The 57,671-nt window shown below is 47.4% G+C and carries 51 protein-coding genes and 2 rRNA genes (1 of these 53 running past the window's edge); 22 read left to right on the top strand and 31 right to left on the bottom strand.

Annotated features, from left to right (window positions below; all coding sequences use genetic code 11):
* Positions 1-1,256 carry the 5' portion of a TonB-dependent siderophore receptor gene (locus DET62_RS06285; RefSeq protein ID WP_110013504.1) on the bottom strand. 892 nt of this gene lie to the left of the window's left edge, so only the first 1,256 of its 2,148 coding nucleotides appear in the window; the start codon lies at positions 1,254-1,256; the stop codon falls past the left edge of the window.
* 84 nt (positions 1,257-1,340) lie between these two features.
* Between DET62_RS06285 and DET62_RS06280 the strand changes: the two genes are divergently transcribed.
* The 3 genes from DET62_RS06280 (at position 1,341) to DET62_RS06270 (ending at position 5,179) form a co-directional block, all read left to right on the top strand.
* The gene (locus tag DET62_RS06280; RefSeq protein ID WP_110013505.1) at positions 1,341-2,486 is read left to right on the top strand and encodes a PepSY-associated TM helix domain-containing protein; all 1,146 of its coding nucleotides are present in this window, start codon (positions 1,341-1,343) and stop codon (positions 2,484-2,486) included.
* Positions 2,486-2,956, top strand: coding sequence for a hypothetical protein (locus tag DET62_RS06275; protein WP_011235737.1), 471 nt, complete (start codon positions 2,486-2,488; stop codon positions 2,954-2,956). The genes DET62_RS06280 and DET62_RS06275 overlap by 1 nt, the downstream gene beginning before the upstream one ends.
* Positions 2,957-3,028: 72 nt before the next feature.
* Positions 3,029-5,179 (top strand): TonB-dependent siderophore receptor, encoded by a 2,151-nt coding sequence (locus DET62_RS06270; RefSeq protein ID WP_110013506.1) that lies wholly within the window; start codon positions 3,029-3,031, stop codon positions 5,177-5,179.
* A gap of 78 nt (positions 5,180-5,257) precedes the next feature.
* Here DET62_RS06270 and DET62_RS06265 read toward each other — a convergent pair whose 3' ends face one another.
* Positions 5,258-5,914 (bottom strand): epoxyqueuosine reductase QueH, encoded by a 657-nt coding sequence (locus DET62_RS06265; protein WP_110013507.1) that lies wholly within the window; start codon positions 5,912-5,914, stop codon positions 5,258-5,260.
* 126 nt (positions 5,915-6,040) lie between these two features.
* On the opposite strand from DET62_RS06265, the gene vapB reads away from it, so the two are divergent.
* Positions 6,041-6,271 (top strand): type II toxin-antitoxin system VapB family antitoxin, encoded by a 231-nt coding sequence (gene vapB, locus DET62_RS06260; protein ID WP_110013508.1) that lies wholly within the window; start codon positions 6,041-6,043, stop codon positions 6,269-6,271.
* Positions 6,268-6,717: a type II toxin-antitoxin system VapC family toxin gene (locus DET62_RS06255; protein WP_034822876.1), complete on the top strand. Its 450-nt coding sequence runs from the start codon at positions 6,268-6,270 to the stop codon at positions 6,715-6,717. The genes vapB and DET62_RS06255 overlap by 4 nt, the downstream gene beginning before the upstream one ends.
* 99 nt (positions 6,718-6,816) lie before the next feature.
* On the opposite strand, the gene DET62_RS06250 is transcribed toward DET62_RS06255, so the two are convergent.
* The 3 genes from DET62_RS06250 to DET62_RS06240 are packed head-to-tail and all read right to left on the bottom strand — an operon-like array spanning position 6,817 to position 9,134.
* Positions 6,817-7,089, bottom strand: a complete 273-nt coding sequence (locus tag DET62_RS06250) for a type II toxin-antitoxin system prevent-host-death family antitoxin (RefSeq protein WP_110013509.1) — start codon at positions 7,087-7,089, stop codon at positions 6,817-6,819.
* Between the two features lie 54 nt (positions 7,090-7,143).
* Positions 7,144-7,851, bottom strand: a complete 708-nt coding sequence (locus DET62_RS06245; protein WP_110013510.1) for a ZIP family metal transporter — start codon at positions 7,849-7,851, stop codon at positions 7,144-7,146.
* A 2-nt stretch (positions 7,852-7,853) separates the two neighbouring features.
* Entirely contained in the window at positions 7,854-9,134 is a 1,281-nt protein-coding gene (locus DET62_RS06240; RefSeq protein ID WP_110013511.1) for an anti-phage deoxyguanosine triphosphatase, read from the bottom strand.
* Between the two features lie 180 nt (positions 9,135-9,314).
* Here DET62_RS06240 and DET62_RS06235 point away from each other — a divergent pair, with 180 nt between their 5' ends.
* The gene (locus DET62_RS06235) at positions 9,315-9,962 is read left to right on the top strand and encodes a hypothetical protein (protein ID WP_110013512.1); all 648 of its coding nucleotides are present in this window, start codon (positions 9,315-9,317) and stop codon (positions 9,960-9,962) included.
* A gap of 1 nt (position 9,963) precedes the next feature.
* Here DET62_RS06235 and yafN read toward each other — a convergent pair whose 3' ends face one another.
* Together yafN and DET62_RS06225 are read right to left on the bottom strand one after the other, a co-directional pair.
* Positions 9,964-10,257 carry a type I toxin-antitoxin system antitoxin YafN gene (yafN, locus tag DET62_RS06230; protein ID WP_034822886.1) on the bottom strand — a complete coding sequence of 98 codons (294 nt, stop codon included), beginning with the start codon at positions 10,255-10,257 and terminating at the stop codon, positions 9,964-9,966.
* A gap of 93 nt (positions 10,258-10,350) precedes the next feature.
* Entirely contained in the window at positions 10,351-11,412 is a 1,062-nt protein-coding gene (locus DET62_RS06225; protein WP_243734893.1) for an alpha/beta hydrolase-fold protein, read from the bottom strand.
* A 243-nt stretch (positions 11,413-11,655) separates the two neighbouring features.
* Here DET62_RS06225 and vsr point away from each other — a divergent pair, with 243 nt between their 5' ends.
* The 4 genes from vsr (at position 11,656) to DET62_RS06205 (ending at position 17,291) form a co-directional block, all read left to right on the top strand.
* On the top strand, positions 11,656-12,183 hold the full coding sequence (gene vsr / locus DET62_RS06220) for a DNA mismatch endonuclease Vsr (RefSeq protein WP_110013514.1): 528 nt from the start codon (positions 11,656-11,658) through the stop codon (positions 12,181-12,183).
* A gap of 105 nt (positions 12,184-12,288) precedes the next feature.
* Positions 12,289-13,533: a DNA (cytosine-5-)-methyltransferase gene (dcm, locus tag DET62_RS06215; RefSeq protein WP_110013515.1), complete on the top strand. Its 1,245-nt coding sequence runs from the start codon at positions 12,289-12,291 to the stop codon at positions 13,531-13,533.
* Between the two features lie 27 nt (positions 13,534-13,560).
* The gene (locus DET62_RS06210) at positions 13,561-15,669 is read left to right on the top strand and encodes an ATP-binding protein (RefSeq protein ID WP_110013516.1); all 2,109 of its coding nucleotides are present in this window, start codon (positions 13,561-13,563) and stop codon (positions 15,667-15,669) included.
* On the top strand, positions 15,666-17,291 hold the full coding sequence (locus tag DET62_RS06205) for a hypothetical protein (protein ID WP_110013517.1): 1,626 nt from the start codon (positions 15,666-15,668) through the stop codon (positions 17,289-17,291). The genes DET62_RS06210 and DET62_RS06205 overlap by 4 nt, the downstream gene beginning before the upstream one ends.
* Positions 17,292-17,293: 2 nt before the next feature.
* Here DET62_RS06205 and DET62_RS06200 read toward each other — a convergent pair whose 3' ends face one another.
* From DET62_RS06200 to recC, 4 genes are read right to left on the bottom strand one after another with little or no spacing between them, the layout of a single operon-like run.
* On the bottom strand, positions 17,294-17,992 hold the full coding sequence (locus DET62_RS06200; RefSeq protein ID WP_110013518.1) for an HNH endonuclease signature motif containing protein: 699 nt from the start codon (positions 17,990-17,992) through the stop codon (positions 17,294-17,296).
* Positions 17,985-19,895 carry an exodeoxyribonuclease V subunit alpha gene (gene recD / locus DET62_RS06195; protein ID WP_110013519.1) on the bottom strand — a complete coding sequence of 637 codons (1,911 nt, stop codon included), beginning with the start codon at positions 19,893-19,895 and terminating at the stop codon, positions 17,985-17,987. Before recD ends, DET62_RS06200 begins: the two co-directional genes overlap by 8 nt.
* Complete coding sequence (gene recB / locus DET62_RS06190) at positions 19,892-23,593, bottom strand: exodeoxyribonuclease V subunit beta (protein WP_110013520.1); 3,702 nt, start codon at positions 23,591-23,593, stop codon at positions 19,892-19,894. Before recB ends, recD begins: the two co-directional genes overlap by 4 nt.
* Positions 23,590-27,057: an exodeoxyribonuclease V subunit gamma gene (gene recC / locus DET62_RS06185; RefSeq protein ID WP_110013521.1), complete on the bottom strand. Its 3,468-nt coding sequence runs from the start codon at positions 27,055-27,057 to the stop codon at positions 23,590-23,592. The genes recB and recC overlap by 4 nt, the downstream gene beginning before the upstream one ends.
* Before the next feature lie 98 nt (positions 27,058-27,155).
* On the opposite strand from recC, the gene DET62_RS06180 reads away from it, so the two are divergent.
* Together DET62_RS06180 and DET62_RS06175 are read left to right on the top strand one after the other, a co-directional pair.
* Positions 27,156-27,770 carry a LysE family translocator gene (locus DET62_RS06180; RefSeq protein ID WP_110013522.1) on the top strand — a complete coding sequence of 205 codons (615 nt, stop codon included), beginning with the start codon at positions 27,156-27,158 and terminating at the stop codon, positions 27,768-27,770.
* Between the two features lie 88 nt (positions 27,771-27,858).
* Positions 27,859-28,968, top strand: coding sequence for a sensor domain-containing diguanylate cyclase (locus tag DET62_RS06175; protein ID WP_110013523.1), 1,110 nt, complete (start codon positions 27,859-27,861; stop codon positions 28,966-28,968).
* Here DET62_RS06175 and DET62_RS06170 read toward each other — a convergent pair.
* Positions 28,965-29,831, bottom strand: a complete 867-nt coding sequence (locus tag DET62_RS06170) for a hypothetical protein (protein ID WP_110013524.1) — start codon at positions 29,829-29,831, stop codon at positions 28,965-28,967. The genes DET62_RS06175 and DET62_RS06170 overlap by 4 nt on opposite strands.
* 15 nt (positions 29,832-29,846) lie before the next feature.
* Positions 29,847-31,718 carry a DUF885 domain-containing protein gene (locus DET62_RS06165; protein ID WP_110013525.1) on the bottom strand — a complete coding sequence of 624 codons (1,872 nt, stop codon included), beginning with the start codon at positions 31,716-31,718 and terminating at the stop codon, positions 29,847-29,849.
* 94 nt (positions 31,719-31,812) lie between these two features.
* Here DET62_RS06165 and DET62_RS06160 point away from each other — a divergent pair, with 94 nt between their 5' ends.
* On the top strand, positions 31,813-32,064 hold the full coding sequence (locus DET62_RS06160) for a hypothetical protein (protein ID WP_011235762.1): 252 nt from the start codon (positions 31,813-31,815) through the stop codon (positions 32,062-32,064).
* A gap of 7 nt (positions 32,065-32,071) precedes the next feature.
* Positions 32,072-33,178 (top strand): beta-eliminating lyase-related protein, encoded by a 1,107-nt coding sequence (locus DET62_RS06155; RefSeq protein ID WP_110013526.1) that lies wholly within the window; start codon positions 32,072-32,074, stop codon positions 33,176-33,178.
* Between the two features lie 4 nt (positions 33,179-33,182).
* On the opposite strand, the gene DET62_RS06150 is transcribed toward DET62_RS06155, so the two are convergent.
* Positions 33,183-33,602, bottom strand: coding sequence for a DUF6746 family protein (locus DET62_RS06150; RefSeq protein ID WP_110013527.1), 420 nt, complete (start codon positions 33,600-33,602; stop codon positions 33,183-33,185).
* Positions 33,603-33,717: 115 nt separating this feature from the next.
* Here DET62_RS06150 and DET62_RS06145 point away from each other — a divergent pair, with 115 nt between their 5' ends.
* Complete coding sequence (locus DET62_RS06145) at positions 33,718-35,550, top strand: ABC transporter ATP-binding protein (RefSeq protein ID WP_110013528.1); 1,833 nt, start codon at positions 33,718-33,720, stop codon at positions 35,548-35,550.
* Here DET62_RS06145 and DET62_RS06140 read toward each other — a convergent pair.
* Positions 35,547-36,371, bottom strand: coding sequence for a mechanosensitive ion channel domain-containing protein (locus DET62_RS06140; RefSeq protein WP_110013529.1), 825 nt, complete (start codon positions 36,369-36,371; stop codon positions 35,547-35,549). The two genes, DET62_RS06145 and DET62_RS06140, sit on opposite strands and share 4 nt — an antisense overlap.
* 23 nt (positions 36,372-36,394) lie before the next feature.
* Complete coding sequence (locus tag DET62_RS06135; protein WP_110013530.1) at positions 36,395-37,399, bottom strand: hypothetical protein; 1,005 nt, start codon at positions 37,397-37,399, stop codon at positions 36,395-36,397.
* Positions 37,400-37,623: 224 nt separating this feature from the next.
* On the opposite strand from DET62_RS06135, the gene DET62_RS06130 reads away from it, so the two are divergent.
* Positions 37,624-38,097 (top strand): Hsp20 family protein, encoded by a 474-nt coding sequence (locus DET62_RS06130; RefSeq protein ID WP_011235768.1) that lies wholly within the window; start codon positions 37,624-37,626, stop codon positions 38,095-38,097.
* A 27-nt stretch (positions 38,098-38,124) separates the two neighbouring features.
* Here the strand turns inward: DET62_RS06130 and DET62_RS06125 are convergent, their stop codons facing one another.
* The 3 genes from DET62_RS06125 to recQ are packed head-to-tail and all read right to left on the bottom strand — an operon-like array spanning position 38,125 to position 43,024.
* Positions 38,125-40,917 (bottom strand): EAL domain-containing protein, encoded by a 2,793-nt coding sequence (locus tag DET62_RS06125; protein ID WP_110013531.1) that lies wholly within the window; start codon positions 40,915-40,917, stop codon positions 38,125-38,127.
* Complete coding sequence (locus DET62_RS06120; RefSeq protein WP_110013532.1) at positions 40,910-41,170, bottom strand: DUF3630 family protein; 261 nt, start codon at positions 41,168-41,170, stop codon at positions 40,910-40,912. Before DET62_RS06120 ends, DET62_RS06125 begins: the two co-directional genes overlap by 8 nt.
* 9 nt (positions 41,171-41,179) lie before the next feature.
* Positions 41,180-43,024 carry a DNA helicase RecQ gene (gene recQ / locus DET62_RS06115; protein ID WP_110013533.1) on the bottom strand — a complete coding sequence of 615 codons (1,845 nt, stop codon included), beginning with the start codon at positions 43,022-43,024 and terminating at the stop codon, positions 41,180-41,182.
* Positions 43,025-43,093: 69 nt separating this feature from the next.
* Here recQ and DET62_RS06110 point away from each other — a divergent pair, with 69 nt between their 5' ends.
* Together DET62_RS06110 and rarD are read left to right on the top strand one after the other, a co-directional pair.
* Positions 43,094-43,549 (top strand): thioesterase family protein, encoded by a 456-nt coding sequence (locus DET62_RS06110; protein ID WP_196803384.1) that lies wholly within the window; start codon positions 43,094-43,096, stop codon positions 43,547-43,549.
* A 26-nt stretch (positions 43,550-43,575) separates the two neighbouring features.
* Positions 43,576-44,511, top strand: coding sequence for an EamA family transporter RarD (rarD, locus tag DET62_RS06105; RefSeq protein WP_034822912.1), 936 nt, complete (start codon positions 43,576-43,578; stop codon positions 44,509-44,511).
* Here the strand turns inward: rarD and DET62_RS06100 are convergent.
* The 8 genes from DET62_RS06100 to DET62_RS06065 form a co-directional block, all read right to left on the bottom strand.
* Positions 44,488-44,910, bottom strand: coding sequence for an OsmC family protein (locus DET62_RS06100; RefSeq protein WP_011235774.1), 423 nt, complete (start codon positions 44,908-44,910; stop codon positions 44,488-44,490). The genes rarD and DET62_RS06100 overlap by 24 nt on opposite strands.
* Positions 44,911-44,985: 75 nt before the next feature.
* Complete coding sequence (uvrD, locus tag DET62_RS06095) at positions 44,986-47,157, bottom strand: DNA helicase II (protein WP_034822914.1); 2,172 nt, start codon at positions 47,155-47,157, stop codon at positions 44,986-44,988.
* 97 nt (positions 47,158-47,254) lie between these two features.
* Positions 47,255-47,965: an HAD-IA family hydrolase gene (locus DET62_RS06090; RefSeq protein WP_034822916.1), complete on the bottom strand. Its 711-nt coding sequence runs from the start codon at positions 47,963-47,965 to the stop codon at positions 47,255-47,257.
* A 25-nt stretch (positions 47,966-47,990) separates the two neighbouring features.
* On the bottom strand, positions 47,991-48,893 hold the full coding sequence (locus DET62_RS06085) for a tyrosine recombinase XerC (protein ID WP_011235777.1): 903 nt from the start codon (positions 48,891-48,893) through the stop codon (positions 47,991-47,993).
* Positions 48,880-49,575: a DUF484 family protein gene (locus DET62_RS06080; RefSeq protein ID WP_011235778.1), complete on the bottom strand. Its 696-nt coding sequence runs from the start codon at positions 49,573-49,575 to the stop codon at positions 48,880-48,882. The genes DET62_RS06085 and DET62_RS06080 overlap by 14 nt, the downstream gene beginning before the upstream one ends.
* On the bottom strand, positions 49,572-50,399 hold the full coding sequence (dapF, locus tag DET62_RS06075) for a diaminopimelate epimerase (RefSeq protein ID WP_110013534.1): 828 nt from the start codon (positions 50,397-50,399) through the stop codon (positions 49,572-49,574). Before dapF ends, DET62_RS06080 begins: the two co-directional genes overlap by 4 nt.
* A gap of 2 nt (positions 50,400-50,401) precedes the next feature.
* Entirely contained in the window at positions 50,402-51,664 is a 1,263-nt protein-coding gene (gene lysA, locus DET62_RS06070) for a diaminopimelate decarboxylase (RefSeq protein ID WP_011235780.1), read from the bottom strand.
* Entirely contained in the window at positions 51,661-51,807 is a 147-nt protein-coding gene (locus tag DET62_RS06065; protein WP_011235781.1) for a lipoprotein, read from the bottom strand. Before DET62_RS06065 ends, lysA begins: the two co-directional genes overlap by 4 nt.
* 92 nt (positions 51,808-51,899) lie before the next feature.
* Between DET62_RS06065 and hemC the strand changes: the two genes are divergently transcribed.
* The 4 genes from hemC to DET62_RS06045 are packed head-to-tail and all read left to right on the top strand — an operon-like array spanning position 51,900 to position 55,857.
* Complete coding sequence (gene hemC, locus DET62_RS06060) at positions 51,900-52,841, top strand: hydroxymethylbilane synthase (RefSeq protein WP_110013535.1); 942 nt, start codon at positions 51,900-51,902, stop codon at positions 52,839-52,841.
* Positions 52,816-53,577, top strand: coding sequence for a uroporphyrinogen-III synthase (locus DET62_RS06055; protein WP_110013536.1), 762 nt, complete (start codon positions 52,816-52,818; stop codon positions 53,575-53,577). Before hemC ends, DET62_RS06055 begins: the two co-directional genes overlap by 26 nt.
* Positions 53,570-54,697 (top strand): uroporphyrinogen-III C-methyltransferase, encoded by a 1,128-nt coding sequence (locus tag DET62_RS06050; protein ID WP_110013537.1) that lies wholly within the window; start codon positions 53,570-53,572, stop codon positions 54,695-54,697. The genes DET62_RS06055 and DET62_RS06050 overlap by 8 nt, the downstream gene beginning before the upstream one ends.
* Positions 54,694-55,857, top strand: coding sequence for a heme biosynthesis HemY N-terminal domain-containing protein (locus tag DET62_RS06045; protein WP_110013538.1), 1,164 nt, complete (start codon positions 54,694-54,696; stop codon positions 55,855-55,857). Before DET62_RS06050 ends, DET62_RS06045 begins: the two co-directional genes overlap by 4 nt.
* A 19-nt stretch (positions 55,858-55,876) precedes the next feature.
* Here DET62_RS06045 and DET62_RS06040 read toward each other — a convergent pair whose 3' ends face one another.
* From DET62_RS06040 to DET62_RS06025, 4 genes are all read right to left on the bottom strand, one after another.
* Entirely contained in the window at positions 55,877-56,458 is a 582-nt protein-coding gene (locus DET62_RS06040) for a YceI family protein (protein ID WP_110013539.1), read from the bottom strand.
* Positions 56,458-57,009, bottom strand: coding sequence for a cytochrome b (locus DET62_RS06035; protein ID WP_011235787.1), 552 nt, complete (start codon positions 57,007-57,009; stop codon positions 56,458-56,460). Before DET62_RS06035 ends, DET62_RS06040 begins: the two co-directional genes overlap by 1 nt.
* A gap of 321 nt (positions 57,010-57,330) precedes the next feature.
* A 5S ribosomal RNA gene (gene rrf, locus DET62_RS06030) occupies positions 57,331-57,446 on the bottom strand.
* Positions 57,447-57,596: 150 nt separating this feature from the next.
* Positions 57,597-57,671, bottom strand: a 23S ribosomal RNA gene (locus tag DET62_RS06025); the annotation flags it as partial.

Here is a 57,671-nt window from a genome sequence, read left to right as displayed (position 1 = left end):
TCGCTAAAGTTAATGGGATCGACCCCATTCCCCCAGTCAAACAAACTAGGAACGTCTATGGCATCAGCACTGCTATAAGAAACAGAATCAACATTTTGTTCAGAGCTCAAAGCACCGGCGGTTAATTGGTGCTCACGACCAAATAGCTCGAAAGGACCTGACGCCAAAAAGCGATATGAAGTTTGCTCACGTTCAGCAACATAATGATTCGGCGATGTTCCTAAGCCTTGTCCGGTGTCTTTGTTTGGAAAACCGGAGAAATACAACAGATATCCGTCCATATCATCTTTACGACGCTCAACATCCAGTTGAATATCCCAGCCGTTATCAAAAGCATGCTCTAACTGAACGAATACACTAGTACTTTCTCTATCCCATCGATTCCAGGTCGATGCTGTCGTTGTACTAACTGGCAAATCATCAGCCTGCGTACCATCGTCATAAAACAGAGGCAGTGCGCCCCACATACTTCCTTTGGGGTTACGCTCGCTATAATCAGCGCCCATGGTTAAACGCGTTTGTGTCGTTAAATCAGCAGTTACAACGGCATAGATTTGCGCGTTTTCTTTTTCGGACAAATTGACGTAACTGTCACCTTCTTCATAGGCAAGCGCAACACGTCCTTTTACGTTTCCATCCTCAGACAAAGTTTGAGAGTGATCAGCTTCTAATCTGTAATTACTCCACGAGCCAATCCCCAGGCTCGCATAACCACCATCTTCCGCTTTAGGGCGCTTACGAATAAGGTTAATGGCAGCAGAAGGTTCGCCGACACCGGTTAACAAACCCGTAGCGCCACGCACAATTTCAACGCGTTCAAAAATAACGGAGTCCGCCAATGCTTCACTAAAGAAGCTGTTGTACGCAATAGGCACACCGTCAAACTGGAAGTTGGTCACATCGCGGCCACGGGCACGGAAGAAAAATCGGTCAGTTTCGGCCTGTTGCGCCTGAATACCCGGTGCAAACTGCATCACATCGGCAACCGTATCGAGTGAGAAGCTGTCTATAAAGGTGCGGTCAATAATTGAAATCGACTGTGGAGTCTGACGCAGTGTTAGCGGCAGCCCTGTTGCAGTAGTCGCCTGATCTAAAGAACTGCCGGTAACCTTAATGTGTTCAAAAATCTTTTCCTGCGTTCCCGCTTTTTCTTTGTTTTCTTCAGCAGAAGCTTCGTTTTGTGCGGCTACAGCAGCGGAGCTTAACAGCGCGGATGCTACCGCTGTGGCTATGAAATTTCTGGCAAATGCCTTCATGAATCGCCTCCCTACCAAATCATTGTATTTGATAATTGTTCGTATTTACAATATCATTTCGGAAAATTTCTCGGGGGAGTTGGAATGACGCAAAGGCAATGGTTTAAATTACATGGGTGGTGCTCGCTGCCAATATGGATCCTGTTTTGCTTTATCTGCATTACCGGTACCATCGCCGTATTCAGTCACGAGCTAACCTGGCTGTTTAACGAAAATGCGCGCGCGGTTAACCCAGACAATTTACCCGCTCAGCCTATCTCCGAGTTAGTTGCTACCGTTAAAGACCAGTTTCCAACGGCCAACGTTACGACGGTAATGACTTTTGAGCCTTATATTATTAACGCCGTCGTTTTCTCCGATGAAAACATCCCGATGGGCATTGCTTATGTAAACCAGTACACCGGCGAAATTCAGGAAGTTAACCAAGGCATTACTTTTATTAACTTTATGCGCTCACTGCATAGCTGGTTGCTATTCCCCTGGCAAGACGGCTACAGCGTGGGTTACTACCTGGTTTCGGCTATGTCCTTTGTCATGATTGGCGCTCTGGTTACCGGCCTGGTCATTTATAAAAGGTTCTGGCGTGCTTACTCGCAACCTAAAATTCGTGCCAAGCAAGGCAAAAAAACCCTCTTAACCGACTTACACAAGCACGGCGGCGCGTGGTCCATCTGGTTCCTCATTGTTATGAGTTTAACTGGCCTCTGGTACTTTACTCAGCAAGTGCTCTGGCACGCAGACATTGATATTGAAGAACACGCTCCGCTGGTTGAAGTATCTGACATTCCTATGGGAGAAAAAGCACAGGCTCCGGTGTCTTTTGAAGACGCTTTGCTTATAGCGGAGCAGCGCTTCCCTGATATCCGTCCCAGCTTCATTATGATGCCTGAGCATAACCGTGACATGTTCAAAATTATGGGCGGTGGCGACTTCATTTTCTACGACCAATACTCTTACCGGCTGGATATTAACCCGTGGAATGGTGAGATAGCGCGAGCCGTTTCGCCCGACAATATGAATACCGTGCAAACCATTCAGCATATTGTTGATCCGCTGCACTACGGCACTATTGGCGGTATCTGGACTAAAGCTATCTGGTTTATTTTTGGACTTATTTTGTCGGCCATGTCCATTACCGGATTTTTGATTTGGGGTTCTCGCACAGTGAAAGCGGCAAAAGCCAAACGCACACCGCTGCAAGAGTCGTTACAGAATGAAGGAGCTAACTAATGGCACGCCGTAAAAATACCTTCTGGAACCGAAATAAATTTAAGCTCAGTGGCTTAATTCTTATTCTGCCCTTTTACTTTTTATATGAGCAGTTGCAGCCACCTGAATTCCCTCCTGTCTGGGATGAAAAGGCCGCAGGCCCATTTAAAGTGGCCTTGCAACCAGCCAATAATGACGCGCCTTACGCACATCATGAAGACTGGGTAAAAGACTTTTCAGCGTACGTTAACGAAGGAAAAGTCAGAGATATTCGTCAGGGTTACGTGAACATTGGCGAGGAGCCAATAGCTATTGAAGAACTGCAACAAGATGATGTCGGCATTTTGCACGGCAGTGAGTTATTGCAGCACGTACATGCTATAGCGCCACAAAAACTCAATTCACAACAGCGCGTTTGGGTCACTTTGCAAACCTGGAATGGTGACGTTCATCAAGCTCATTGGGAACTTCCAGAAACTTGGGTGAAATAACACTTTAAACGCGAATCGTTTTCATTTAGAATTCCCGTCAATTTAGATCGCATCTAATATTTGAGGGGAATAATGAAGATTCAAAAGACTGTTCTGGCGGCTAGCATTATGGCCGCTTTAGCTTCCACCAGCAGCTACGCACAAGAAGAAAAACAAGAAAAAACGCAAGAAGAGATGATGGAAACCATCAATGTCAGCTCTCGCGGACTTATCTCTTACGTTAGTGCCACTGGCTCCAAATCTGACACGCCAATTATTGAAACGCCTTTATCGGTTTCGGTTCTTACCGAAGCCCGTATTCAGGACTTAGGTGCTGTTACCGTGCAGGATGCTATCGGCTACGTTGCAGGCTTGTACAACGGTCCATACGGCGTTGACACTCGTGGCGACTGGGCTCAGATTCGTGGCGTTGCTCCAGTTCAGTACCTTGATGGCCTTAAATCTCTGTTTGGTAACTACAACAACGTTCGCGTTAACCCTTATTCTCTCGGTCAAATTGAAGTTTTAAAAGGACCTAGCTCAGTTCTATACGGACAAGGCTCTACCGGCGGTATCATCAACCTGGTAAGTAAGCGTCCGAAGGCAGAAACTGAAGGCCAGTTCTGGGCTCAATTGGGTAACTACTCACGTAAGCAAGTTGCCGGCGATATTACTGGTGCATTGAACGATGATGCTTCGTTAACCGGCCGCTTTGTAGGCTTATACCGCGACAGCGATACGCAAACCGATTACGTTCCGGATAACAGCCTGGTGCTAAATCCGTCATTGAGCTGGCATGCCTCTGAAGATACGAAAATTACCTTAATTGGCAACATTCAGCGCAATGAGTCAGGCTCTAGCACGCAATTTTTCCCCTGGCAGGGCACCTTGTTACCAAACGAATTTGACCAAATTGACAGCTCAACTTTTGTGTCAGAACCCGGCTTTGATAAATACGATACGGAACAAGACGCGCTAACAGCGATTGTTGAACACGACATTAATCTGGACTGGAGTCTGCGCCTGGCCAGCCGTTACAGCGACAGCAGTTCTGAGTACAACACAATGTACGGTTGGCCGCCGGTGTTCGCGGAAGATAATCGTACAGTCAATCGCGTATCTTACCTGTCGCGTGCTGATGCCAGAGCATGGACCACAGATTTACAGCTTCATGGCAACCTAAATACCGGCGCGGTCGAACACGACTTAGTTTTCGGTATCGACTTCCAGGATGCCTATACTGATAACGACACTGCCTACGGCGCGATGAATACACTCGATTTATACAACCCGGTGTACGGTCAGGCAACTGGCTTACCGACAGAAGCCGATCTTTCAGACGCACCTTCCAGTACAACCTACCAGCTTGGCGTTTATGTGCAGGACAACATGCGCATAGCAGACAAATGGTTAGTGTCAGCAGCTTTGCGTAGAGATCGCGCTACAACGAATCCTGAAATGTCAGATTCAACGGATCAGTACGCCACAACCGGCCGTTTAGGTTTTATGTATTTAATGGACGGTGGCGTTTCTCCTTACGTTAGCTATAGCGAATCATTTTCTCCGGTATTAGGTACTGACGCTTTCGGTAAAGCCTTTGTCCCTAACGAAGGTAAACAATGGGAAGCTGGCGTTAAATACCAGCCCGAAGGTACAGAGCATTTGTTAACTGCGTCTGTTTACAAGATAACTGAAGAAAACCGCACAACCAGTGTTAACGCAGAACAAGCGGCAGACCCAGACATTGTTGACCCTAATGGCCAAGTGCAAACTGGTGAAGTTGAAATTGAAGGGGTTGAACTGGAAGCTCAGCTGGCCTGGGATTCTCTGGACGTTTACGCCAGCTACGCGTACACCGATGCTGTAGTCAGTGAAAGTAATACCGTCGGAGAAGAAGGGGCAACGCTCTCTGCTACTCCAGATCAGCAAGCATCTGTCTGGGCAACTTATCGTCCGGATAATTGGAACGGCTTTAAAATTGGTGCTGGCGTTCGCTATGTAGGTAATACTTCCGATGGCAGTGCTTACGTTGAGCAAAACGGTGTGGTACTCAATGACCCACTAGAAACTCCAAGCTATACCGTATTCGACGCAATGATCGGTTACGACTGGGATAACTACAGCTTAAGTCTGGATATCGACAACCTGACCGACAAAACTGTATTAACCTCGTGCTTGTCTCGTGGCGACTGTTTCTACGGACAGCAACGCACTATTATGGCGAACTTCCGTTATAACTTCTAAGGCTTATTAAGTTTAGCTTTCACGTGCAGCCCCGGGCGTCTATCTTCCCAGCGTCCGGGGCTCTTTTTTAGGTGTGAGTTATTCGTTGGTGTAATATTGAACGCCAATTTCTATGCGGTCACGGCCATTCTTCAGGCGCCACCGATTCATGTCTCGTAATGAGTAAACGCAGCCGCAGTATTCCTGCTGATAAAAACGCTCACGTTTGGCAATTTCCACCATACGCGCCGCGCCGCCTTGCTTACGCCAGTTAAAAGTCCAGTAATGCAAACCTGGGTATGGTGCTACAGCGCGCTTACCACAGTCGTTAATCTGGTCCATGTTTTTCCAGCGTGAAATACCTAAGCAACTGGTAATAGTGTCAAAACCGTTTTCGTGGGCATACAACGCTGTACGCTCAAAGCGCATATCAAAACATTCGGTGCAGCGTTCACCGCGCTCCGGTTCCCACTCCAGACCTTTAACTCGTTCGAACCAGTTTTTAGAGTCGTAATCGCAGTCAATGAAGTCGACACCCAGCTTCTCAGCAAAACGGATGTTCTCTTCTTTGCGCAGCAGATACTCTTTTTCCGGATGAATATTCGGGTTATAGAAGAAAATGGTAAATTTAATGCCAGCTTCCGCCATGCGCTCCATAACCTCGCCTGAACATGGCGCGCAGCAAGAGTGCAGCAACACATGATCAGACCCCGTCGGAGTCTCCAAAACAATGGATTCTTTCTTGTTTCTAGCCATAATTCTCTCTTCGCGGCTGAAATTTGTGCGAATTATAACTCAAACAGGCGGGGGTGATCACGGTTTTGACAAGATTAAAATTTAAACTAGAATAGGTATATCCATTTTGGATATACAGGAAGACCAATGACTAAAACAAGCTTATTTAAAAGTAACAAAACTCAAGCTGTACGATTGCCAAAAGACGTTGCCTTTTCCGAAGACGTTAAAGAGGTGGAAGTTTTAGTGGTTGGTGAAAGCCGAATTATTACTCCGGCCAAAACAAGCTGGGCATCCTGGTTTAACGGCGAACCCGCAAGCGATGACTTTATGGTTGAACGCGAGCAGCCTGAGGAGCAGGAGCGCGACCCGCTATGAACTTGCGCTATATGCTCGATACGAATATCTGCATCTATATTATGAAGAATAGACCAGCATACTTAGCCCCTATTTTTGATGAGCATTCGCGCGAGCTCTGCATCAGTTCAGTTACAGTAATGGAGCTTCAATATGGTGTCGAAAACTCGCAGCAACGTACAACTAATGCCGACAAACTCGACAGCTTTTTGGCTCGTTTAAAAATACTAAATTACGATACTGACGCGGCTTATCACACAGCACTTATTCGTCACAAACTGAAACAGCAAGGCACACCAATTGGCCCCTATGATCAGATGATAGCTGGCCATGCCAGATGCTATGGACTCACGGTTGTTACCAATAACACCGGAGAATTTGAGCGAGTTCCCGGGCTTATTACCGAAACCTGGCTGCAACAACCACCGCAATCATCAATCAATGAGCCAACTCCAGCCTATCGTTAAAAGAAATGTCAGACCCTTGCCTGCGATTGACCAATATACCTCGCCCAGTATTAGCTATATGCACTAACTTGACGTTCAAATGTTTCGGTATATTCAATGCTAATTGCCGTCATTCGTCAGCACTTTCTCAAGATTAGAACGGAGCTGATTTGAAGATAAGGTACGTCCAGCTTTTAAATCTTTTTCCGCGAATGACATTAGCTTCATAAAAGCCATTTGTTCTTGCTGCATTTCATACTGGGCTGGATCCTGCACCACATAGAGTGGCTCCCCATTTTGGGTAACAACAACAGGCTCCTCAACATTCATTGAGGAAAGTTCTTTCTTAAATGCTGAAACCGTTGTGATGCGTGACTGTTTAGTTTGATACATTGTCTGAGCCCCTAGACTAGGTTACTTTTAAAATTATAGATGGAAACCAAGCGACTAACCCAGCAACTGCTTACTCAGCATGCCAATAATAAAGCCCAATACAGCTCCGAGTGAGGGCGTCCGGTGGCGGCGCATTTTCGCCTGTGGGGCAATGTCCTGAAACACCAGGTAGAGAATGCCGCCCGCGGCAAAACTCATGATCATAGCCGTAATTGCCGGGGTGTCGCTCAACCATAAATAGCCCGAAATTGCTGCAAGAGGGCCAAAGAATGAGGCTGCAAACAGCCCGCCCAGTGCCATTTTTTTGGTGAGCCCCGCCGCTTTCAGTTCCCGGTAGGCATTAAAGCCCTCGGGAAAATTTTGTGCGCCAATGAAAACGGCTAATAACAGCCCTGTATTTGGACTGATGGCAAAAACGGCACCTAACGATAAAGCCTCGGGAACAAAGTCCATTAGCATGGCAAGAAATTGAGAGGCATTTCCACCCTGTTTAGCCAACCACGCATCAATGCAGCAAAAGACTATACCGCCGCTGGCAAACAACAAAGTGAGAGACCAGGCATTCAATTCTTTCATTCCCTCAGGAACCAGAGCAAAGGCGACTGCGGACACTAAAATGCCACCGCCAAAGGCGGTAATGCCGTGAATAAACTCACGCTTTCCGGTAGTTTTGGGCGTGCCTTCGTAACGGGCAAATACACCACCTAAAAAGGCGGAAAGCCCCGCCCCCCAGGCCAGTAACAGCATCATGTAAACATTCATAACTAAACCTTATCAAATACAGAGCCGGTGTCCGGGCTAAACAATTTACTGTAAAGCTTGGTCGCGTAGTTGTCTGTCATTCCGGAAATATAGTCACAAATAACACGCTTGGGGTTTTCTGCGTTTTTATATTTTTGCAAAGTAGAGCCAGGCAGCAGTTGCTCTGGGTTTTCGCTCAGTACCTGAAACAGCTTCAAGATCATCATCTGGCCTTTGTACTCCAGAACCTGCACCGAAGAGCTGCGAATAACATGCTTAAACACAAAGTCCTTCAGCACTTGCAGAGTATGTTCAATGTTCTCAGGAAGGCTTGCCTGCAGATCTAACCAGGGCGATTCAAACCGGTTCTGCTCTTTCACTTCAATGGCATCCACAAAATGCCCGACAAGCTTACTAATTGCGTGCTTACGCGCACGGCTTTGGCCTGAAAAAAGCGCCTCGGTGTAAAACCGCTCTTCCTGCATAATAACGCTGTTGTCGTCCAACACAGCGAGTACGTCTTCGCGCCACTGCTTTTCGGTCACCAGGTTCAGTGCCAGTGAGTCTTCCAAGTCATGTATGCCATAGGAAATATCATCCGCCAATTCCATAATGGAGGTATCAAAGGCTTTATACTGCGCTTTGGTTTTACCCTCTTTCGTTTTAGTGGAGCGAAAAGTCGCTTTGTCATTGGGAGTCAGCGGTTCCAGTATCCAATCCAGCACATCTTGTTCGTCGTCATGAATAGATTTGGGCGGTTTAAAAGCACTTAAGTGGTCTTCGGCAGACAGTGAGCGAGTACTAACTTCGCTATGCAACACCGGATACTTAAGCACGCCGAGTAAAGTGCGTCGGGTTAAATCCAAACCATCGTGGTCGGAATACTCACCCAGCTTTGAAATAATACGCAGCGTCTGCCCGTTACCTTCAAAACCACCATCCCTGTGCATGTGGTAGTTAAGTGCTACTTCTCCACCATGCCCGAACGGCGGGTGACCAATATCGTGCGCCAGACAAATGGCCTCAATTTGAAAGTAAGACGGAATATGCGTCGAAATAGCGTCGTTCTCTGCATACTTTTGCTTTAACTTCTCACAAATGCCCGAACCAATCTGAGCCACTTCCATAGAATGCGTTAAGCGCGTGCGGTAAAAGTCACTTTCGCCCACACCCAGCACCTGAGTTTTTGCCTGCAAGCGGCGAAACGCCGACGAATGAATAATACGCGCCCTGTCACGCTGAGCATCGCTGTCCGGCGTAGCGGCATTAAAGGTCGTGGTTTTTCCTGAGCGGCGTTGGTGCATATCAGTCCATTCGTTTTTGGTTTCCTATAACCACAGCAAAACAAATTTTTGCGGGTTTGCCCAGAGAAACCTGTTCATAAATGGCACACCTCTTGCTGTTTCTATCCATAAACGCGAATAACGCACTAAAAAGGCAAAACATTGCCACACGGCAATGCCAGTTTTGGATAAGGAAAAGCCATGAACATGAACCCTGTGAGTAATAACGCGAGTTATCCGACGACAACAACGACCCAAAGTAATAAAAATGAGGAACCTGGCAGCGGAAACATAGCACCGGAACAAGACCGTGAGTCGCTGATAGACAATGCCTACCGCAGCATATTGTTGAATCGTATGGGTGTTGATACCGGACATCTGGAAGAAATTGAGCAAAAGATAGAAGAGCTTGAGAGTAAATCCAGCCTTACCAAAGAAGAAAAAGACGAACTTAACAGCCTGATGGAAGCGCGCGATCAGCTTTTCGAAGATGCTATGCGTCGCCAGGCCAAAGAAGGCAATAACGGCAAACAGTCCAATATTCCCATAGCAATAACTGAAAACTTTAATGCCCGTAAGATTTCGCCCAACGACATGAGCGAACTAGCCAGCCAGTTGTTTGAAGCCGGCGTTATTACTCGTGAGCAGCGCAGCGCAATGAGTTTTCAAATCTCCAAAACCAGCCTACACAAAACCTTTACGCCAGAGTCTCAGCAGATAGACCCGGATAAGCCCATGGATTTTGTGAAGTTTTGGGAAGATAGGGTAAAAGCCAACGACTATTTTGACGTATCAGCAAAAGAAAAAGCGAAAGACCAAGGAATTTTAGATGTGCTGCGGCAGGTTTAATTTACTTTTTTGAGTCATCCAGATCAGACTTTTTCGCTTCAGCTAAAAGCTTCTCTGCTTCGGCACTAATAGCCTTTAGCCGCGCTGTCGTCGGCCTAAAAAGGGACTCTACTTTAGGGTTACAGGCTTCCAACTGGCGCACCATAGCTTCAAATAACTCAGCACCTACCATGTAACCAGCGGTTTTATTGTGGGAAAGTACCGCCACAGGCTCAGCTTCAAAATACTGGCAGGGGTGCTTGCGCACGTCACTGGCAGATACCGTTTTTTCAGCCAATATAGTTTGTGTGTTCATACTTTACCTCACCACTTTTATACCTATTGACTAAATTATAGCCACAAAACATACGAAATTACAAACAAAATAATATACATAAATATGTACAATTTAATTTTCTGTCTGTTTTTTCAAATCACTATTTTGCGCTTCAATTTCACTGATGTATTTTGACTGATGCTCGCGTGCGAATTGCACTGCTTTATTCGAGGCCTTCAGCGCACTCTCGTTGTTGTCATTCATTGAGTAAACCGTTGCCAGGCTGTCCCACAAAATTTCGGACTGGTCGAATTCCTCAACACCTTTCTCCAGAATTGCCTGTCCCCAGTCAACTTTGCCTTCATAAGCGGCTTTTAGGCCATAAACGTTATACTGGTGAACCGACATAGGGAAGTCGTAACCCACCGCTTTTTCGTAATCAGCGTAGAACGCCTGCAACTGCTCCAGCGACTTAATTTCGATGTTTGGCACCGCGTTAAACCCACGAAAAACGGATTTAAGCCCCTCGACATTGCCAATTAGTGGCGTGCTGTCATGGGTTTCGTTGTGGAACTGCTTTGACTCCCAATTAAAAGCCGATTCCGACTTCGCTTTAAGCACCTTCAATAAACGTTCATAGGCCTCGGCCATTTCATTAGGCTCATTCGCCATACTGACAAACCAACGTACCGCCGGCTTTACTTCCTCTTGCTCTGCCGCTTTTATGTCTTTTATAAGCGCAAAGCCATCCCACCAAAGGCTTGGACTAACCGATATTGCGGCATTGATAAAATCCGAATGGTGAGTCGCCAGATAACTGGTGTAGAGCCCTGACAGCGAATGCCCGGTAACCACTGTATAAGGCGACACTCTGTACTTTTTCTGCAACGCGGGCATAAGCTCATCTTGCAAAAACTGGGTGTACTGCTCGGCACCGCCAGAGCGGTCAGCGTAGGCTTCCATTTTTGTGTAAGTAAAGCGCTTTAAGCGGTTCCTTGCACTGACCCCGACAACAATCATTTCCGGCACAATAGAAAAGGTACTTAAAAAATTAATGTTACCCGCTATGTGCTCAAACTGCGTTGAACCGTCCATAACCAGTAGCACCGGATACTGAAAACTGTCTGAATGCTGATAGCTTTCCGGCAACGCAACCCGCGCCGTTATCCCTTCATCAAGGAGCTTAGATTCCATAGTGAAGATTTCAGCGGTGTGCGCGCTGGCAGCGGTGACGAGAACAAATAGACAGGCAAATGAACGGGTTAAGCTTTTAAAGGAAAGAGTCATTAGATCAGTAAGTTACTGGGTAGTGGGGGTATATTAGAACTATTTTGGGGTGGGGGCAATTGGGGAGTAGCAAGGACATCATGTTGCGGCAGCTTTCATCTAGCGTTAATTTAGTTGTTTCGTATTAGTAGAACCTGAGGCTACGCTTAATTGGCAGACGTTCATAATAAAGATCAGCGACGCAAGAACATGCGTGCTATTAAGTCAGCTGATACTTCAATTGAAGTGCGGGTTCGCAAGATGCTCTGGCATGCTGGCTACCGCTATCGCCTGAACGTAAAAAGCCTGCCCGGAACCCCCGATATCTATTTGCCTAAGTATCGCGCAGCAATTCAAATCAATGGCTGTCTCTGGCATGGACACAATTGCCCTCAGTTTGTGCTGCCTAAAACCAGAACTGAGTTCTGGAAAAGCAAAATTACCGATAATGTTTTGAGAGATTTTCGCAACTTAACTAAGGTCAATGATTATGGCATTCGCCAGCTAGTAATATGGCAATGCTCACTTCAGGGTACAGCCAGGTTGCCGGAAGATTATATTTTGTCGCTGATTGAACGTTGGCTTCAAAGCAAAGATCAATTTTCTTTAGTAGATAAAAATGGCTTATCACAGCTATCGACTATTAACTATTTCAACCAAATTTCAAACCTACTTCCTTCGGAGAGGCTCATAAATTAGAGGTAAATTACAATCAAATCTCGGTGATAGCGCACCAAGAATAATGTATGCTAACTCTTAGTTGAGAACACGAACCGCTTCCAAACTAGGCCCATATCATCTGAAATGAAAAAGCAAAAGTTAACTCCATTTCTTGAAAAAATTCATCTTGCGCTGCTCGATATTGCAAACGAGTTCAACCAATACACGGTAGAAACTCATTCGTTAACTTCTCATTGGGCTTATGCACTGGCTAATAATCAGCCGATCTTACACTTTGGTAAGAACAACCTTGAAGATAAATTGATATTACGCTTGAAGAAATCAGGTGTCTTTAAAAGTAGAAATGAATTAAAGACAAACTTATTAAAAGAAGTACCATTTAAACCAAGTAGTGAATTAAATTTTAAATTTATAGATTTATTTTCTGGAATTGGAGGCTTCAGATTAGCCTTACAAGAGTTAAATGGATTTTGTGCTTTATCGAGTGAGTGGGATAAAGCCGCTCAAATGACTTATTTTAATAACTATGGTGAATTACCATTTGGCGATATAAAACAGTTTTCATCAGCCCTAATCAGTGATTCTTTGCTAGAAAGTTATATCCCATCACATGATATTTTGGCTGCAGGTTTTCCTTGCCAACCGTTTAGTCATGCCGGGGTATCGGCAAGAAATGCAATTGGAAATAAACATGGATTCGAGTGTGATACTCAAGGAACTCTTTTTTTTGATATAATGCGGATTGTTTCAGTAAAAAGACCTAAAGTTATTTTTCTGGAGAATGTCAGGAATATTGAGACACATGATGACAAAAAAACATTTTCTATTATAAAAGATAAAATAAATAGCCTAGGCTATACATTTAATTCAAAAGTTATAGATTCTTCGAGTGTTGTTCCTCAGCGTCGCCTAAGATGTTATATGGTATGTTTTCGAAATGATTTAAATGTCAATTACAGTTTTCCTGACTTTCCGAGCTCTTCGATTCCACTAGAGTCTATTCTTCAAAAAAATTCTGATATCACTCTCCGTTACACAATATCAGATCGTTTATGGGAAGGTCATAAGCGACGAACTCTTAGGAATTTAGAAAGAGGAACTGGTTTTACTGCATTTTTAGCTGATTTGCGTAAACCATCAAATACATTAGTTGCGAGGTATGGCAAAGATGGCAAAGAATGCCTGATCCCGCAATCGAACAGTAATCCTAGAATGCTAACCCCCAGAGAATGCGCCAGACTTCAGGGATACCCTGAGAATTTTAAAATTCCAAGTGCAAAAACCGTAGCATATCGACAGTTTGGGAATTCAGTAACCGTTCCTGTAGTTACAAAGATTGCCAAAAGCATACTTAAACATATACATTAATATTCAAACAAAACCGTTTGGTGGACCATGAATTTAGAAACCCCCTTCCGTCCCAGAGCTCGTCTGCTTTTACAGTTAGGAGACCAGCTTATAAAAACGCAAAGCATAGCATTATTAGAATTGGTAAAAAACTCTTATGATGCGCTTGCAAAAAAAGCTTCAATCACTATGAAAAACCTAGATAGTGATGATGAAGGCTTTATCGTAATTGAAGACGATGGTATTGGAATGGACATCGATACAATACGAGACGTATGGATGCACCCCGGCACAGAGCATAAACAAAAGATTTTAGAAGAAAGAACAGAGTCAAACAGCACAAGAATGCCAATCGGAGGCAAAGGAATAGGTCGATTCGGTGCTCATAAACTAGGCTACAAGATAGAACTAATAAGCAAGACTAATAACAAAAAAGAAGTTAAAGTAAATATTAACTGGAAAGATTTCGAAAAAGATGCGTTCTTAGATGATGTAACGATAAAAATCAGTGAGTCTGAAATTCCAGAGGTTTTCAAAGAAAATAAGACTGGAACAAGAATTGTTATTAGTGATTTGAAAGGAAACTGGAGTCGTTCTTCTATTAGAGAGATTTATAGATCTATAAACTCTTTAAACTCTCCTTTTGAAAGCAGAGATTCCTTTAAAACTTTTTTTAGGATTGATAATCAAGAAATTCTCAAGAATCTTACTGAATTCGAAGAAATAAAAGATTCTGCTCTTTATGAAGCTGAGGTAGATATATTTGGTAGTGAAATTGAAAAACTAACCTATAAATTTAAACCTTGGGATTCTATGACAAAGTTATCTAAAAGAGAGATAATCAACAAAGGAATCCCTATGGTTTATAATATAAGAGATCAAAGAACCAGAAAACTTTCTCAAGAAATTATAGATCTATCTAATTTCAATATAGGAAGAATTAAACTTAAGCTTCTTATTTTTGATCGAACGAGCAAAATATTAAGCTTAGGAATGAAAGATAAAAAAGGATTTAAAGAATACTTAGATAAAAATGGAGGTATCAGGGTATACCGAGATGGAATTAGAGTATACGACTATGGCGAGCCGGGAAATGACTGGTTGCAACTTGACCTTATGCGCATCAATCAACCAGGAAAAAAAATTAGTAATAATATTATAATCGGTGCAGTCTATATCGACAGGGTCAATAGTTTTGACTTAGTGGAAAAAACTAATCGTGAAGGATTCATCGAAAATGATGCTTATAAAAGCTTTGAAAAAGCTATTAAGTTTTCATTAGAAAAAATCTTAAGCCAACGAAATATAGATAAAGATATTGTCCGAAAGTTTTATTCACCTACGTCACAAAGTGAACCAGTGATAGGAAAACTGAAAGCGATTTATGATCTTGTATCCGAAAAGGTCTCAGATAAAAATTTAGAAGTTGAGTTAAAGCAAGCTATAAAATCTATACAAAAAGATTATAAACATATAACTGAAATATATACAAAGAGCTCAAGCGCAGGGCTAAGTTTAAGTATAGTAATCCATGAAATAATTCATATGATAGATGAACTTGCTCACGCGGTAGATAGTAAGGAAATTAACTCCAGGGTTAAGTATTTGGTAAAAACACTTCAGAAAACAGCTAATGATTATTCTGGAGTTATTAAACAATCAAAGAAAAGTAAAACAAGAATTGGAGCAATTGTTTTGCAGGCCTTGACTAATGTTGAATTCCGGATTAAGGCGCATAAAATAATAATTGTTGATAATTTTTCTACTAGTAAATTTTACAATTTACAGGTTGAATTGTCTGAGAGTTTAATATTAAGCACTCTGATCAATCTAATAGATAATTCAATGTGGTGGCTGGAGTATGGAAAAGTTACGGAAAAGAAGATATATATTGATATCGTTGAAGGATTAGATAATCGGCTTACAATTTTATTAGCCGATAACGGACCTGGCTTTAGTATTCCTCCAGAAGAAATTGTTAAGCCATTCATATCCGACAAACCAGGTGGGATGGGGCTTGGGCTTCATTTAGCAAGTGAAATATTAAATTCTCACAAAGGGCTTATAGATTTCCCGGAGTTTGGAGACTATGACATCCCTGACGAGTTCAAAAATGGCGCAATAATTGCTTTAACATTTCCAGAGGTTATTAAGTGAGCTTTAAGATTCCTAAAGATGGGTCAGTACTGATCTTAGATGATAAATACGATGAAGCCAAACCGATTATAGATTTAATGGCCAAGCAAGGTGTGCCATGTAGCTATTATAATGGGATGCTTGATAGCCTACCAAACTCCCCCCTAAATCGGGTAAGGCTAGTTTTCTGCGATATTGAATTCGTTCAGGCTTTAAACATCGAGGGTCACGCTTCGAATATAATAAGGCTACTTAATACACTAGTTCCAGAGAATAATGGACCTTATATCTTGATCCTCTGGACAACTTATAATAACGAAGATGCGGAGTTTGTAGAAGGCCAGATAAAAAACTTCATGGCTAGCAAAAAGCCACTTGCGATAATTCAGTTAAGAAAGTTCAACTTTATTGAAAGAGAAGTTTCCCAAACACTTAGCACAAATCAGATTAAAAAATTAAAAGACTCATTAAGCATAATGTTTGATGAATACGATGTAGAAAAAATCACTAACGAAATTGATGATATTAATGAGAATGAAATTGTAGTAAATTTAAAAAAGGATGCCAAAGAAAATCTTAATAAAGAAATATTGGAGAAACTAAGAGATTTTGGAAACAGTTTTCAATTATTTCTTATATGGGAAGAAATAGTTAACAATTCCTTGAATAAAACAGTTAATGATTTTTCCACAATAAATGAATACGATGATTATTGGGATAAAAACTTAGTTGGCATAATACAGCAGTTATCAATATCTCAGCTTGAAAAAAATTTTCAAGCTGCTAATACCCATGAGGTAGTTAATGGGGCGATGTCGACTCTAAATCTAAGTTTATTTGACACGATTGAATTTGAGTATCACAACCGATTGAAAAGTAACAACATAAAAGCCATACCTAGGAAACACGTTGAGTTCGAGAAAGAAATAGATGATTCAAGATTTATACTAAGAAAGACTTTTTCAGATAAACCAAGGTATACTTTTCTCAAAGATGATAAAACTATTCTAAATGGTGTTTACGAAAAAGCCGTAAATAAGCACCTAAAAGGTAATAGTCAAGACGCTAAATTCTTAGAAGTTCTTATATCTTGTATAGACTCCTACAAACCTAAGATAAATTCTAAATTATTACTTGATTACCGGGAAAGTTCGAAACCACAGCCGGGAAGTGTTTATGAGAAAGTCATACATCCTTGGAATAGAAAGAAGACTTTGTTAAAAAGCTATATTAAGGATGAATCATTATATCGAGAGGAAAGTGAAAACCCTAGAAAGTGGAGACTATCCAAAGAGGAATTAGATTCACTTATTTTCATAGAAGCGGAAGTCTCACCTATGTGTGACTACGCACAGAAAAAATGGATTAAGCATAGAATAATACCAGGCCTAATGATTCCATCGAAATTGAAAAATTATTTAAATATTAGAGAATCTAACTCTAAAATTAGGTTCCCCTCGGAAATAACATATCAAGAGAAAGAGTATACAATAATATTGGATTGCGGATTATTAAAGTCTGAAGATATGGAGTACCTGGCGAAGAAAAAGCCGATATTTCGACTGCGTAATGAAACACACTCTTTTATTTTGAGCAATATCGCCAAGAACATTACCAGGATCGGTATAACATTCTTGTCTTAGATCTAATGAATAAATATTTTCTTATTGTGGTAACTCATATAAGGAGCATGCTCTGCACTTATATTTATAAAGGCGCTCTCACTAATTGATGCTCTTTCTGGCTTGTAAAATTCGGGTGAAATTTTTATCCGCCCGCATAAACTAAAAGTTATCAATCCTTTGTCAAAAGCACAATCATAATGAGGTAAAAGCAATAAGCCATTAAACAAATTTAAACGCTCATTATCTGAACTTACAGACCAGGGCTTTATATGAGAAGCTAAAAGCATTCGTTTATCACCGAAGCCTGTCACTGCACATCCTTTCCAGTGGCTTATAAGAACGGCTCTAAATAGCTCTTGCCCGACTCTAGTATAAATAGAGCTCTTAATTTCCGTACTTTTCAGGCTATACTCGTTGCTTTTTGAGTCTATAGTATCCTTTGTATCTTTTAAAAAGGCTCTTAAGTAATTCAGGGCAGAGCTATACATATAATTTCCCTTTAAATTCAGATCTTTAAACTCAATTTGATTTTTTAAAATATTTTCTACAAGAATGAAGTAGTCATAATTATCAATTTCAAATAAATTACTTTCAGTTATTCTCGAATCCTTACAAATATGACTTAGACGGCCATCGATAGCATTCAAGTACTTTTCGATTGTTATTTTGCTTAATCTTTGCTGAAGCATCCAGAAAGAAAACTCTTTTTTATTATTCATGCTCTAAATGACCTTTTTTAATAATGCTCAACCGCTCCTTAGCCCGAGTAATTCCGGTATACAACAGCTCTTTGCTTAGCACAGGGCTGTCGTGATCAGGGAGCACCATAACCGTGTGTTTAAACTCTGAGCCTTGAGACTTATGTACCGTCATGGCGTACACGGTTTCTATATGGGTAAGGCGGCTAGGCAGTACCCAGCGCACGCCTTTATTTTCAGACTTATTTGCCTGGTCGGGAAAGGCGACGCGCAGGTGCCCGTGTTCGGGGTCTTTAAAGGTTAGACCGATGTCGCCGTTGTTCAGCTTCAGTCCGTAGTCGTTTTTGGTGACCATAACGGGACGGCCTTCGTACCAGGTGTTGGCGTTTACGCCGAGTATGTCGCCGACTTTTTGGTTAACGGCTTTTACGCCCCAGGGGCCTTCGCGCAGGGCGGTCAGGATTTGGAAGTTGCTTAGGTTTTGCAGGGCTTCTTGCGCGATATTGTTGATGTTGTTGCCATCGGTTGTTGTGTCGGCGTTGTTCCTGACGTGTAACGTCAGGCTACCCCTGATAAGAGCTTCGAATGCGGGGTCGTCTAAGCTGCTGATTTCGTACAGGCTGACGGGGTAGTCTTCATTGGCGTTTTTGGCTTTTTCGAGTTCCTGTTTTGTTGCGGCGTTGTCTTGCCGATTAATAGCGTTAGCCAGATCGGCAATAGGGCCTGTGAAGCGGTAGCTTTTGCGGAATTTCACGACGTGTTGCAGGCGTTGCTCGCCGTTATCGTGAATTAAGTCGCCTGGGAACGTGGGTGTATCGGCTACTTGTTGTAACCACTGAGCGGTGTCGTTGTGGTAATGGCCTTCATCAGCGCCTTCGCACAAGTTACCCAGCACGGCGCCGGCTTCTACGGAGGCAAGCTGATCTTTATCACCTATCAGCACCAGCCGCGCATTTTTGGGTGTGGCTTTTAACAGCGCGGTCATCATTTCAATGTCTATCATAGAGGCTTCGTCGACTATAACAACGTCGGTGCGCAGTGGGTTGTCGGCGTGGTGTTTAAAGGCGCGCGAATTCGGCTTTACGCCCAGCAGTCGGTGCAGGGTTTTACCTTCGGGCTTTATGGAGTCTAAGGCGTCTTTTAAGGTGGCGAGCTTTGCATCACCCCGTAGCCTATTCAGCTCGCTTTCTATGGACTCGGTCAGTCGCGCGGCGGCCTTACCGGTAGGTGCTGCCAGCGATACGCGCAGCGGCGGCAAGCCCAGGAATAAGGTCTGATGCTGCAACGCAGTTAACAGGCGCACCACGGTGTAGGTTTTACCGGTGCCGGGCCCGCCGGTTATTACGCTAAAGCGGTTACGCACGGTATTGGCGCAGGCCACGCGTTGCCAGTTAATGTCGTCCGTCTTTTCATCCCCAGCTTGAGCAAACAGCTTCGCCAGAGTGCTTTTCAGCAAGTCGTCGTTGATAACTGGCCGGTCGCTCATGCGCGCCCCTAAATCACTCTCTATAAAGGCTTCGTACTGCCAGTAGCGGCGTAAATACAGTTTGCTGCCACTTAACACCAGCGGCTGGTTGCCTTGTCCGTCAGCGTCTACGCAATGGCTTTGGGTTAATGCCGCTTCAACATCGGAACCAAACTGACGGAACAACGCGCCGGGAGTACCGCAGTTTGGTGAATAGCGGTTTTCGGGTGGTAAATTCAGTACGCTTTCGGGATCATTCTGCAGCGCCTTTATATCAATACTGGTATGCCCGCGACCGGCTTCGTGCGAGGCGCACAGGGCAGCCAGTAATACGTCACTGCGCGTTTCTCCGGCTTGCTGCAAAAACTCGACAAAGGCCAGATCTATTGATCGTATCCAGCCGGCATCACGCCACTCACGCAGGGCATCAAATAAGGTGTTCGAGGTTACTTCTGTCATACCGACTCCTTATCTGAAAGGTTCTTACCCGCAAATAGTGCGTCCAGCTGCTCTATTAACTCCCGTGGCGGCCTGTCACAAAATGCCCCGCCGGTTTCCGCCCGGTGCCCGCGTAAAAACAGATACACAGCACCACCTACGTGAGTGTCATAGTCGTAGTCACTGCCTAACCGCGCCTTTAACAGGCGATGCAGTGCCAGGGTGTAAATGACGTATTGCAGGTCATAACGGCTGTGCAGAATTTTTTCGCGCATGGCTTGTTCCGTGTAGGCATGGTCGTCTTCGCCCAGCCAGTTGGACTTATAATCTGCCACGTAATATTTGCCGTTGTGCTCAAACACTAAGTCGATAAAGCCTTTGAGCATGCCGTTCAGCACATTAGGCTCCAGTGCCGGGCGTTCGTGCCCCGGCAGAATGTGTTCGCGAACCAGAGCGTCCAGCCTTTGTGCGTTAACTTCACTGGCACCAAACCAGAATTCCGGCTCGGCTTTGTATTGCTCCAGTGCGCTTAAGCTAACGCGGTCACCGCTGCCATTAATTGAGAATTCGTTGTGCAAATAGGCGTCCAGCCAATGCTCCAGGCTGTTTTGGTGTTCCTGCCAATAAGGACTGACACAAAAGCCCTCTACCAGCTTAGAGCGCTCGGCGGCGTCACTCGCGATTTGCGCAAAGCCGATATTGGCGGACTCTTCCAGCAAGTTATGCAAAAACGTACCCGGCCCCGCGCCTTTGGGTAAATGATGAATACTGTCCGGGCTTGGCTCGGCGGCACTGGCGACTTCCGCTTCGTCATCATCGCGCTCGTCCAACAGGTTCATTTCGTCGGGCGACTGCGGTGCCTGCACACTTTTTGTCACGGCACCTTCGTACTTCAGCGCACTGTAACTGGCTACCCACCAGCGCTCCAGCTTACGGTCTGCGGGCATGCTGCGCGGTGTGAGTTTAGGCGTTGTTTGTTCCTGCTCCAGCGCACGGACTAAAGGTTCGTCGTCTTCCAGTCGCGTTAACTGCGTATGCGGCGCCCGTTGCCAGCGCTCGCTAACTTCGTTGTACAGCTCATCGGTTAACGACTCACCGCCGTTCAGCAAATAAAACAGCGGGTTATTGCGATGCTCTTTCACCGCTTCCAGCGCAATAAAAGTGGCGTATTGCGCACGGGTAACGGCTACATACATTTTGCGTAAGTCTTCCGCGAGGATCTCATTACTCAAACGCTGTTTATTGTCGTCGTCTTTTGACCACAATACTTGTAGCTCACCGTTTTCATCGTGATACACCGCCGGCGGTTTTATCCGGTAGGCTTCCGCCTGGGTGTACGCCACAAAGGGCATAAACACCAGCGGGTACTGCAGGCCTTTTGACTTATGAATGGTGATAATTTTTATCAGTTCGTCGTCGCTTTCCAAGCGCAGCTGCTGCTCGTCACTCTGGGTGCGGCTGTTGCTGCCAAAGCCATGGCGTTCGTTCACCTGCTCGGCAAAATGGTTCACCAACGCCGGAATACCGTCCAGCACCAGGCTTTGCTGTTGCAGCAGCTCGGCAATGTGCAGCACGTCAGACAGTTGGCGTTCGCCGTGAATGCGGTCTTCCAGCAGCTTAGCCGGCACCTGATGGTCGTGCAACAGGCTGTGCAACATGGCGAGTACGCCCTGTCGCTGCCACTGGTCGTGGTAACTTAAAAACTGCTCAACCCGCTCTTCCCACTCGCGTTCGTGACTGTGAATATGTTCCAGCTCGCTCAGCGGCAGGGCAAGCAACTGTGTCGCCAGGGCGCTGCGTATCAGCGACGGGTCGCGCGGTTCGGCGCAGGCACTCACCATCGCCAGCAGGTCTTTGGCTACGCGCTGCGCAAATACCGATTCCCGGTCCGACAAATAAACGCTTTTCAGCCCGCGATCGCTCAACGCCTTTTTAATAGCATTGGCTTCGTTAAAGTTGTTTACCAGCACCGCAATGTCACTGGTTTTTACGCGCTGCTCCAGCTTATCATCACCGTTGTAATATCCTGCCTGCGGGTCATTAAGCAGGGAGGCAATCAAGTTAGCGTGATGGTTCGCGGCAGCTCGGAAAAAGTCATTTTTATTGCGTTTTTCTTCGCCGGATACTGACCACAAGAGCGCCGGTGCAGTTCTTAAATTGCTGGATAACAGGCAATGCTTGAAAGTGCGCTTCAGCCCATTTGCACCCACTGGGTTAAAGGGCAGCTGGTTTTCTGCTTCGGTTTTAAACAGAAACGCACCGCGCGGCAGCTCTTCAGCACGCTCAAACAGAGCATTCACGCCGTCTACCATGGCCTGCGACGAACGGAAGTTTCGGGCCAGATTATAATGCCGGCCTTCGGTATCGCGCCGGGCTTTTAAATAGGTGTAAATATCGGCGTTACGGAAGCTGTAAATGGCCTGCTTCGGGTCACCAATAAGAAAAATGCCGGTGCCTGGGTGCGGCTCCGCCAAATTATAAATACGGTTAAAAATCTCGTATTGAACCGGGTCGGTGTCCTGAAACTCGTCCACCATAGCCACCGGATACTGCTTACGAATAGCGGCAGCTAAGGCTTCACCACTGGGGCCTTTCAACGCGTCACGTAAACGCGTCAGCATGTCGTCGTGGCCCATTTCGGCGCGCTGGTTTTGCAACTCGGCAAAGCGACTGCTGACCCAGAAGGCCGCGTGTTGTTTTACTTTGGCCAGCTCTTCCTGCTGCTGCACCTTGCTGCGCTTAATGCGATCCTGCAGCTCGCCTAACACCGCCCAGCTGGTGGGCATACCGCCGAGCTTGGCATCGGCGAACTTCTGTAACTCATCGGTGCTTATATTCTTCCAGTTAGCCGCGGTGGCTTCGGGCTCAACTAAGTCAGGATTGCCGCACCAGTCCGCAAATTTCTGAAATTGCTTAAGTTTGGTTGCTGCACCCTTAGCTTGCGAGGTTTTATCAACCAGTTGCTGCACAATAGGCGCAATTTCTTGCTTTATCTCAGCCACTCGCTGTTGATGCGCGCTTTCAGCTTCTTTCAGCAGGCTATGCAAGTCACCGTCGACTGGCGCCTGCCCGCTTTTGCTCAAGCTATAAGTGAGCCCTAACAAGGCTTCGGGTGATTTAAAATCTTCCAGCAATCGGGCACTAAGCTCGGCATCCGCCGGGTAAATAAAACGCCGGAAGTAGTCTTCGGCCGCTTGCAAGCGCAGCTCTTCGTTGTCGGTTTCAACGTCCTGACTGAACAAACTGCCGCTGGCAAAAGCGTGTTCTTTCAGCATCGACTGGCACCAACCGTGGATGGTTTTCACCGCCGCTTCGTCCATGGACTGCGAGGCTAAATCTAACAGTCGCGCCAGATGCATCAGATTCTGCCCCTGCGCTGCACAGTCGTCGCGCAGGCTGGCTAAGAAAGGGTCACCTTCTACGGCTTCCGGATCACGGAAGTAAGCTGCGGCTTCGGCTAAGCGTGCGCGAATACGATCACTCAGCTCTTCGGTGGCAGCTTTGGTAAAGGTCATGACCAGAATGTTTTTCGGCACCAGTTCGCGCTCAAACCCGGTTTCTTCCGCACCATTATGCGAGCCATGGCCAATCACCAAACGCACATAAAGCGCAGCAATGGTGTAGGTTTTACCGGTACCCGCACTGGCCTCAATGAGTCGGCTGCTGTTCAACGGAAAGTCGAGCGGGTTCTCTAACGTATGAGAAGGCAAATGACTCATGATTTATCCTCCGGCACGAGAGTTAAGCGCATGGGGTCATAGAGTTCGTCCATAAAACGGCGGAAGTGCTTTGATGCCTGAATGGCTTCGTAACTCTCGGCAACGCGCCCGCAATAATCGCTTTTGGTGACCAGCGCCGGGTCTTGAAACCCTTCTTCTTCGTATTTCTGCCGCGCCGCTTCGTGCGCCAGCGTTTCATCATGCTCGTTCTTGTCCATTGCACTTAGCCAGGCCATGCCCACATCCAGATGCATAGGTTGAGGCTGCCTCGCTGATAAAGCCACCAGCTCCAGTATTTGTTCCAGTTGTTGTACCGCAAGCTCAGCCGGCACTGGTGCCACCTGCAACTGACACCCGCCTTTGGACACAATTAAAAGCCGTGTCGGCTTTTGTAAATTCAATAACAACAGACCAAGGTAATAAGCGCTGGCGTGCTTCCAGCCGCCGCTGTTAATACCTTTACCGTTTTTAGCAGCAATGTTGCTGGCCGAGGTAACCACCCATAGGCGCTCGCCGCTTTCATTGGTATGCAGCCCGGTTAGGGTGTCATCAATAGTCAGCCCACTGTGCTCAAAAAACACCTCAACCGGAAACTCATTCACACCCGAGTAACCGGCAATGCTCTGCTGATAGGTTTCCAGTATCTCCTGCGACTGCTCCAGCAACTGAAACCCATTTTGCTCAGCTATTGCGCCAATACCTAAAGCCCCTTCGCGCTTTATGCGGTTCAGCTCTTTTAGTAGCGAGGCTTCAATACCAGCCCCTGCCAGCAGCGCCCGCTTGCCCGCATCCACCAAACGCGTAGTCAGTGACCAGCTTTGCAGGTTATCCATCACAAAGGCTTCGCTGTCGTCCAGGTCTTCACTATTGCGGCTAAAGTAAGTATCCAGCCGCCAGTTAAAGTACAGGCGGGCGGGCTCTTCAGTAAAACGTTTAATATCATTAATGCTCAGGGTGCGTTCCAGCTCGTCGTCTGCGGCGGTTTCCGAAGCCGCGCGGCTGGTAGAAGCCACCGTGCCCTGATGCGCCTGCGCCCATTCACTGGCATAGGTAAAGTATTCCGGGTCTTCCTGGCTAAAGTAATGGGGGTTAAACGGCTGTAATTTGTGCTCAACGGTCAGGCTGTTAATGTCCACTTCCCAACCCTGTTGCAGGTGATCACGCAATTGCGCCACCAGCACCGACGGTGTGCGCTCGCTGTTGTCTTTGGCGCTGTAGCCTACCCAGCTCAAGTAAAAACAGTCGCGGGCTGAGAGCATGGCCTCCAGGAATAAATAGCGGTCATCGTCACGCCGCGAGCGATCGCCCGGCCGATACCGGTCGGTCATTAAATCAAAATCCACGCGAGGCACCGAACGTGGGTAATCACTTTCATTCATACCCAGCACACACACGTACTTAAACGGAATGGCCCGCATAGGCATTAAGGTGGCAAAATTTACCGCGCCCGCCAAAAAGCGTTGGTTTAGGTTCTGCTGGTCCACGCGCTCTAACCAGGCGTCTTTGAATATGGGCAGGCGCAGTTGTGATTCGTTATCCGCTTCTATGCAAATATCCCGCAGCTGATACAGCTCATCACCCAGCTTAGCTAACAGTAAGCGATCACTGTCTTCTTCGGCCTCGAAAAACTGTTCCAGCAACCACTCGCCCTGAGTGACCCACTCCGGTAAGGTGTGTTCACCCTGCGCGTGCTGCCACCATTGTTCCAGGGTGCGAACCACGTCCGCCAAACAGCCCACCAGCGCGGCGCTTAGCCCGGCCACTTCGGTATAAGGCTCTACATTGGCCCAGGGCGAATCGTTTTCTAAATTAACGTCTGCCAAATCACCCATGGCGTAGCCGGCTATCATGCGTTTTAAGCCAAACCACCAGCTGTTGGTTTCTTCTGCTGCCGGCATATAAAACTGCCCGCGCTGCTCGGCATTAAGTCCCCACCGTGCGCCGGCTTCTTTTACCCAGCGCTTTAACTGCGGCAGGTCATCGTCACTTATGTCAAAACGTTGCTGCACCGCCGGTACCGACAATAAATTGAATAAATCGGTCTGAGTAAAACGCAGTTGGTCAACTTGCAGCAATAGTTCCAGCGCTATCATTAACGGCCGTTGATGTCGCTCACCCTGGTCGGCAATGGTATAAGGAATGGCACGTGGGTCGCGCTCACCAAAGCGGTTGTGATACCGGCCAAATACCGCATCAATGTATGGCGCGTAGGTATTCACATCGGGCAGCATCACCATAACATCACGCGGTTTGAGTTCCGGGTCTTTGGCAAACGCGTCCAGTAGCTGGTCATGCAACACTTCCAGTTCCCGCTGCGGGCTGTGGCAAACATGAAATTGCAGTGACTTATCGGCGGTATTCGGCGTAGGCCAAAGCTCGCGGGTTTCCTGAACCGGGCGCAGATTTAGAATGTCGTCCTGCAACTGGGCGAGTAAATGGTTCGTATTATGTGGCTCAAACAGCTCCAGTTTAATAGTGTTAAACGCTTCCTGTTTGGCCAGGGTTTCGTCGTATAAATCCAGCAGGCGAATGTAGTCACGACCCTGCTTACCCCAGGAGGCCAGCAACGGATGCGCCAGCTGGTGCAGTTCGTCGTCATTGGGGTCGTCGGGCAGTTCCGGTTTGTGTTTTAAGCGCGAAGAGGCTTTGACTGCCTGCCGCAAGGCTTCTTTGCCATCGACAATGTCGGCCCAGTGGTATTGCGACGGGTTATGCACACACAACAGAATTTGCGTGTAGCCTTTTATGGCATCCAGCACCTGCAGCATTTGCTGCGGCAGCGAGGAAATACCAAACACCACCACCCGGGGCGGCAAACCCGCCGGACGCTCAGTCAGCGCCTGCGCCGTATCAATAAAACGCTGATGCAGTTCGGCCCGGTTATTCCAGTAGTCATCTATGCCAATGTCGTTACTAACTGCGCGCCACAATTCCGGCTGCCACAACTGTTCGGCTTCAACTGGTTGTTCCTGCTCCAGCACATCCTGACCACGCACCCAGTTATCCAGCCAGTCGGCACGGTACACCGCGTACTGATCAAACAAGTCAGCCAATCGCCCGCTTAACTGATACAGCTTGCGACCGTCGTTGTCGTCGGAGGTATAGTGTTTAAGCGGTGCAAAGTGTGGGTTGTGCTCGATAAGCTCAGGCAAAAGACGCATTAATCGCCAGGTTAGGCGGTCTTTATCAAAGGGAGAGGTTTTGGGGATGTCGTCACCGAGCACGGCTCTGTATGCCTGCCACTGAAACCTTGCCGGCAGGGTGACATCTATCATGGCAGCAATGCCACTGGCCTGGGCTAAATTAATTTTCAGCCACTGGGCAATACCGTTACTTTGCACCAGTACGGTTTCCTGCTCCAGCGGCGCCAGCGGGTAGTTTTGGGTGAATGTAACCGCCACATCGGTTAGGTCTTCCAGCCGATGTCCATGCGCGACAATAAAGCCGGGGGTCAATTCACTCACTCGCTGCTCTCCCTAAATGTGGTTTCATACAAAGCCATGGTATCGTATCTTTTAAACGAAACCAGCATTAAACAATTCTGTTGCAATAAGGCAAGTTCATGGAAATCTTTATCGCTGTATTTTTCTTCGCTTTCTCAACCACCATAACACCGGGCCCTAATAACATTATGATCATGTCGTCGGGGGTGAACTACGGTATTAAAGCCAGCCTGCCGCACTTTCTGGGCATCTGTTTTGGCTTTCCGGCTATGGTGTTAGTGGTTGGTATGGGTTTCGGTTCCATATTGGAACAGTTTCCACTACTGCACCAACTGATAAAGATTGCCGGCACGCTTTATTTGCTCTGGCTGGCCTGGGTTATTGGCTCACAAACACCGAAAACCATTGAAAAAGGCGACCGCAAACCCCTGACTTTCTGGCAAGCGGTGTTGTTTCAATGGGTTAACGGTAAAGCCTGGGTTATGGCAACGGGTGCGGTTGCGGCATTTACTACCGTAGCTGGAACGCTTTGGTCCGAAGTAATAGAGATAACAGCGGCCTTTTTGGCTGTAGCCTTCCCTTGTGTAGGAATTTGGCTCATTGCAGGCGCCGGATTGCGTCAATTGCTAACCAACCACACCGCACAAAGAATTTTTAATATTTCCATGGCCTTACTACTGGTCTTTTCTGTGCTTCCTGTCGTAGAGGATATATTACAATTTTATTTTGCTTAAATCTTTGTTTGATTAACATAAAAATAACAATGTAAGCTAAACTCGTTAACGGTTAATCGAAAGATTATGAAAAGAACAGGGGTGAGCCATGGATCCAAAAACTGCGCAAATATCTTTTGATCAGCTTATCTCTGAACTGTCGACCCGCCTTATTAACAGCGAGCCGGCTGAAACTTACGAATGTATAGAGGAGGTAATTGCTGCTATCGGCAATTACACTGACACTGATCGTTGTTACGTATTTGAGTTCGACGACAATATCCAAAATATGACCAATACCCATGAGTGGGTGAGAGACGGTTATCAAGCACATATCACCGATCTTCAATCGGTTGCGTTAGAAGAACTTCCCTGGTTTTTTGAGCAGATAAAAACCCATCATAAATGCATTGTAGATAATATTGATTTATTACCTCCAGAGGCTACAGCCGAAAGAGCCGAGTTTGAGCGCGAGCAAATTAAATCAGTTATTTGCGTTGGGCTGGTCGCAAACCAGCACCTGCTGGGTTTTGTCGGTTGCGACATGGTGCGACAAGAACGGCAGTGGACACCGGAAGAAATTCGTCGTCTACGGCTGGTTGCCGATATGGTAGCGAATACGCTGGAGCGCCAGCGCACCTATTCCGAGCTCATCCATACACAACGAGCATTGGAAAAGGCCAACCGCCTGCTACAAGCACAAGTAGCACAGGACGGCTTAACCGGCATAGCTAACCGCCGCGCTTTCGATGAGCGTATTACTAACGAAATACAGCGAGCCTCGCGTCATAAAACACCATTAGCTTTGCTTATTATTGATATTGACCAGTTCAAACCATATAACGACCACTATGGGCATTTGCAGGGTGACCAGGCTCTGAAGTCTGTTGCTGACGCCATGTTTGATCAGTTACAGCGGAATACCGATTTTCTGGCTCGTTATGGTGGCGAGGAGTTCGTTGCGGTTATTTCGGCTACCGATGAAGAAAAAACGAAAGAAAGTATGAACCAGCTGTTAGAAGCTGTACGGAAGTTGAAGATAAAACATAAGCCCTCGGAAGTTGAAGATTATCTAACCATAAGCATTGGGGGCTACATTCTTAAGCCCGGGGCCGATGAAAGCACCGAGGACTTAATTGCCTGCATGATATCTAAAGCAGACTCAGCGCTGTATCGCGCTAAGTCTGATGGTCGCAACCGGGGTTACTTAGACGCTTAGTTCCAGCCGGACAGCTGTTTCTGAAGCTCTTTATCGTCAACCTTTTTCAGGTTGGCAATAACCTGCTGAGACTGCTCGTCATTGCCTTTCAGGGCAAGCAGTTGAGCTAACCGAAAGTTTGCCCAGTGGGCTTTTGGCGCGCTGTCCGGTAATTCAGCGTCCAAATATTGTTGCAGTGCCTCAATACCTTTATCCAGGTGTTCTTCCGCCAAAACAGAGGTTTTGCCGAATTGGTATAAAGCCATTACAGGAGCTTCACCTTTTCGCGATTCACCCTCAGCCGCTTGTTCAAAAAAAGAGAACGCTTTTTCATAGTTCCCGTCTTTTTGTTCCTGAAAGCCAAGATAAACCAGAACGTCGGCGTTATTCGGATGCTCAGCTAAAATTTCATTCACTAGCGTCCGCGCCTGCTCGCCTTTTTCATGATGTTGCAGGTACTTAACTCGGGCAAATGCCCCTTCCACCGCATCGATTTCTCTCATCGCCTCAATTTGCGCTAATGCTTTTTCGTCATCACCACCGGCTATTGAAGGTGCCATCATATAAAACTGCAGTAACGTCGTGCGATATTCCAGCGAACCAGGCTCAAGCTCTACGGCTTTTTCGAAAGAGTCGACAGACTTTCCGGCATAACTGAGCGCACTGAAAAAAGAGTCCTGCGTCTGCTGGGCCATAACAACACCTCGTATATGCCAGGCTTCAGCATTCTCGGGCTCATTTTTAACCCAGTCTTCCACGGTATCTTCAGCGTCATCCAACCGCTGTTCGGACAGATGATTTTGAATAATTTGCTTAGTTGACTCCCCGGCGTAAGCACCGGGGAGGAAAAAGGCCGTGGTTAGTAGCAATACAAGCCATTTCACGATAACTCTCCTTGGTTAGGCTTTTTTCTGCTCTTCAACCCACTGGTCAACTCGACGCTCCAGAATATGCAGCGGCAATGCGCCACCACCCAGAATGGTGTCGTGGAAACCGCGGATATCAAACTTGTCGCCCAAGGCTTCTTTGGCTTCTTCACGCAGTTCCAGAATGCGGATCATGCCGATTTTATAAGCCGTTGCCTGACCCGGCATCACCAGATAGCGACGAACCTCTGAGCGTACCGCGCCTTCGGCAATAGGGGTGTGCTCCTGAAAGTACTTAACTGCTTCCTCTTCAGTCCAGCCTTTGGCGTGCATGCCGGTATCCACGACCAAACGCACTGCTCGCCAGATTTCCGTGGTTAAACGACCAAAATCAGAGTAAGGGTCTTCATAGGCGCCCATTTCCTTGGCTAGCTGCTCCGCATATAACCCCCAGCCTTCGCTGTAAACCGTGAAGCCAGCCTGAGTACGAAACTCCGGTACGGACTCCAGTTCCTGAGCGATAGAAATTTGCATGTGGTGGCCAGGGTTGCCTTCATGATAAGCAATGGCTTCCATTTCATTTTTCGGCATCGAGCTCATATCGGATAAATGCGCGTAATAGATGCCCGGACGCTCACCGTCTGGCGAGCCCGGATAGTAATGTTGGGCAGCACCATCTTGCTCACGGAAAGGTTCAACACGCTTCACCACCAAATCCGCTTTTGGCAAAATACCAAAGTATTCCGGCAGCTTTTCGTTGATGTAAGCCAGATACTCACGCGAGTCTTCCAGATACATCTCCGCACCTTCATCATTGTTCGGGTAGAAGAAACGCTCATCGGTACGGATATAATCAAAGAAGTCCTGCAAATCGCCATCAAATTCAACTTTCTCTTTAATGGCAATCATCTCGTTGGTCAGGCGTTCGACTTCATCAAGGCCTATCTGATGAATTTCATCGGCCGTTAAGTCTGTGGTGGTATAATTTTCCAGCAGGGCATTGTAGTAGGCGTCGCCGTTTTCCAGACGATGCACACCCGTTGCTACTTCATCGGTATTCTCAATGTCGTTTTCCAGAAAGCTAATTAATGCTTCATAACTTGGACGGAAACGTTCCAACAGGACTTTACGGACTTCTTTTTCGTACTTGTCAGCTTGTTCGGCGGAGATCTCGTCATTTTCCTGAAGCGAACTCAGCTTGCTTTTGGCATCTTCAAGCAGGCTTGAATCACCTTCTTCATCAAAAGGCGCACCAGAGGTCAGCCCTTTGGCTTCTTTGATAATTTGCTCGTAGGCAAAACGCGGTGCGCGAACACCGTTCTCGACTTGCTGCTTAGCGCGCTGCAATAACTGTTCAATAGCCGTTGCGCCGCCCTCCAGACGCGAAATATAGGCGTCCATATCCTCCGCGCTGTCCACCCGGTGGAAGTTGATTATAAACTGCGGCAAGAAGGTATGCGCACCGCGCATCTGGTCAAAAACATAATCCATGCCACGGAATTCAGCGTTACGCTTAGCTTGTTCATATTGGTAAACCCAAACGTCGTAAGACGTTTGTGCTTCAAGGCTCAGCTTGTCATAATCGAAATTCGCCTTAAGCTCTTCAACGGTTCCCTCCAGCCAGTCGAGCTGCTTTTTCTCAGCGGCGACGGTCATGTCGTCAATGTCACCGTAGCGATCTTTGCGCCCCAGGAAGGTCATTTGAATAGGGCTTTGCTGAAGTTGTTCTTCGTACTTTTCCTCAAACCACTGATTCAGACGTTCGGTTTCAGATTGCGAGCTTTGCTCAGTCTGTTTAGGTTGCTCAGCAGCCGTTTGAGAATTTTGGCCAGAATTGTTCTCTTGCGGTTGCCCACAAGCCGTTAATAAGCCCAAAACAGCCAGGGCGACAATGGAATAACGCATAGCAGTGTCCTTTATTCTTCTTTTGATACAGGAAGAAAAACTATAGCGTGCTTGTTACACTAATGGAAATGCTTAAATTATAACCGAAGAGTTTATGGCGAAACCGAACAAGAAAGGGCCGGTACGCACCGTGCAGATTTCTTGTCTGCAGTGCAAAACGCCCATATTTAAATATCGCAAAGGTGGCAAAGGCGCTTTGGTAAAATGCTTTATTGAGCGGATTGTTGAAGACCACACGACCACACCATGTCACTGCCCGGGATGTGGGCAGGAGTTTGCGCGCGAAACCATGATACGCGGCACCCCTGCTTACAAAATTATTGGCGGTAAAGTCCATTCAAAATAGGTGCAGCATGTCAGTCTCAATTAGTGAAAAAACCAAACAGGCTTACCAACACGCCGCTGAACAAGCCAGCGCGTCGCTTTTTCGGCAACCGCAGAACTCAATGGCCGATGAACTGAGGCTGCTTGCGGAGCAACTGCAACTAAATGAGAAAAGAGACGTTTATGGCAGCGGCTCGCTTATTAATAATTTTGAAGAAGAAGTTGCGGAATTACTAGGCAAACCCGCAGCGTTGTTTTTGCCAACCGGTACTCTGGCACAGCCTTTGGCTTTGCGCGTGCATGCCGATGAGCGCCAGCGCAACGGCGTGGCATTGCACCCAACCTCGCATTTAATGCTGCACGAACACATGGGGTTTGAAGCTTTATGGAAGCTCAACGGCACTACCACGGGTTTTGCCGATAAACCCATAACGCTTAACGACCTCAAGTCGGTGCAAACGGATGATTTAGCGAGCGTACTACTGGAGTTGCCCATGCGCGAAATTGGCGGGCAACTGCCGAATTGGGATGACTTAGTCATGCAGTCAGAGTGGGCGCGACAACACAATATTGCTATGCATCTGGACGGTGCGCGCTTATGGCAAGTGCCAGCAGCGTATGGTTGCTCACTGCCTGAAGTCTGTGAGTTATTTGACTCGGTTTATGTCAGTTTTTATAAAGACTTAGGCGGTATTTCAGGAGCGATACTTGCGGGCTCAGAGGGCTTTATTGAGCAAGCGAAAATCTGGGCTCGCCGCGCTGGGGGTAATATTATTACGCAATATCCGCAAGTACTGTCTGCCCGCCACGGCCTGAAGGAAAACCTGCAAATTATGCCGGAAGCCGTAAATTACGCCCGCGCACTAGGAGAGGCGCTGAGCACGCTAGATGGCGTACGAGTTAATCCAGAAACACCGCAAGTAGCCATGTTTCATCTTCATTTTGCTTTAAAAGCCAATGAACTCAGTGAAAAAATAACGGATTATGCCAGCAATACCGGGGTCGTATTATTACCACTGCCAAGAGCTGAAATAAACGACGAAGCTATTTGCGAAGTTTCAATTGGCAGAAACGCCATGTCGCAGCCACAAAGCTTTTGGCTACAACACTTTAAGGCGTTTTTGGAAACACTCTAAGTTATTAATGCTGCTTTTTTCGGTCGCCCTTATGGTGTTTGCGGTGCTCGCCCAACACATGGTTCAGCGTGTCTAAGTAGCTTTTACCAAAGCCTTTAACGCGCTGTTTATTCATTTGTTCAGAACCCAGATGAACTTCTTCCAGCGAATTCGCTGCAATATCCAGTTCTTTGCTTAAACGCGCCAGCGCCACTTCCAGTGTGTAGGTCAGTTCATGAACTTTAGCCATGTCCTGTGCAGTTAAATCGCCATTCACGATTTCCTGCAGTTTCGCGTTATACTCGTTCAGGTTCATAATAGCCTGTTCCAGATTCTCGGCTGGCTCAGATTTAAAATGTTGGTATTGCTGATCATCGTCGTCGGCCATTGCCGCTACGTTAAAAAGCAGTGCCGCGCCTGCAGCCATCATGGACAAAAGTTTCATAAAAACCTCATTTATTGTTAATAGTTATCATTATTGTTCATGTGTCCGTTTTTTACAAGATGAACGGCGGTGAACCTGATATGCTTTAGCTTGATGTATCTCAAGGAGTGAAGCAATGTTTTCCTGGTTTGAGCGCCGATTAAACCCTTTTCCTACGGAGGAACCGACTCAGGCTCCTACCGGATTTTTTGCATTCTGCTGGCACTTTACCAAAGGGGCGACCCCTTTTATTGCGGTAACCGCGCTGCTTATGGCCGCTATTGCCATTGCCGAAGTCTGGTTATTTGGCTTTTTAGGGCAAATTGTTGACTGGCTGTCAGCACAGGACAAAGAAACCTTATTAAACGATCAGTTCTGGCCATTGCTTGGAATGAGCGCGATGGTTTTAATCGGTCTTCCCTTACTGGTCTGGTTTCATTCTATGCTAACCCACCAGACGTTGCTGGGTAACTTCCCCATGCGCATTCGCTGGCTGGGGCACCGCTACCTGATGAAACAGTCCATGAGTTACTATCAGGACGAGTTTGCTGGCCGGGTTGCCACCAAATTAATGCAAACCTCGCTCGCGCTGCGGCAGTGCATCATGACCTTTATTGAGGTTGTGAACTACGTCGCGGTCTACTTCCTGGGGATGTTTGTCATTATTGGTAGTGCCGACTGGCGAATGATGCTGCCGCTGGCTTGCTGGCTTATTCTGTACGCTCTGTTGTTACGCTTCTTTGTGCCTAAACTGGGTAAAATATCAGCTGAACAGGCCGATGCCCGCTCTAATATGACCGGACGCATTGTCGACTCCTATACCAACATTCAAACCGTTAAGTTGTTTTCACACTCGCTGCGCGAGGCCGAGTTTGCGCACGAGGGTATGGACACCTTTTTGGGGACGGTGCATAAGCAAATGCGCCTGGTTACCCAGCTTTACGGCTTTCTCTACTTTATAAACTGCGCACTGTTGTTCGGCTCTGCCGCCACCGCCATTGTGCTGTGGATGGATAATGCTGTGACTTTAGGCGCTGTTGCTGTCGTTATTGGTCTGGTTCTGCGCTTGTTTGGTATGTCGCAAATGGTCATGTGGCAAATGTCGACCCTGTTTGAAAGCATTGGTACCGTTCAGGACGGTATTGGCTCAATTGCGGTGCCACAGCGCATTGTCGATGAACCCAATGCACCCGCTTTGAATGTGACTTCCGGCGACATTAATTTTGACCATGTTCGCTTCCATTATGGCAAAGGTCATGGCGTTATGGATGACTTTAATCTGCACATTAAACCGGGCGAAAAAGTCGGTATTGTCGGACGCTCCGGGGCGGGTAAATCCACGCTGGTGAATTTGTTGTTACGTTTCTACGACGTCGAGGACGGCGAAGTTCGTATTGATGATAAGCCCATTCATAAAGTGCAGCAGGACAGTTTGCGCGCGAACATTGGCATGGTGACTCAGGACACCTCTTTACTGCATCGCTCAGTACGCGACAATATTTTGTACGGGCGCCCCGATGCCAGTGAAGAGGACTTAATGAAGGCAATACGACAGGCGCATTGCGAGGAGTTTATTGCGGACTTAAGCGACAGCAAAGGTCGTACGGGTCTGGATGCCCATGTCGGCGAGCGCGGCGTGAAACTATCAGGCGGTCAACGCCAGCGAATTGCTATTGCTCGTGTCATGCTAAAAGATGCGCCCATTCTGATTCTGGACGAAGCAACCTCAGCGCTGGATTCGGAAGTAGAAAACGCCATTCAGGAAAACCTGTATAAACTCATGCAGGGCAAAACGGTTATTGCTATTGCCCACCGCTTATCCACTATTGCGGCTATGGACAAGCTGGTGGTAATGGATCAGGGGGAGATTATTGAGCAGGGCAGCCACGAACAGCTGCTTGCTCAGGACGGACTCTACGCCAAGTTATGGCGTCACCAGTCCGGCGGCTTTTTAGCGGAAGAAGCTTAATGAGTGAACTCGTACGCTTCGTCCGATTCAACCTTGGCGAAGCGTACGCCCAATTCGATTAGACGCTTTTTACCCCGGGCGGTCATATCGGTAATAAACTGAAACTGTTGTCTGGGGTCAATGGGGTAGGCTTTTAATCGGTACTTTGTGCCCCAGGGTTGTTCTGCTGCAGTAACCGCTATTGGCTTACCCAGTTGCAGATAAGGGCTGGTCAGCGCTACTTCCTCCAGCGCGTCGCGAATTTGATAGGCGTCGGCTTCCGGCTGAGTATAAAACTCAGCAATGCACATTAAGCTGGGCCCACCGTTGTTGGCATTATGGATGAGGTTATCCCAAAGCTTTAAGTGCGGTACCCAGATGACCGTGTCGTCGCTGGTCACTAATTCAACGGTTCGCATACCAATGTGTGTCACTTCACCATAGGTTCCGTCTACCTCTATCCAGTCGCCGGGACGGTAAGGCATCTCATGAACGGCAACCACCCCGGCAATTAAGCTACTTACATAATCTTTTAACGCAAAGCCTATCGCCAAACCGGCGGCGCCCAGGGTCGCCACCATATTTTGTAAAGTGGGCTCAATAATACGCGGAATAATCATAACCAGCGCAATGACCAGAACCACTATGCGGATCATTGGCACCATGGCCAGAATGTATAATCGCCTTTTGCCGTGCAAATGCGCGGCTACCCAGGGTAAAACGCGCTGGGTAAGCCAAACGACGGCCAGTGCCAGGGCAAAAATCACAGCAATTTCAAAAATGGCGAAGCCGTCCAGCGACTTGAATAGCCCGGCAACGTCTTTTACTGAACCTGTTTCCATTACTTTCTCCTAAGCCCGCACCGTTAAAACCGGTCTAACCAAAAACCGCGGGACATGAGCAAATCCCTGACAACAGGATAGCCGCGTGCAGTGACATACCAAAGCTCTTGCTCTAGCTCAATCAAGCCACGTTGTTTAAGCACCTGTAACTGAATTTCAAGCTGGCTGCCTGAAACTATCGGCAATACCTGCACCAACTGCGTTTTACTCATGCCCCGGTGAAGCAACAGGGCATAACAGACAAAAGCAGTGGCATCATTTATCTCCGAGGGTAGCGCCGGTGTGTCAAAGGTCTTTTCGCTGCCACGTTGATAACGGTCAGAATAGGCCGCAGCGACACCAGCATTACCCCGGCTTAATGCGGCTAAAGCCCGTAAACGACCATCTCCGCGAGCTAATCCAAGCCGCTCAAGGGCGTTTTGATCCAGCCCTTGCAATGTCCATAACTGATTTACCGGCACCGGCCAGACTTTTTCCAGAAAAGCCCAGGCCCAGCTGTCACAAACAATAACGCCTTTACCCGCTTCACCGGACAGTACCTGAGCGAAGAATTCCCGCACCCAGCGCAAACCGTTCGTCTGGCGCAGAAAACTGTGTGCTAACTGAGGCATTATCCAGGGCTTATTATCATCGGACTTAGGAGAAAAATCCGGCATAGGAGAATCATCAGGGTCGCAAAGTGACTCTCTGCCGGGCAGGCTCACTTCCGCTAGACTATGCTTCTCAGCCCACTTTTGCACCGCTTCCTCAACACCCGAGTGAGGTGGCGCAATAATCCAGCGTAAGCTGCTATCGTCATCGTCATTTAACCAGTCAGAAAAGCAATCATCCAGGGTCTCTGCAGCAGTATCAAAACTCAGTTCCAGTACTTGCGATTGCTCTTCCTCACCTTCCTGTTCTTGTTCTGGTGTTATCCAGCGAACAAATTTTTTCCACCACTTTTTTATCTTTATCGTGGTGGGCACGGCAGGTTTTTCATAGTCATCGACTGTCACCCATTGCCACGTTTTTTCTGGCTCTTCGGCCATCCTGAGAGTCCTTTTCACAAATAAATAAAGTATTGCTTAGCCCCGATAATAGAGTGCCTTGAAGCAGAGTCCAATGAAAATTTTGCAACCCGACTCTTGAAACCAAATTGCGCAGTACACATATAGAAGTTAAGGCTGGTGTCTCTGAGAGAGCCGCCTTAACCGACACATGGTGTGTCACTTAATTAAACATTTTAAAGTTATTGCTTCAAAGGAGAATGACTATGGCAACTATCGACTTAAGCCCTCTATATCGTAGCAGTGTAGGTTTTGACCGCATGGCATCTTTGCTGGATTCGGCACTACGCTCAGATACTGGTGCAACCGGATATCCTCCCTACAACATTGAACTGGTAGCAGAAAACCAGTACGCCGTTACACTGGCGGTTGCAGGTTTTGAAGAGGATGATCTGGAAATTGAAGTAGAGAACGGCGTGCTTCGTGTGACCGGCAAAAAAGCCGAAGAAAACGAAAAACGCGAATATCTGCACCGCGGCATTGCAAACCGTGCCTTCGAACGTAAGTTCAGCCTGGCTGAGCACATTGAAGTCACCGGCGCAGCCTTAAAGAACGGTCTGTTAACGGTCGGCTTGGTGAAGAATATTCCTGAAGCCAAGAAACCGAAACGTATCGACATTAGCAGTTCAACTAAAGACCTGCTGCAAGATCGTTCCAAAAGTAAGGAAAGTGCTGCTTAAACTTAAGCACTGGATGAGGGGCGGCGATTAGCCGCCCTGTTTTTCCTGACGTTGCCACTCTACTGGGTGCCCACAGACGAACCCCTGGATATAGTCTACGCCCAGCTGAGTGAGCTTAATACGTGCTTCATCACTTTCCACACCTACTGCACATACCTCAATATCAAGAACCTTAGCAATGCGCACACAGCTGGCGACCAGCTCCGCATCAACCGCATCTACCAGCATGTCCTGCACCCAAAACCTGTTAACCTTAATTTGCGTTAACGGTAATTGCCGCATAAGCCGGAACGAATTAAAGCCGGTACCAAACTGATCTAAAGCAGTACCAATACCTAAGTCCTTAAGCTCTCTGAACAGACGGTAAGTTTCATCAAAATACTCATTGGCATCAGGTTCTGCCACCTCAAAGACCAACTGCTCCGGCTGTAATATAGAATGCTTCAGGATTTGCTCTATAAAGCGAATAAAGTCGACATCTTCCAGACTTTGCGCGGACAAATTAATATGACAGCGCCAGGTGCGATTAGCTTCAAAGGGTTGTTCATTAAAATGCTCAATAACTTCCCTGACCAGCCAGCGGTCAGCTTTACCCATAACGCCGGCATTAAGAGCGGCTCGTAAAAACTGCTGCGGAGCAACAGCCTCGTCACTCTCGTTACCCGGCAGTCGCAATAATAACTCGAAGCAATGCTTATCCTCACTTTTTGCGGCACTGACCAGTGGTTGCGCAAACAACTGCCAGTTTTCTTCCCGTAACGCTTTCTTCAGCCGCGCTTCCCACTCTTCCTCAGCTTGCCCAATCAAGCGTTTCTGATCGGCTTCGCTGTGCGAATGAACTCGATAGTCACCCTGCTGCATTGCCAGTTGCACGGCTTCCCGAGCCTGCCGCATGACGGTGCTGGCGGCCAGGCTTTCGCCATGACTGTAAGCAATACCGGCGTGACCTGTCAGCTGAAAAATACGTTTTTCACTACTGAAACGAAACTCTCTGCAAACTTGCAGTAAACGATGCGCCTGGGCAAACGCCGCTTGTTCATCTTCGTTCGTCAGCAACGCAATTTCTGCTTCACTTATGCGTGCGACACGCGCGCTTTTAGGCGCTTTTTGCTGCAAGGATAATGTCAGCTGCAGTATCGCCTGATCACGACCGTCAGCACCGGCTTGATCCGCAATAACCTGCAAACCATTAAGACGAATAATGGTAACGCTGGTTGTCTTTTTTCTATCCAGGCGAGATTGCAGCAGGCGTCGAAACTCGCGCACATTTAACAGACCCGTCAAGGCATCGTGGTGTGCCAGAAAGTTAAGATGAACTTCCGCTTCCATGCGTTTTGTTACATCGGCCATACGCCCGGTATTGTCAGGAAACAACTCAATATCTAGCCATACTTTACGACCATCAAGCCGCTCAATAGAAACCAGTTGGCGCAGCCCTTCAATGCTAAAACCTTTTGGCCAATGCGTCTGAATTTGCTTCAAAGAATGAGCTGACAAAATTTTTATCATTTGTCGGTTAACCTGTTTAATACTGCCGTCAGGGTTAACTCTGAACCAACCTTCTCCGGTTCGTTTTAAAATACGCCATAAACGCCGCCTTAAAATTTTTCGGTTACGTTTTAAATTGCTAATGCGCTGTACCAGGCGACTAAATCGATAGCGCTCTAGCGCCAGCAAAAACATGGTTGTGACTAACGTCAGGCCGCTATACAACAATAACCCGGAAAGCCCTTCCCAAATTGGGTTATAGCGCGGTGAAACCAGCAGCCAGGCAGATATAATGGTCAGAACCATCAATACCGTTTGCCATTTATGACCCGCCACAGGTTGTTTCTGCAGGCTACGACCAATAACGACTCCTCCCCAGAGCAGTAGCGCATTAATTTGCCAGGATACAGAGGCCAACCGCCAGGGCTCGGACAGCCACGGCAGCAAAATGGTCAGTGCAATTGACACCATCATTACCGCATAACCAATACGGTTGAAGCGGGAGAATTTGAAGCGAAAACGCGACCACTCCCATATAAACCAACTAAGAGCCAGAACCAGAAGCTGGCTGATATACACCTTCAGCTCCGCAGCAATGTCCGGCGAGTATGGCGTAAAATAGGTAATCCAGATGCCACTGTGTGACAGCAGCGAAAGAGTAAAGGTTAATGTCAGGCCGCCAAAGGAAATTAACAGGCGGCTACCGAACAACCGCGCTGAAACAGCCGCTGCTAAAGCTAACAGAATAAGAATACCGGCGTTAACGCCCAAAGCGGTTTGTTGCTGCTGAAGGTGTAATTGCAAGTCGCCTGGCTGCCACAGACCTATAGACGGCATTTGTTCAGGCCATTGCTGCACCGACACCGCCAACCAGACAATTTTGTTGGCCGGTAAAGTTACGGGCAATACTTGCTCATGCGACAAGTATTCGCGCTGCAACAACGGAGTAGAAAACCGGCTGATATTGCTGTTCTCGATTTGCCCATTTTTATCCAGTAAATAAACCCCAACTTGCTCCAGGTAAGGATCGCTAAAATGCAGGTGAAGAGTAAGCGGCGCGTTACTGCGATTAAACAGGGGAACTACACCCCAGATATTCGGTCGTTCACCGGCGTAGTTATGATCCTGCAGCTCCTCAGAGCTTAACCAGCGCTGCGGTTCATTAATAGCAATGCTCTCAACTTGCAGATTGGCGTTGACCACCCGGTAGTTGAGATGTTCATTCAGCATTAACCGCGAGCTTTGCGGAGAAACGGTCAGAGGGTCCTGAGCAAAAGCCGATGGTATCAGGGTTAACGCTAACAGTAGTGCGGCAAACCAATAGTTAAACATAACCATACTCCGCCAGGCGTGCTTCTACTGTAGCTTCGGGTTCTTCCAGAGCTTGTAACCAGACGGCATCACAAATTTCCGAATAGAACAGCAGCCAGTGCCGCTGGTTAATACTCAAACGCCAGCAAAACTGGTCTGCTGCCCATTCTTTTTCACGGACCGTAGCACCAATGCGCTCACAAAGTTCGTTTACCCAAAGCTCATGGTCAGCTTCCGGCGGTGTACTTTTTAGCGTAATGATGTTGTCTTCCATTATTATTCTTTACCCATTAAATAATTCTCGCTCGCTGGCACCGGACAAGAACGCTTCCACAGCCTGCATAAACTCATTGCCATAACGTGCCAGTTTAACTTCTCCAACACCATTGATGTCTAACATATCTTTGGCTGTTGTGGGGTAGTGTACGCACATTTCCACCAGTGCCGCATCACTGAACACCACAAAAGGCGGCACCTGATCACGGTCAGCAATGTCTTTACGTAACTTGCGTAAACGCCGGAACAAAATTTTATTATAGTCACCCCGATCAGTAATTCGGGTTTTGGTTGCGGTTAATTCTATTCGCGGCTTAGCCAGTTCCAGCGGCACTTCGCCTTTTAAAACAGGACGTGCGGCGTCAGTCAGTTGCAACGCCGCAAAACGCCGAATGTCCTGCAGAATAAGCCCCCGGTGAATGAGCTGTCGTAATACCGAAAACCAGTGCTCCTGGGTTTCCGATTTGCCTAAGCCGTACGTGCTCAACTGGTCGTGTCCCAGCTCGAGAACACGCTGGGCTTTTGAACCACGCAAAACCTCAACTACATGGTTAATACCAAACTGCTGACCGACTCGGTACACACAGCTCAGTGCCTTTTGGGCATCTTCCAGACCATCGTAGCGCTGGGGCGGGTCCAGACACAAATCGCAGTTTCCACACTCTTTATCCGAGTATTCATTAAAATAATTCAACACCACCAGCCGCCGGCAGGTCTGCGCTTCTGCCATAGCCTGCATAGCTGAAAACTTTTGCGCCTCGACCAAGCGCCGCTGCTCATTCTCCTGATCTTCTATCATGCGTCGTATCCACTGCGCGTCACGTGGGTCATAAAGCATGACGGCCTCTGCTGGAAGGCCATCGCGCCCGGCACGCCCGGTTTCCTGATAGTAAGACTCAACACTACGGGGAATATCAAAATGAATAACAAAACGAATGTTGGGCTTATTAATACCCATACCAAAGGCCACCGTCGCAACAACAACGTCTATGTCGTCACGCAGAAACTGGCGCAGGGTACTTTCCTTTATCTGGTGCTCAATACCGGCGTGGTAGGGTGCAGCACGCACCCCGGCTTGCTGCAGACTTTCCGACAGCTCTTCAGTTTTTTTGCGACTGCCGCAATAAATAATACCGGCGGCGCCTTTTTGCTTTTTAACGTAGTCACGAACCTGCTTCAGTGGCTTGTACTTTTCCTGCACTACGTAACGAATATTGGGCCGGTCGAACGAGCTGCGGTGCACCAAGGGTTCGCGCAGACACAGCCGTTCAATAATATCGTGCTGGGTGGCAGAGTCTGCGGTTGCCGTTAATGCCATAAAAGGCACATTGGGCAGGTAATTACGCAGTACTCCAAGTTTGCCGTATTCAGGCCGGAAGTCATGTCCCCATTGGCTGATACAGTGGGCTTCATCCACCGCAATAAAATTCAGCTTTAAGGTTTGCAGGCGTTCAATAAAGGTTGGTTGTAAAACCCGCTCTGGACTTACATAAAGCAGCTTAATGTCACCGCTCTGAAGCCCTTGCATGGTTGCCATAGATTCTTGCGATGACACCCCGGAATGCAGCGTCGCCGCGGAAATATCCAGAGCTTTAAGTGCCTCGACCTGATCCTGCATTAACGACAGTAACGGTGAAATAACCAGGGTAAGGCCGTCACCACAAATAGCCGGCAACTGGTAGCACAGCGACTTACCGCCGCCGGTTGGCATCAGCACCAGAGAGTCACGCCCTTGCATAGCGGCCTGCATAATATCCTCTTGGCCATCACGAAACTGATGATAGCCAAAGGTAGATTCAAGCTGCTGCTTAAGCGGATCAAATTGTGCTTTTTCGGCGGTACTGCTGTGCATGGTTATATTGACTTCCCGAGTAACATGCTCTTATTGTAAGCGTCCTGTCCGCTAATCACCATGCCGAAAATGAATACACAAACAATACTGACAAAAGTTTCCGAGTTTATGAACACTCAGGTTCCGTTCCAGGCACTGCTTGGCCTGGAAATTACGGAGTTTAACCCTGCGCGTGGTGAAATTCGATTTAAATGGCAGGAACAACTTATGGGTAATGTGCCACAGCGTATGCTGCACGGCGGGGTTACCGCAACAGCCCTGGACACCGCCGGAGGACTGGTCGCTATTGCCGGCATGGTCGACAGACTGGAGTCTCCTACTGAAGCTTATTTAATGGAGCGTCTGAGCCGTTGTGGTACTATTGACCTTCGGGTTGATTATCTTCGTCCGGGACGCGGTACCGAGTTCATAGCCAGCGCAACCATTATCCGCTCAGGTAATAAAGTAGCGGTGGCACGGATGGAGTTGCACAACGAAGAAGGCACGCACATAGCGTTCGGAACCGGGACTTATCTGGTCGGCTAACGCTGATAAAAAAGGATTCTATCGACATGTCCGATGACGCTGTTCGGGCGCGGCAAGGCGTTTTTTTCGCACTTGCAGCCTATACTTTTTGGGGCATAGCACCGGTTTACTTCAAGCTGGTGAAACAAGTACCTGCGCTAGAAATACTCTCCCATAGAATTATCTGGGCATTTTTGATGGTGTTTGTACTAATAGTTGCCATGAAGCGACTGGACCGCATTCGCCCTATTCTGAAAAGCCGCAAATTAGTACTACGCTTAACCCTGGCAACCTGCCTGCTGGGTGGTAACTGGTTTTTATTTATTTGGGCCGTCAACAGTAACCACATGTTAGATGCCAGCCTCGGCTACTACATTAACCCATTATTGAATGTGGCTATCGGAATGGTGTTTTTTGCCGAACGTATGCGCCGCTTGCAGTTAGTTGCCATTGGTATGGCCGTGGTGGGCGTTACCATCCAAATTGTTACCTTTGGCTCGGTACCCTGGGTGGCTCTGGCTTTAGCCTCTAGTTTTGCCATTTACGGCGCCATTCGCAAACGTCTGCCGGTCGATTCTATTAGCGGACTTTGGCTTGAAACTGCGATTCTATTCCCGGTAATGCTTATTTATCTGTTTGTGTTTGCCGAATCAGCCAGTAGTGATTTAACCGCTAACCCGTGGACGTTAAACCTGTTGCTCGTTGCCGCCGGGCTGGTCACAACCATTCCACTACTGTGTTTTACCTCAGCAGCACAGCGCCTGCGTTATGCGACACTGGGTTTTTTCCAGTATATAGCTCCAACATTAATGTTTGCTTTGGCGGTAGTGGTTTACGGTGAGCCTTTAGAAGAAAGTAAGCTGGTCACTTTCATTATTATCTGGAGTGCGCTGGCACTGTACAGTTTCGATTCTATTATACAGCGCCAGCGTGATCGTAAAGCGAAGAAGAAGTTAGCTTCAGCTGAGGCTGGCATCCATTGAGATTTCAGCCTTCAGCACTTTGCTGACAGGACAGCCTTCTTTCGCTTTTTCAGCCAGTTTCTGGAATTTGTCTTCGTCAATATCCGGAATACTGGCTTTCACCTTCAGATGAATTTTAGCGATACTGAAGCCGTCACCATCTTCTTCTAACGACACTTCGGCTTTAGCATCAATACTGTCCGGCTCATAGCCAGATTCACCCAGCATTAACGAAAACGCCATGGCATAACAGCCTGCGTGCGCCGCACCCAGAAGTTCTTCCGGGTTGGTGCCTTTGCCTTCTTCAAAGCGGCTCTTAAATGAGTATTGGGTACTGTCTAAAACACCGCTTTGCGTTGAAACAACGCCTGAACCTTCTTTTATACTACCTTTCCACTGTGCATTTGCAGAGCGTTTCATAAAATGCCTCCGACATTGTATGTATGTACCTTAAAGGTAGTCGAAGAATGCGGTTTTTGATCACCTCTTTACACTTTAGAAAACCGGATCCAGTCGTGCATAAGCAACAACCAGCCACTTGCTGCCGACATTGTCGAAGTTAATCTGAATTCTGGATTGCGGACCGGTACCTTCATAATTCAGCACCGTACCCTCGCCAAACTTAGGGTGACGTACCCGCTGGCCTAATGAATACCCCGTTTGCTCAAAGCTTTCGTGGCTGGCTGCGTTATTGAATCGGCCATAACTGGCGGGCTTTTCTACCCGGGTTTGCAGCCGCACTTCATGCAAAGTATCCGCCGGTATTTCACTGATAAAGCGACTAACTTTATGAAACAACTCCTGACCGTAAATACGGCGCTGCTCTGCATAAGTAAGCACTAACTTTTCCATTGCGCGAGTCATACCGACGTAGCAAAGGCGGCGCTCTTCTTCCAGCCTTCCGGGCTCATCCATGGACTGCTGAGACGGGAACAGGCCTTCTTCCACACCGGTCATAAACACTAAAGGAAATTCCAGACCTTTAGCACTGTGCAGTGTCATGAGCTGTACGGCATCCTGATATTCATCGGCCTGCTCTTCGCCAGCTTCAAGCGAGGCGTGTGCCAGAAACGCATTCAGCGGTGTCATGTCTTCTTCGGCATCATCCAGAGTGAAGTTTTCACAGGCAGTCACCAGCTCTTTTAAGTTTTCGACCCGGGTTTCCGCTTTTTCGCCTTTTTCGGCCTCGTACATGGCCATCAGACCGCTTTTCTTAATGACTTCGTCACTCAGGCGGCCTAATGAAAACTCTTCGGTTTCGTCGTCTAAGTTCTCGATAAAATCCAGAAACGAACCCACCGCGTTACGCGCACGCCCGGCCAACTGCTTTTCATTGACCATATATTTTGCCGCCTGCCATAAAGACTCTTCACGTTCTCGGGCAGCCTGGCGGATCATATCCATAGTACGGTTACCAATGCCCCGCGTCGGCGTATTGATCACCCGCTCGATAGCGGCGTCATCGTCGCGGTTGCCGAGAATTCGCAAGTACGCTAGTGCGTCTTTTATTTCCTGGCGGTCGAAGAAACGCAAGCCGCCATAAATACGATACGGCACGCGTGCATGCAATAAAGCTTCCTCTAAAATGCGTGATTGTGCGTTACTTCGGTACAAAATAGCAGAATCTTGCAGTGAACCGCCTTGATCGCGCCATTCTTCAATTCGCGCCACAATATAACGGGCTTCGTCCATTTCATTGAAGCCCGCATACAGGCTGATTGGCTCGCCGTCGTTACCGTCGGTCCACAAATCTTTACCCAGACGCCCCGAGTTATTCGAGATAACCGAGTTTGCGGCGCGCAAAATGGTGCTTGTAGAGCGATAGTTTTGCTCCAGCCGAATGGTTTCAGAACCTTCAAAATCCGATAAAAACTGGTGAATATTCTCGACTTTAGCACCGCGCCAGCCATAAATGGACTGGTCATCGTCACCAACAATGGTCACGCTGTTCTGACTGCCCGCTAATAAACGGATCCAGGCGTACTGAATGGAGTTGGTGTCCTGAAACTCGTCGACCAGAATATGGCGGAAGCGGTTTTGATAATGCTCGCGGACAATGCGGTTATTCCGCAGTAACTCGTGCGCGCGCAGCAGCAATTCGGCAAAATCCACCAGGCCGGCTCGGTCACAGCTTTCCTGATACAAAGTGTAGATTTCTTTTAAGGTTTGCTCCGTAGGGTCGTAGGTTTCAATGTGCTGCGGGCGCAGACCTTCGTCTTTTTTACCATTGATGTACCACTGCGCCTGCTTTGCCGGCCAGCGTTTGTCATCCAGGTTTAAGCTTTTAATTAAACGCTTAATGAGCCGTTGCTGATCGTCGCTGTCAATTATCTGAAAGTTTTGCGGCAGACCAACGTCCATATAATGCGCACGCAATAAGCGATGCGCCAGACCATGGAAGGTACCAATCCACATACCACGTACCGAGCTGCCTACCAGTTGCTCAACCCGTCCGCGCATTTCGGCTGCCGCTTTATTGGTAAAGGTAACAGCCAGAATACTAAAGGGCGAATACTGCCGCTCCTGAATAAGCCAGGCAATGCGGTGCACCAGAACACGGGTTTTACCACTACCGGCTCCGGCCAGAACCAGCATGTGACCGTCGGTTGCAGATACGGCCTGCTGCTGTCGTTCGTTTAAATCTGCCAGAAGCGGGTGTGTACTCATTAGCGGTCACCTAAATCATTATTGAGAACTGTATTACGTTATGCCGTCAGTGTAATAGTGCATCACTGTATAAGCAACCAGTAGTTGTTCGCCGGCTTTAATCCAATAAAAGCCGTTGTAGCTGATTCAGGTTATGCAAAGTAACGGTTGGCAACACCGATAAGTGCGCAGTGGTTCCCAGCCCCGAGGTTAGCCAGGCCGACTGCCAACCATGACGCTGCGCGCCAAGAATATCGGAATATGGATGATCTCCCACATGTAAGAACTCATGCGGTTGCAACTCAGGTAACTTTCGTTCAGCGGCGGCGAACATATCGGGCAGGGGTTTGCCGCGAATGCCGTCTCCGGGCTGAATCACCAGCTCGAAGTACTTAGCCAGACCAATTTTATCCGCATTAACATTGCCATTACTCAGCGCAATTAATTTGTAACGCTGCGACAGAGCCTCCAATAATTTTATACTGTCTTGTGGCACTTCAAAGTTACTGCGCTCGGACAGAAACACATCCATAATGGTATTCGCGGCCCTTGCCGAATCATCAACACCGAACTTCTCTAACCCCAGCTCCAGGGTCTTCAGGCGCAGTTTGGTCATATCGCTGGCAAGAGTTTCGTCGGTACGGCTGACTTCATCACGGAAGCGGCGCCAGTGGTGCATGTCCCACTCAGCAGTTTGCGGGTATTGTTCCGCAATATAGCTGTGAGCGACTTCTTCCGTACGCTGCATAACCGGCACGTTGTCATAAAGCGTGTCGTCTAAATCAAAACTGATAACTTTGGGTAAATGCCAGCGGCGGTGGAACTGCATAACGCGTTACTCTTATTTGATAAAGTTAAGTCGATTTTTTCCGGGCGCGCGGGTGGGCGCTGTCATAAACACTGGCTAAACGTTTAAAGTCCAGATGAGTATACACCTGAGTTGTGGATAAGTTAGCGTGTCCAAGCATTTCCTGCACAGCGCGCAAATCACCACTGGATTCCAGCATATGAGAGGCAAACGAATGCCGTAACTTATGCGGGTGCAAGTCACCCACCACACCTTGTTGTTTGCCCCAGTAATTCAGCCGCTGCTGCACAGTACGGGGGCTAATACGCTGTAGCCGTTTGCTCACAAAGAGCGCCAGCTCAGGCTTTTGATTTAACCAGGCCTGACGCACTGACAACCATTTTTTTAAGGCTTTTTCAGCACAACGGCCAAAGGGCACAATGCGTGTTTTGCTGCCTTTACCGGTCACCCGTAATTGCATCATACGGTGGTCAATGTGGTCTAGATCAAGACTCACCAGCTCCGCCAGACGAATACCACTGGCATAGAGCAGCTCCATCATGGCGGCATCGCGAATGGCTAAATCATCATCTGTGGGTAAATCCAGTAAATGAGAAATACTATCCACATCGAGGTTTTTGGGTAAGCGTTTGGGAATTTTAGGTGCCGATACTGACATGGCCGGGTTGTCATCCATAGCGTTAGATTCCACCATGAACTGACAGAAAGTGCGCCATGCCGATAGTTTTAAAGCGATACTGCGTTCACCCAGCCCATTGCGCCGCCAACCGACTAAAAGCCGTTCAATAACAGGGACACGCAGCGCTTTAGGTTCCGTTATTTTTTGCAGTTCAAGAGCAGTCAGATCAGCGGCGATAAGGCGCTGGTAATTCTTTAGCGTTAGCTCCGCTAAGCCCCGCTCTCCCTGCAGTTGTTGCATCCATTTTTGCTGCCAGTCATGCAGCTTCATGGTTTTGCAGTAGCCCCGGTAACAATGCGCTGAGCAAGGCCTGTAGCTGATTGATCAGTAACTTGTCCATGGCCGGCTCGAAGTGACTGGCGTTAGTATTACCAACTGCCAGCATCCCCAGTTCGCCATTGTCACCCAGAAGTAGTAACGCCACTGAAGCAATCTCTTCGTCCTGAAACAACAGCTTATGCTCTTGCTCCGTTAAGCGACCAAGATAAATAGAACTTTCATTGAAACGTTTGCTTAGTAGCTTCTTGTGAGTGTCGGAAGCAAAGCTGTACTGCTCGCCTAAATCGACCGGGCTGTCGAAAAACTTCAAGGACAAGGCCGGCATTTCCAGCTCATTCTCAAAGGTGTTTTGCAGTTCATCCAGAACCTGGCTCAGGCTCTGACAGCGCAACAGACTTACGTATAAGTTGCTGTAAGCCGAGAAAATCGCTTCATTGCGGCGCGCGTTTATCATCAGCTCGGTAATTTCTTCTTCCAGCTGCTGTACGCGCAAACGCAGCTTTTGCTGCTGCCGTTCAATTAACGAGACGGCGCCTTTTTCACTGTGTTGAAACTGTAACTGAGCCAGTAAGTCATCGTTTCTCGTGAAAAAATCAGGGTTCTCTTGTAAGTATTCTCTTATAAGGCTGTCGTCTAAACGTTCATTTGCAATCATTTTCGATTCGCTACTCATAACACCATTTGTCCATCGTAAACTAATTCTGCGGGGCCGGTCATTTTTACAGGCTGCCCCTGCTGCCAACGGATAATTAAGTCCCCGCCGGGCAAGCTGACTTTTACTCGCTCATTTAATAAGCCTTGCTGAATGCCGGCTACAGCTGCGGCGCAGGCGCCACTGCCGCACGCCCGAGTTTCACCAACACCACGCTCAAACACGCGCAGTTTAATTTCATCAGCCGATACTTTCTGCATAAAACCTACATTCACGCTTTCGGGGAACCGCTCATGCGCTGCCAAAGCCGCTCCCAGAGTTTCCACGGGTGCCGTGTCGACGTTATCCACAGCGATAACACAATGCGGATTGCCCAGACCAAGAACACCACAAAGAACCGTTTCTTCTTTTACTCTTAAAACATAGGTCTGTTCTGCTTTTTGCGCTTTAAAAGGCACCGCCGCCGGTTCGAATAAGGGTTCGCCCATATCCACCGTCACCTGACCGTCTTTCTCTAAGTGCAGAACCATTTTTCCGGCCTTGGTACTGACTTTAAGGTGATTCTTATTGCTTAAGTTTTTAGCTTTTACAAACTTCGCAAAGCAGCGGGCACCATTACCACATTGAGCAACTTCGCTGCCATCGGCATTAAAAATGCGGTAGTGAAAATCCAAATCAGGGTCATAGGGCGGCTCAACTAACAGCATCTGATCAAAGCCAATGCCCGTGTGCCGGTCTGCCCAGCGACGTATTTGGTCTGGGTTCACATATAAATTCTGAGTGACGTTATCCACCACCATAAAGTCGTTGCCGAGCCCGTGCATTTTTGAAAAATGTAATAACATTTTTATTGGCCTTCCTGGTGTAACAAGTGCTCGCCCCGGACGAGATCGTTAAAGCTTTCACGTTCGCGGATCAGTGTAGCATTATCACCTGAGACCAAAACCTCGGGCGGGCGGCCACGACTGTTATAGTTAGACGCCATAGTAAAACCATAGGCACCGGCATGTTTAATGGCCAGTACGTCGCCCTGTTGCACATTTAAATGCCGTGCGTGTCCGAAAAAGTCGCCGGTTTCACACACCGGGCCGACAATATCATTCAACTGGTCGCCGCCGCGCTTATTTTCGTGCGCGGGTAAAATGTCGTGCCAGGCCTGGTACAAAGACGGACGTATTAAATCGTTCATGCCGGCGTCAACCAACACAAAGTTCTTATCTTCTGAGGGTTTAATGTATTCCACTGTGGTCAGCAAAACACCCGCGTCTGCGGTAATAGCACGACCGGGTTCCAGTACCAAAGTAATTTGCGGGTAATTCTCGGCTAACTTGACCAGTTCCTTTAAATAAAAGGACTTATCCAACGGCTCTTCCGGCTGATACGCCACACCAAAACCGCCACCTAAATCCAGGTGTGTCAGCTGGACACCGTCTTTTTCCAGTTCCGAAACCAGGTTAAACATGCGCTGCGCTGCATCGAGGAAAGGCTCAGCTGTCATTATTTGTGAGCCAATATGGCAGTCAGCACCAATTAAATTAATATTAGGTAGGCTATGCGCCTTCAGAAAAACCGGCTTGGCCAGTGACATGCTAATGCCAAACTTGTTGGCTTTCATGCCTGTGGCAATGTACGGATGCGTTTTGGCATCAACGTCGGGGTTCACTCTTAACGACACCGGAGCCTGTTTGTCCATGGCGGCAGCAATGTCCTGAATACGCTCAAGCTCCGCCTCAGACTCTACGTTAAAGCAGCCAATGCCCGCTTCCAGCGCCATAATGATTTCGTCTTTTGACTTCGCTACACCGGAAAAGACCACGTCGCCAGCTTTACCACCAGCCATGAGTACGCGCTGAAGCTCGCCACCGGAAACAATATCGAAACCTGCGCCATGCTCAGCCAGTAACTGCAAAATAGCTAAATTGCTATTGGCTTTTACTGCATAACACAGCTTATGAGGTGCGGGCCAGTATTGCTGAAACTCACGCCAGTTTTTTAGAATCTGACCTTTGGAATAAACATACAAAGGCGAACTAAAACGCTCAATAAGACTCTCGACGTCGCAGTTTTCAATATGAAACTGACCATTTTTATAGTCAATTAATTCGCTCATTTGGTGTCTTCCGCTGGCGGCTCTGCAGGTGTATTTTGCTCTGGCATAGGCTCAGGCGTCAGTGGTCCTTTCTGACCACAACCGACTAAAGTCATTAAAATGGCTGATAGCACCAGCGTCTTGATTACAATTCGACTAAACATCGCTAAACTATAGGTATTCCGTTTGGGTTTCTATGATGCCTATCATCGCACCAGATACCTAAAAAGTCATTAATCGTCGTAAAGGAAAACGAATGACCCAACGCGTTAGAATTGCAACACGCAAAAGCAAGCTGGCTTTATGGCAGGCTGAACACATTCAACAACGCCTTGAAAAGCTGCATCCGGGCCTGTCGGTAGAGCTGGTTCCTATGTCTACCAAGGGCGATGTCATTCTGGATACTCCGCTGGCAAAAATTGGCGGTAAAGGCTTGTTCGTAAAAGAACTGGAAGTGGCGATGCTGGAAGGCCGTGCTGATATTGCCGTACACAGCATGAAAGACTTACCGGTTGAGTTCCCGCCGGGGCTGGAGCTTCACACCATTTGCGAACGCGAAGATCCGCGCGATGCTTTTGTATCCAACAACTACAAAAACCTTAATGAGCTGCCGGAAGGCGCAGTAGTCGGAACCTGTAGTTTACGTCGCCGCTGCCAGGTAAAAGAGCAGTTTCCACATTTAGTCATAAAAGATTTACGCGGCAACGTTCAAACACGTTTACGCAAACTGGATGAAGGTGAATTTGATGCCATTATCCTGGCGGCATCGGGTCTCATTCGACTGGAGCTGGGCGACCGCATTACCTCCTTTATTCCGGTGGAGCAGTCATTACCGGCTAATGGACAAGGCGCACTGGGTATTGAGTGCCGCAGCGATGACGACGAAATGAAAGCCTTACTTGCACCGCTGCAATGTCAGGAAACCCGTACCCGGGTGTTAGCTGAACGGGCAATGAACCGCGGGCTGGATGGCGGCTGTCAGGTGCCTATTGGTGCTTATGCAGAGCTGGAAGGTGATGAAGTCTATTTACGCGGCCTGGTTGGTGAACCTGATGGCGGAAAAGTGCTTCGTGATGAAGTGCGCGGCCCGGCGTCTAAAGCCGAAGAGTTAGGTTCAGAGCTTGCTGAGCGGTTACTTAAACAAGGTGCAGCTGAAATTCTGAGCGCAGTCTATGACAGTGAATCCAGTCTCTCATAAAGCGGTTTTACTGCTGCGTCCGGGCAAGAGTCCGGACGACTTTACCCAACAGCTGCGCGAAACTGGCAGAAAATGCTTTGTTCACAGTTTTATTGAGATAGAGCCTTTACCTGTGAATAAAGAGCAGCTGACCCAGATTAAACAAAAGCATTGGGACGGCATTGTTATTGTCAGTAAAAATGCAGCTCATTATGCCTCCCGGGCTGGTTTTAGCGGGGTTCCTTCTAAATATTATGCAGTCGGTCCGGGAACCGCTTCTTTTGCGTGCAAACATTTAAACACTGCCGTGAGCTGTCCGGCCTTCATACATCAGTCGGAAGGGTTGCTGGAGTTATCTGAATTACAAAAACTGCAGCAACAGAACTGGTTGATCATTCGCGGAGAAGGCGGTCGTGAATTATTGGCGGATGCCATACGAGCTCGCGGAGCTTCTGTCGATTACTGGGAAGTGTATCGCCGAAAACAACTCACATTGAACGACCCTGAACTGATTCAGCAGTGGATAAGCTCAGTTGGTACTATTGTTGTTACCAGCGCTGAACAACTGGGATACTTTTTGTCGTCTATGCCAAACTCTGCCCAAAGCTGGCTGGATAGCTGTCAGTGGATAGTTCCTAGTCATCGTCTGAAAGGTTTGATTCCTTTCGGACAATCAGACAATATCAAAGTGACAGGCAGTGCAGCGGACGCCATACTAATGAATGCGCTAATAGCGGATGGAAAAACTCATGACTGAAGAGAATAAAATTGAGAACGAAGAAGTTCAGAATAATGAACAAAGTAGCGAGAAGAGCACAGAAGAAGAAACCATAACCGCCGAGAAAAGTAGCGGGCGTTTCTTCAAACGCTTAGTCTGGCTTATTGTTTTAATCGCTATTGTCGCCGCCGCATACTGGGGCTATACGCGTTTCCCTGGTTTATTTAAGACAGACTCTGAACAGGTTAGTGAGCAACCGCAGGAAGATCCGGTTGAAACGCGCTTTAAACAACTGGAACGTTCCGTTGGAAATCTGGAACAACAACTACAGAACACCGTGCAGTCCCGCGAACTGGATAGGTTGAGTAACACCGACCAACAACTGCAGCGGGAACTGACGAGTTTGCGTCAGAGCCTCGAAGATCTTCGTGACGATATGCGCAAAACGCCTGCCGAAAAAGCGGCTTACTGGCGTCTACTGGAAATAAAACAAACCTTATCAGCGGCTGCACGAATGATGTGGAGTCAGGACGACTACAAAGCGGCGCTGCAACTTTTGAAGTTAGCCGACCAGCAACTGTCGGGTATCGACAGTCGTAACGCAATTCGTACCCGCGAGAAGCTGGCGGGCGATATTGAACGAGTGAACGCAGCAGTTAAAGCAGACAATACTGACCTGGCGCTGCAACTCGTGGGTCTGCAACAACGCGTGTCTGACCTGCCCGACGAAGTAAACAGTAATCAACAGCGCTTAAGTTCCGACACTCAGAATGTCAGTGACGATGTTAATGACTGGCAAACGAACCTGAGCGCTAACTGGCAGTCATTCCTTGATAACTTTATCCGCATTCAACCCGTGGACAGCGATCCTAAACCTCTGCTGAGTGCGACCCAGCGCACAGCAATAAACGAACGCATTCAACTACTCTTTACTCTGGCTCAACAGGCGGCTGTACAGAACAATGATGAATTGTGGCAGCGCTACCTGGACCAATTATCTAAACTAATTGCGCAGGTAAAAGGCGATGGTGCAGCTTCACAGGATATTATTTCGCGTATTCAGTCACTAGGCCAGGAAGACTTTGAACAGCTGAGTATAGAGCAGCTTGAATCGCTGGACTTCATCGCTCAGGCTATTGAGCAGGGAGATGCCTCATGAAATGGATCATCGCTCTGGTTGTCATCATTATATTGGGGGCCATTATTGGACCACTCGCGTCGGGTAACGCGGGCTATGTTTTAGTTCAGTTTGCCGGAGTAGCGATTGAGACAACCGTAGTCGGCCTGTTTGTCGTTACTATTGTGGCAATTGCCGTACTCAGTGTTGTGGTGTCATTACTGCGCCGGCTGCTTAGCAAAACCCGCCAGGGTCGGAAGTGGTTGGCAAATCGAAGCGAACGTAAAGCTCAGAACATTTTTCAGCAGGGCATACGCGAGCTGCTGGATGACAATCCCGAAAAAGCAACTGAGAGCCTGTCTAAGGCTTACAAAAAATCTCCTGATAACAACATTGCCGCGTTAACTGCAATTGCCGCCTGTCTCAATAAAGACGCCGGAAAGGCAACTTACTGGCACGATGAAGCAGGGGCATTTTATGATAATGCAGATACACTGCTTCAGCTTGTTTCCATTGAACAGTTGGTAAAAAAAGACCCGGCAGAAGCGGATAAAGAGATGCGAAGCTTATTAGAAGCTAAGCCACACTCTGCCAATGTACTTAAGTTAGCGTACCGGGTCTTTAAAGCGTCTGGAAACTGGCAGCAACTGAAAGAGCTATTACCTGAGTTACGCCGTGTAACTGACCTTGCTCCGGCGGAGTTTGACCGTCTTGAATATCAAGTCTATTTTGAACGCTTTGTTGCTGAGGGTCGCAAAAGTAACGAGATGCTGTACAACGAGTGGCGCAGCCTTCCCAGTAAACAACGCAGCGACGCAACCATCAGGTTGAGTTATGCCGCCGCGTTAAAACATTTAGGTGATTACGAAGTCTCTGCCAGAGTGATTTTAAAAGGATTAAAAAGAGGGGAGTTGCAACCAGCTGCCGTTAACTCTTTGCATTTATTTAATGCGAAATCGGAAAAGTTGCTGGAGTTTGTTCAAGCTCAGTTGAAACAAGATCCGGAAAATAGAGATTACCTCTATGCTCTTGCACAAATCGCTATGGATAATCAGGACTTTTCGTTAGCGCAACGTGCTTTGAAAAAGTTAGTAGAAATTGAACCCAGCAGTCACGTCTACCGCTTATTGGGCAATGCTTATCATGCTCTTGGTGATAGTCAGCTAGCTGCTAACGCCTATAAAGAGGCGTTAGCTCACTAGTTAAACGTTGGCGCTGTAATTATTGACGTATACCTTCAATTGACAGCGTCAGCTCAACTTCTTTAGCCGTTGGGCCTAAGTTATAGTCAATTCCGTAATCAGCCAAGGTTAGGTCTACTTCACCTTCGAAGCCACGACGGAATCCGCCCCATGGATCTTTACCTGCACCAACATGCTCAACTTCGATTGCTATCTCTTTGGTTACACCATTAAGAGTGAATTCACCATACATAGTGCCTTCACCTTCGTCGTCATCGTCCGGAACATATTTAGTACTTTTGAACGTAGCAGTAGGGTGATCAGAAACACTCAAGAAGTCATCGCCACGTAAGTGTTTGTCACGCTCAGCGTGGTTAGTATCAACGCTGGAGGTATCGATTGTGACGTTAACAGAGGCATTCTCCGGTGCATTCTCGTCATAGCTAAAGGAGCCTTCGAAGTCGTTAAAACGGCCGTATAACCAACTGTAGCCTAAGTGACTAATTTTAAACTCAATAAAGGCGTGTTGACCTTCAGTATCAATTTTATAGTCTTCAGCTATAGCTGCCGACGTAAATAACGCACTACCCGCTACAGCGGCTGCAATTAATGTCTTTTTCATTATGATTTCCTCTTAGTTTTTCCAAACATTCGAATAAGTGTGCTGTCTCTATTAATAAAATGATGTTTCAGCGCTGCTAACCCATGCCCACCAGCCAGGATCACTAAAGACAACGCTGAATACCAATGTATGTCACCAGCAATATCTTCTTGCTTTGGTAAATCGGTTATTACTGCTGGTACCGAGAACCAGTCAAATACGCTGATAGAACTACCATCTGCTGTTGAAATCAAAAAACCGCTAATCATTACTGTGAATAGCAGTAAATAAAGTAAAAAGTGGCCTGCTTTTGCTCCTAACCGCTCGAACTTGCTACCTAAAGGTTTAGGCTTAGTATTGGTTAAAGTCCAGAACACTCGTAAAACCGTTACAATAAGTAAGGTAATGCCAAACGATTTATGCCACCAGGGACCCAGACGATACCACTCGTCGTAGTAGGTCAGAGTTAGCATCCACCAGCCTAAAGCAAATAAACCAAATATTATTAAGGCCGACAGCCAGTGAATTAATACTGCTGTCAAACCGTATTTATCTGATGTGTTTTTCCACATAAAGTTTTCCTGATTTGTCTAAGTTTTATATTAGTTCATATTTATAGAATGAAAATACGTATTATTAGTAGATTAACATCTAATTAATAGAATGTAGTAGCCTGATGCTCTTGCATCAGGTGGGGTGGTTGGGGTGGACGCTCGGGATAGAGTAATCGAAAGGCCGGTTGGTGAGCTGGGTACCGGGGTAAATGCGCTGCGGCTTCAGCTTTAAAAGGAGTTAAGGAGTACAGCCTCAGGGATCTCACCTGACGTGAACGTCAGGCTACCCAGCAGGCATAAAAAAACCCCAGCCGATTGGGCTGGGGTTATTTATTTGTAGTCTGGCGGTGACCTACTCTCGCATGGGGAGACCCCACACTACCATCGGCGCTGGTGTGTTTCACTTCTGAGTTCGGAATGGATTCAGGTGGTGCCACACCGCTATGGCCGCCAGACATAAACTGTCACAACATGTAAAAACTGACTGCTTTTTTAAGTAAAAGCCACTCTGTTGAATTCACTATCTCACCTGATGTGAACATCAGGCTACTTATTCGGTAAAGTCGCTCGCTTGTGCGTAACGTCCCAAACACCTTGGGTGTTGTATGGTTAAGTCTCACGGGCAATTAGTACGGGTTAGCTCAACGCATTACTACGCTTCCACACCCCGCCTATCAACG

The sequence above is a fragment of the Idiomarina sp. H2 genome, assembly GCF_004364275.1.
GTDB classification, from domain to species: Bacteria; Pseudomonadota; Gammaproteobacteria; order Enterobacterales; family Alteromonadaceae; genus Idiomarina; species Idiomarina loihiensis.
The sequence above is the reverse complement of the archived record's forward strand: the minus strand, read 5'-3'. Positions and strand labels throughout refer to the sequence as shown.

Excerpts from the sequence above, each read along its gene's own strand:
- DET62_RS06150 (WP_110013527.1), bottom strand. The coding sequence starts at position 33,602 with ATGAAACTTTTGTCCATGATGGCTGCAGGCGCGGCACTGCTTTTTAAC.
- DET62_RS06240 (WP_110013511.1), bottom strand. The coding sequence starts at position 9,134 with ATGCACCAACGCCGCTCAGGAAAAACCACGACCTTTAATGCCGCTACG.
- DET62_RS06275 (WP_011235737.1), top strand. The coding sequence starts at position 2,486 with ATGGCACGCCGTAAAAATACCTTCTGGAACCGAAATAAATTTAAGCTC.
- DET62_RS06110 (WP_196803384.1), top strand. The coding sequence starts at position 43,094 with ATGAATACACAAACAATACTGACAAAAGTTTCCGAGTTTATGAACACT.
- DET62_RS06175 (WP_110013523.1), top strand. The coding sequence starts at position 27,859 with ATGGATCCAAAAACTGCGCAAATATCTTTTGATCAGCTTATCTCTGAA.
- DET62_RS06250 (WP_110013509.1), bottom strand. The coding sequence starts at position 7,089 with ATGTATCAAACTAAACAGTCACGCATCACAACGGTTTCAGCATTTAAG.
- recB (WP_110013520.1), bottom strand. The coding sequence starts at position 23,593 with ATGAGTCATTTGCCTTCTCATACGTTAGAGAACCCGCTCGACTTTCCG.
- DET62_RS06130 (WP_011235768.1), top strand. The coding sequence starts at position 37,624 with ATGGCAACTATCGACTTAAGCCCTCTATATCGTAGCAGTGTAGGTTTT.
- DET62_RS06040 (WP_110013539.1), bottom strand. The coding sequence starts at position 56,458 with ATGAAAAAGACATTAATTGCAGCCGCTGTAGCGGGTAGTGCGTTATTT.
- lysA (WP_011235780.1), bottom strand. The coding sequence starts at position 51,664 with ATGAGCGAATTAATTGACTATAAAAATGGTCAGTTTCATATTGAAAAC.
- DET62_RS06165 (WP_110013525.1), bottom strand. The coding sequence starts at position 31,718 with ATGCGTTATTCCATTGTCGCCCTGGCTGTTTTGGGCTTATTAACGGCT.
- DET62_RS06090 (WP_034822916.1), bottom strand. The coding sequence starts at position 47,965 with ATGCAGTTCCACCGCCGCTGGCATTTACCCAAAGTTATCAGTTTTGAT.
- yafN (WP_034822886.1), bottom strand. The coding sequence starts at position 10,257 with ATGAACACACAAACTATATTGGCTGAAAAAACGGTATCTGCCAGTGAC.
- DET62_RS06135 (WP_110013530.1), bottom strand. The coding sequence starts at position 37,399 with ATGGCCGAAGAGCCAGAAAAAACGTGGCAATGGGTGACAGTCGATGAC.
- DET62_RS06140 (WP_110013529.1), bottom strand. The coding sequence starts at position 36,371 with ATGGAAACAGGTTCAGTAAAAGACGTTGCCGGGCTATTCAAGTCGCTG.
- DET62_RS06065 (WP_011235781.1), bottom strand. The coding sequence starts at position 51,807 with ATGTTTAGTCGAATTGTAATCAAGACGCTGGTGCTATCAGCCATTTTA.
- dapF (WP_110013534.1), bottom strand. The coding sequence starts at position 50,399 with ATGTTATTACATTTTTCAAAAATGCACGGGCTCGGCAACGACTTTATG.
- DET62_RS06210 (WP_110013516.1), top strand. The coding sequence starts at position 13,561 with ATGAATTTAGAAACCCCCTTCCGTCCCAGAGCTCGTCTGCTTTTACAG.
- DET62_RS06145 (WP_110013528.1), top strand. The coding sequence starts at position 33,718 with ATGTTTTCCTGGTTTGAGCGCCGATTAAACCCTTTTCCTACGGAGGAA.
- DET62_RS06235 (WP_110013512.1), top strand. The coding sequence starts at position 9,315 with ATGAACATGAACCCTGTGAGTAATAACGCGAGTTATCCGACGACAACA.
- DET62_RS06265 (WP_110013507.1), bottom strand. The coding sequence starts at position 5,914 with ATGGCTAGAAACAAGAAAGAATCCATTGTTTTGGAGACTCCGACGGGG.
- dcm (WP_110013515.1), top strand. The coding sequence starts at position 12,289 with ATGAAAAAGCAAAAGTTAACTCCATTTCTTGAAAAAATTCATCTTGCG.
- uvrD (WP_034822914.1), bottom strand. The coding sequence starts at position 47,157 with ATGAGTACACACCCGCTTCTGGCAGATTTAAACGAACGACAGCAGCAG.
- DET62_RS06100 (WP_011235774.1), bottom strand. The coding sequence starts at position 44,910 with ATGAAACGCTCTGCAAATGCACAGTGGAAAGGTAGTATAAAAGAAGGT.
- DET62_RS06120 (WP_110013532.1), bottom strand. The coding sequence starts at position 41,170 with ATGGAAGACAACATCATTACGCTAAAAAGTACACCGCCGGAAGCTGAC.
- hemC (WP_110013535.1), top strand. The coding sequence starts at position 51,900 with ATGACCCAACGCGTTAGAATTGCAACACGCAAAAGCAAGCTGGCTTTA.
- DET62_RS06050 (WP_110013537.1), top strand. The coding sequence starts at position 53,570 with ATGACTGAAGAGAATAAAATTGAGAACGAAGAAGTTCAGAATAATGAA.
- DET62_RS06245 (WP_110013510.1), bottom strand. The coding sequence starts at position 7,851 with ATGAATGTTTACATGATGCTGTTACTGGCCTGGGGGGCGGGGCTTTCC.
- DET62_RS06160 (WP_011235762.1), top strand. The coding sequence starts at position 31,813 with ATGGCGAAACCGAACAAGAAAGGGCCGGTACGCACCGTGCAGATTTCT.
- DET62_RS06125 (WP_110013531.1), bottom strand. The coding sequence starts at position 40,917 with ATGTTTAACTATTGGTTTGCCGCACTACTGTTAGCGTTAACCCTGATA.
- DET62_RS06085 (WP_011235777.1), bottom strand. The coding sequence starts at position 48,893 with ATGAAGCTGCATGACTGGCAGCAAAAATGGATGCAACAACTGCAGGGA.
- rarD (WP_034822912.1), top strand. The coding sequence starts at position 43,576 with ATGTCCGATGACGCTGTTCGGGCGCGGCAAGGCGTTTTTTTCGCACTT.
- DET62_RS06155 (WP_110013526.1), top strand. The coding sequence starts at position 32,072 with ATGTCAGTCTCAATTAGTGAAAAAACCAAACAGGCTTACCAACACGCC.
- DET62_RS06180 (WP_110013522.1), top strand. The coding sequence starts at position 27,156 with ATGGAAATCTTTATCGCTGTATTTTTCTTCGCTTTCTCAACCACCATA.
- DET62_RS06270 (WP_110013506.1), top strand. The coding sequence starts at position 3,029 with ATGAAGATTCAAAAGACTGTTCTGGCGGCTAGCATTATGGCCGCTTTA.
- vapB (WP_110013508.1), top strand. The coding sequence starts at position 6,041 with ATGACTAAAACAAGCTTATTTAAAAGTAACAAAACTCAAGCTGTACGA.
- DET62_RS06080 (WP_011235778.1), bottom strand. The coding sequence starts at position 49,575 with ATGAGTAGCGAATCGAAAATGATTGCAAATGAACGTTTAGACGACAGC.
- recQ (WP_110013533.1), bottom strand. The coding sequence starts at position 43,024 with ATGCACAGCAGTACCGCCGAAAAAGCACAATTTGATCCGCTTAAGCAG.
- DET62_RS06255 (WP_034822876.1), top strand. The coding sequence starts at position 6,268 with ATGAACTTGCGCTATATGCTCGATACGAATATCTGCATCTATATTATG.
- DET62_RS06045 (WP_110013538.1), top strand. The coding sequence starts at position 54,694 with ATGAAATGGATCATCGCTCTGGTTGTCATCATTATATTGGGGGCCATT.
- DET62_RS06035 (WP_011235787.1), bottom strand. The coding sequence starts at position 57,009 with ATGTGGAAAAACACATCAGATAAATACGGTTTGACAGCAGTATTAATT.
- DET62_RS06280 (WP_110013505.1), top strand. The coding sequence starts at position 1,341 with ATGACGCAAAGGCAATGGTTTAAATTACATGGGTGGTGCTCGCTGCCA.
- recD (WP_110013519.1), bottom strand. The coding sequence starts at position 19,895 with ATGACAGAAGTAACCTCGAACACCTTATTTGATGCCCTGCGTGAGTGG.
- DET62_RS06225 (WP_243734893.1), bottom strand. The coding sequence starts at position 11,412 with ATGGAATCTAAGCTCCTTGATGAAGGGATAACGGCGCGGGTTGCGTTG.
- DET62_RS06055 (WP_110013536.1), top strand. The coding sequence starts at position 52,816 with ATGACAGTGAATCCAGTCTCTCATAAAGCGGTTTTACTGCTGCGTCCG.
- DET62_RS06200 (WP_110013518.1), bottom strand. The coding sequence starts at position 17,992 with ATGAATAATAAAAAAGAGTTTTCTTTCTGGATGCTTCAGCAAAGATTA.